The 56,682-nt window shown below is 46.5% G+C and carries 64 protein-coding genes and 1 riboswitch (2 of these 65 cut by a window edge); of the genes, 51 read left to right on the plus strand and 13 right to left on the minus strand.

What is annotated here, in order from left to right:
- The 9 genes from argB to RB160_RS10860 all read left to right on the plus strand — a co-directional run.
- A protein-coding gene (gene argB, locus RB160_RS10820; protein WP_316570289.1) for an acetylglutamate kinase crosses the window boundary here: on the plus strand, positions 1-498 show its 3' portion. 309 nt of this gene lie to the left of the window's left edge; 498 of the gene's 807 nt are visible here — the last part of the coding sequence; its start codon lies beyond the left edge, outside the window; the stop codon is at positions 496-498.
- Positions 488-1,675 (plus strand): acetylornithine transaminase, encoded by a 1,188-nt coding sequence (locus tag RB160_RS10825; protein WP_316570290.1) that lies wholly within the window; start codon positions 488-490, stop codon positions 1,673-1,675. Before argB ends, RB160_RS10825 begins: the two co-directional genes overlap by 11 nt.
- Positions 1,676-1,791: 116 nt before the next feature.
- The gene (argF, locus tag RB160_RS10830) at positions 1,792-2,763 is read left to right on the plus strand and encodes an ornithine carbamoyltransferase (protein WP_316570291.1); all 972 of its coding nucleotides are present in this window, start codon (positions 1,792-1,794) and stop codon (positions 2,761-2,763) included.
- A gap of 67 nt (positions 2,764-2,830) precedes the next feature.
- Positions 2,831-4,042 carry an argininosuccinate synthase gene (locus RB160_RS10835; RefSeq protein WP_316570292.1) on the plus strand — a complete coding sequence of 404 codons (1,212 nt, stop codon included), beginning with the start codon at positions 2,831-2,833 and terminating at the stop codon, positions 4,040-4,042.
- A 139-nt stretch (positions 4,043-4,181) separates the two neighbouring features.
- Entirely contained in the window at positions 4,182-5,555 is a 1,374-nt protein-coding gene (argH, locus tag RB160_RS10840) for an argininosuccinate lyase (RefSeq protein WP_316570293.1), read from the plus strand.
- A gap of 161 nt (positions 5,556-5,716) precedes the next feature.
- On the plus strand, positions 5,717-6,592 hold the full coding sequence (locus RB160_RS10845; RefSeq protein ID WP_316570295.1) for a carbon-nitrogen hydrolase family protein: 876 nt from the start codon (positions 5,717-5,719) through the stop codon (positions 6,590-6,592).
- Positions 6,593-6,597: 5 nt separating this feature from the next.
- On the plus strand, positions 6,598-7,287 hold the full coding sequence (locus RB160_RS10850) for a GNAT family N-acetyltransferase (protein ID WP_316570296.1): 690 nt from the start codon (positions 6,598-6,600) through the stop codon (positions 7,285-7,287).
- Positions 7,277-7,951: a GNAT family N-acetyltransferase gene (locus tag RB160_RS10855; RefSeq protein ID WP_316570297.1), complete on the plus strand. Its 675-nt coding sequence runs from the start codon at positions 7,277-7,279 to the stop codon at positions 7,949-7,951. The genes RB160_RS10850 and RB160_RS10855 overlap by 11 nt, the downstream gene beginning before the upstream one ends.
- Before the next feature lie 104 nt (positions 7,952-8,055).
- Positions 8,056-8,244: a hypothetical protein gene (locus RB160_RS10860; RefSeq protein ID WP_316570298.1), complete on the plus strand. Its 189-nt coding sequence runs from the start codon at positions 8,056-8,058 to the stop codon at positions 8,242-8,244.
- Between the two features lie 18 nt (positions 8,245-8,262).
- Here the strand turns inward: RB160_RS10860 and RB160_RS10865 are convergent, their stop codons facing one another.
- Positions 8,263-9,369 (minus strand): M20 family metallopeptidase, encoded by a 1,107-nt coding sequence (locus tag RB160_RS10865; protein ID WP_316570299.1) that lies wholly within the window; start codon positions 9,367-9,369, stop codon positions 8,263-8,265.
- Positions 9,370-9,879: 510 nt separating this feature from the next.
- On the opposite strand from RB160_RS10865, the gene RB160_RS10870 reads away from it, so the two are divergent.
- Positions 9,880-10,371, plus strand: coding sequence for a DoxX family membrane protein (locus RB160_RS10870; RefSeq protein WP_316570300.1), 492 nt, complete (start codon positions 9,880-9,882; stop codon positions 10,369-10,371).
- Between the two features lie 99 nt (positions 10,372-10,470).
- Here RB160_RS10870 and RB160_RS10875 read toward each other — a convergent pair whose 3' ends face one another.
- From RB160_RS10875 to RB160_RS10885, 3 genes are all read right to left on the minus strand, one after another.
- Complete coding sequence (locus RB160_RS10875) at positions 10,471-10,659, minus strand: YfhD family protein (protein WP_316570301.1); 189 nt, start codon at positions 10,657-10,659, stop codon at positions 10,471-10,473.
- A gap of 138 nt (positions 10,660-10,797) precedes the next feature.
- Positions 10,798-10,926: a YfhE family protein gene (locus tag RB160_RS10880; protein ID WP_316570302.1), complete on the minus strand. Its 129-nt coding sequence runs from the start codon at positions 10,924-10,926 to the stop codon at positions 10,798-10,800.
- Between the two features lie 68 nt (positions 10,927-10,994).
- Positions 10,995-11,897: a TIGR01777 family oxidoreductase gene (locus RB160_RS10885; protein WP_316570303.1), complete on the minus strand. Its 903-nt coding sequence runs from the start codon at positions 11,895-11,897 to the stop codon at positions 10,995-10,997.
- Between the two features lie 101 nt (positions 11,898-11,998).
- On the opposite strand from RB160_RS10885, the gene recX reads away from it, so the two are divergent.
- Positions 11,999-12,808, plus strand: a complete 810-nt coding sequence (gene recX / locus RB160_RS10890) for a recombination regulator RecX (protein ID WP_316570304.1) — start codon at positions 11,999-12,001, stop codon at positions 12,806-12,808.
- An 11-nt stretch (positions 12,809-12,819) separates the two neighbouring features.
- Here the strand turns inward: recX and RB160_RS10895 are convergent, their stop codons facing one another.
- Positions 12,820-13,494 (minus strand): SDR family NAD(P)-dependent oxidoreductase, encoded by a 675-nt coding sequence (locus tag RB160_RS10895; protein ID WP_316570306.1) that lies wholly within the window; start codon positions 13,492-13,494, stop codon positions 12,820-12,822.
- A 97-nt stretch (positions 13,495-13,591) separates the two neighbouring features.
- On the opposite strand from RB160_RS10895, the gene RB160_RS10900 reads away from it, so the two are divergent.
- On the plus strand, positions 13,592-13,915 hold the full coding sequence (locus RB160_RS10900; RefSeq protein ID WP_316570307.1) for a YfhH family protein: 324 nt from the start codon (positions 13,592-13,594) through the stop codon (positions 13,913-13,915).
- Between the two features lie 56 nt (positions 13,916-13,971).
- Here RB160_RS10900 and RB160_RS10905 read toward each other — a convergent pair whose 3' ends face one another.
- Positions 13,972-14,145, minus strand: coding sequence for a small, acid-soluble spore protein K (locus RB160_RS10905; RefSeq protein WP_316570308.1), 174 nt, complete (start codon positions 14,143-14,145; stop codon positions 13,972-13,974).
- A 116-nt stretch (positions 14,146-14,261) separates the two neighbouring features.
- On the opposite strand from RB160_RS10905, the gene RB160_RS10910 reads away from it, so the two are divergent.
- Positions 14,262-14,531, plus strand: a complete 270-nt coding sequence (locus RB160_RS10910; RefSeq protein ID WP_316570310.1) for a YfhJ family protein — start codon at positions 14,262-14,264, stop codon at positions 14,529-14,531.
- Between the two features lie 278 nt (positions 14,532-14,809).
- Here the strand turns inward: RB160_RS10910 and RB160_RS10915 are convergent, their stop codons facing one another.
- The gene (locus tag RB160_RS10915; protein ID WP_316570312.1) at positions 14,810-15,790 is read right to left on the minus strand and encodes a metal-dependent hydrolase; all 981 of its coding nucleotides are present in this window, start codon (positions 15,788-15,790) and stop codon (positions 14,810-14,812) included.
- A gap of 167 nt (positions 15,791-15,957) precedes the next feature.
- Here RB160_RS10915 and mutY point away from each other — a divergent pair, with 167 nt between their 5' ends.
- Positions 15,958-17,064 carry an A/G-specific adenine glycosylase gene (mutY, locus tag RB160_RS10920; protein ID WP_316570313.1) on the plus strand — a complete coding sequence of 369 codons (1,107 nt, stop codon included), beginning with the start codon at positions 15,958-15,960 and terminating at the stop codon, positions 17,062-17,064.
- 56 nt (positions 17,065-17,120) lie between these two features.
- Here the strand turns inward: mutY and RB160_RS10925 are convergent, their stop codons facing one another.
- Positions 17,121-17,345 (minus strand): hypothetical protein, encoded by a 225-nt coding sequence (locus RB160_RS10925; protein WP_316570314.1) that lies wholly within the window; start codon positions 17,343-17,345, stop codon positions 17,121-17,123.
- A 112-nt stretch (positions 17,346-17,457) separates the two neighbouring features.
- On the opposite strand from RB160_RS10925, the gene fabL reads away from it, so the two are divergent.
- The 5 genes from fabL (at position 17,458) to RB160_RS10950 (ending at position 21,607) form a co-directional block, all read left to right on the plus strand.
- Positions 17,458-18,207 carry an enoyl-[acyl-carrier-protein] reductase FabL gene (gene fabL, locus RB160_RS10930; protein ID WP_316570316.1) on the plus strand — a complete coding sequence of 250 codons (750 nt, stop codon included), beginning with the start codon at positions 17,458-17,460 and terminating at the stop codon, positions 18,205-18,207.
- Positions 18,208-18,345: 138 nt separating this feature from the next.
- Positions 18,346-18,612, plus strand: coding sequence for a gamma-type small acid-soluble spore protein (locus RB160_RS10935; RefSeq protein WP_316570317.1), 267 nt, complete (start codon positions 18,346-18,348; stop codon positions 18,610-18,612).
- A 196-nt stretch (positions 18,613-18,808) separates the two neighbouring features.
- Positions 18,809-19,075, plus strand: coding sequence for a YgaB family protein (locus RB160_RS10940; protein WP_316570319.1), 267 nt, complete (start codon positions 18,809-18,811; stop codon positions 19,073-19,075).
- A 178-nt stretch (positions 19,076-19,253) separates the two neighbouring features.
- Positions 19,254-19,784, plus strand: coding sequence for a nucleoside tri-diphosphate phosphatase (gene ntdP, locus RB160_RS10945; RefSeq protein WP_316570321.1), 531 nt, complete (start codon positions 19,254-19,256; stop codon positions 19,782-19,784).
- A gap of 62 nt (positions 19,785-19,846) precedes the next feature.
- Positions 19,847-21,607 carry an ABC transporter ATP-binding protein gene (locus RB160_RS10950; protein ID WP_316570322.1) on the plus strand — a complete coding sequence of 587 codons (1,761 nt, stop codon included), beginning with the start codon at positions 19,847-19,849 and terminating at the stop codon, positions 21,605-21,607.
- 294 nt (positions 21,608-21,901) lie between these two features.
- Here RB160_RS10950 and RB160_RS10955 read toward each other — a convergent pair whose 3' ends face one another.
- Positions 21,902-22,984 carry an aromatic acid exporter family protein gene (locus RB160_RS10955; RefSeq protein ID WP_316570323.1) on the minus strand — a complete coding sequence of 361 codons (1,083 nt, stop codon included), beginning with the start codon at positions 22,982-22,984 and terminating at the stop codon, positions 21,902-21,904.
- A gap of 429 nt (positions 22,985-23,413) precedes the next feature.
- Positions 23,414-24,715 carry a glutamate-1-semialdehyde 2,1-aminomutase gene (locus RB160_RS10960; protein ID WP_316570324.1) on the minus strand — a complete coding sequence of 434 codons (1,302 nt, stop codon included), beginning with the start codon at positions 24,713-24,715 and terminating at the stop codon, positions 23,414-23,416.
- A 202-nt stretch (positions 24,716-24,917) separates the two neighbouring features.
- Here RB160_RS10960 and RB160_RS10965 point away from each other — a divergent pair, with 202 nt between their 5' ends.
- The 3 genes from RB160_RS10965 to RB160_RS10975 are packed head-to-tail and all read left to right on the plus strand — an operon-like array spanning position 24,918 to position 27,522.
- The gene (locus RB160_RS10965) at positions 24,918-25,931 is read left to right on the plus strand and encodes an ABC transporter ATP-binding protein (RefSeq protein WP_316570326.1); all 1,014 of its coding nucleotides are present in this window, start codon (positions 24,918-24,920) and stop codon (positions 25,929-25,931) included.
- An 11-nt stretch (positions 25,932-25,942) separates the two neighbouring features.
- On the plus strand, positions 25,943-26,734 hold the full coding sequence (locus RB160_RS10970; RefSeq protein WP_316570327.1) for an ABC transporter permease: 792 nt from the start codon (positions 25,943-25,945) through the stop codon (positions 26,732-26,734).
- A 2-nt stretch (positions 26,735-26,736) separates the two neighbouring features.
- On the plus strand, positions 26,737-27,522 hold the full coding sequence (locus tag RB160_RS10975) for an ABC transporter permease (RefSeq protein WP_316570328.1): 786 nt from the start codon (positions 26,737-26,739) through the stop codon (positions 27,520-27,522).
- Positions 27,523-27,610: 88 nt separating this feature from the next.
- Here RB160_RS10975 and RB160_RS10980 read toward each other — a convergent pair whose 3' ends face one another.
- Together RB160_RS10980 and RB160_RS10985 are read right to left on the minus strand one after the other, a co-directional pair.
- On the minus strand, positions 27,611-28,336 hold the full coding sequence (locus RB160_RS10980) for a flagellar motor protein MotB (RefSeq protein WP_316570329.1): 726 nt from the start codon (positions 28,334-28,336) through the stop codon (positions 27,611-27,613).
- Positions 28,333-29,133, minus strand: coding sequence for a MotA/TolQ/ExbB proton channel family protein (locus tag RB160_RS10985; protein ID WP_316570330.1), 801 nt, complete (start codon positions 29,131-29,133; stop codon positions 28,333-28,335). Before RB160_RS10985 ends, RB160_RS10980 begins: the two co-directional genes overlap by 4 nt.
- A 123-nt stretch (positions 29,134-29,256) precedes the next feature.
- Between RB160_RS10985 and RB160_RS10990 the strand changes: the two genes are divergently transcribed.
- From RB160_RS10990 to fliD, 11 genes are all read left to right on the plus strand, one after another.
- A complete protein-coding gene (locus tag RB160_RS10990) occupies positions 29,257-29,694 on the plus strand; it encodes a YaaR family protein (protein WP_316570332.1) in 438 nt (145 codons plus the stop codon).
- 16 nt (positions 29,695-29,710) lie between these two features.
- Entirely contained in the window at positions 29,711-30,550 is an 840-nt protein-coding gene (locus RB160_RS10995) for a flagellar hook-basal body protein (protein ID WP_316570334.1), read from the plus strand.
- 5 nt (positions 30,551-30,555) lie between these two features.
- On the plus strand, positions 30,556-31,335 hold the full coding sequence (locus RB160_RS11000) for a flagellar hook-basal body protein (RefSeq protein ID WP_316570336.1): 780 nt from the start codon (positions 30,556-30,558) through the stop codon (positions 31,333-31,335).
- Positions 31,336-31,481: 146 nt separating this feature from the next.
- Positions 31,482-31,748, plus strand: a complete 267-nt coding sequence (flgM, locus tag RB160_RS11005; RefSeq protein WP_316570338.1) for a flagellar biosynthesis anti-sigma factor FlgM — start codon at positions 31,482-31,484, stop codon at positions 31,746-31,748.
- A complete protein-coding gene (locus RB160_RS11010) occupies positions 31,741-32,208 on the plus strand; it encodes a flagellar protein FlgN (protein ID WP_316570339.1) in 468 nt (155 codons plus the stop codon). Before flgM ends, RB160_RS11010 begins: the two co-directional genes overlap by 8 nt.
- An 11-nt stretch (positions 32,209-32,219) precedes the next feature.
- On the plus strand, positions 32,220-33,686 hold the full coding sequence (gene flgK, locus RB160_RS11015) for a flagellar hook-associated protein FlgK (RefSeq protein ID WP_316570340.1): 1,467 nt from the start codon (positions 32,220-32,222) through the stop codon (positions 33,684-33,686).
- A gap of 22 nt (positions 33,687-33,708) precedes the next feature.
- Entirely contained in the window at positions 33,709-34,590 is an 882-nt protein-coding gene (flgL, locus tag RB160_RS11020) for a flagellar hook-associated protein FlgL (protein ID WP_316570341.1), read from the plus strand.
- A gap of 125 nt (positions 34,591-34,715) precedes the next feature.
- Positions 34,716-35,213, plus strand: coding sequence for a PilZ domain-containing protein (locus RB160_RS11025; RefSeq protein WP_316570342.1), 498 nt, complete (start codon positions 34,716-34,718; stop codon positions 35,211-35,213).
- Between the two features lie 97 nt (positions 35,214-35,310).
- Positions 35,311-36,144 (plus strand): flagellin N-terminal helical domain-containing protein, encoded by an 834-nt coding sequence (locus RB160_RS11030; protein WP_316570343.1) that lies wholly within the window; start codon positions 35,311-35,313, stop codon positions 36,142-36,144.
- A 127-nt stretch (positions 36,145-36,271) separates the two neighbouring features.
- On the plus strand, positions 36,272-41,368 hold the full coding sequence (locus RB160_RS11035; protein ID WP_316570344.1) for an OmpL47-type beta-barrel domain-containing protein: 5,097 nt from the start codon (positions 36,272-36,274) through the stop codon (positions 41,366-41,368).
- 142 nt (positions 41,369-41,510) lie between these two features.
- On the plus strand, positions 41,511-43,043 hold the full coding sequence (fliD, locus tag RB160_RS11040) for a flagellar filament capping protein FliD (protein WP_316570345.1): 1,533 nt from the start codon (positions 41,511-41,513) through the stop codon (positions 43,041-43,043).
- Positions 43,044-43,203: 160 nt separating this feature from the next.
- Here the strand turns inward: fliD and RB160_RS11045 are convergent, their stop codons facing one another.
- The gene (locus RB160_RS11045; protein ID WP_316570346.1) at positions 43,204-43,905 is read right to left on the minus strand and encodes a glucosaminidase domain-containing protein; all 702 of its coding nucleotides are present in this window, start codon (positions 43,903-43,905) and stop codon (positions 43,204-43,206) included.
- A 163-nt stretch (positions 43,906-44,068) separates the two neighbouring features.
- On the opposite strand from RB160_RS11045, the gene RB160_RS11050 reads away from it, so the two are divergent.
- From RB160_RS11050 to fliP, 18 genes are all read left to right on the plus strand, one after another.
- Positions 44,069-45,370 (plus strand): flagellar hook-length control protein FliK, encoded by a 1,302-nt coding sequence (locus tag RB160_RS11050; RefSeq protein ID WP_316570348.1) that lies wholly within the window; start codon positions 44,069-44,071, stop codon positions 45,368-45,370.
- Between the two features lie 13 nt (positions 45,371-45,383).
- Positions 45,384-45,797, plus strand: a complete 414-nt coding sequence (locus tag RB160_RS11055) for a flagellar hook capping FlgD N-terminal domain-containing protein (RefSeq protein ID WP_316570350.1) — start codon at positions 45,384-45,386, stop codon at positions 45,795-45,797.
- A 15-nt stretch (positions 45,798-45,812) separates the two neighbouring features.
- On the plus strand, positions 45,813-46,604 hold the full coding sequence (locus RB160_RS11060; RefSeq protein ID WP_316570351.1) for a flagellar hook-basal body complex protein: 792 nt from the start codon (positions 45,813-45,815) through the stop codon (positions 46,602-46,604).
- A 232-nt stretch (positions 46,605-46,836) separates the two neighbouring features.
- Positions 46,837-46,925, plus strand: a riboswitch (cyclic di-GMP riboswitch).
- Positions 46,926-47,029: 104 nt separating this feature from the next.
- The gene (gene fliM, locus RB160_RS11065) at positions 47,030-47,998 is read left to right on the plus strand and encodes a flagellar motor switch protein FliM (RefSeq protein ID WP_316570352.1); all 969 of its coding nucleotides are present in this window, start codon (positions 47,030-47,032) and stop codon (positions 47,996-47,998) included.
- Entirely contained in the window at positions 47,970-48,347 is a 378-nt protein-coding gene (gene fliN / locus RB160_RS11070) for a flagellar motor switch protein FliN (RefSeq protein ID WP_396954705.1), read from the plus strand. The genes fliM and fliN (RB160_RS11070) overlap by 29 nt, the downstream gene beginning before the upstream one ends.
- The gene (gene fliT, locus RB160_RS11075; RefSeq protein WP_316570353.1) at positions 48,344-48,712 is read left to right on the plus strand and encodes a flagellar protein FliT; all 369 of its coding nucleotides are present in this window, start codon (positions 48,344-48,346) and stop codon (positions 48,710-48,712) included. The genes fliN (RB160_RS11070) and fliT overlap by 4 nt, the downstream gene beginning before the upstream one ends.
- Positions 48,713-48,725: 13 nt before the next feature.
- Positions 48,726-49,097 carry a flagellar export chaperone FliS gene (fliS, locus tag RB160_RS11080; RefSeq protein WP_316570354.1) on the plus strand — a complete coding sequence of 124 codons (372 nt, stop codon included), beginning with the start codon at positions 48,726-48,728 and terminating at the stop codon, positions 49,095-49,097.
- Between the two features lie 33 nt (positions 49,098-49,130).
- The gene (flgB, locus tag RB160_RS11085; RefSeq protein WP_316570355.1) at positions 49,131-49,523 is read left to right on the plus strand and encodes a flagellar basal body rod protein FlgB; all 393 of its coding nucleotides are present in this window, start codon (positions 49,131-49,133) and stop codon (positions 49,521-49,523) included.
- A 7-nt stretch (positions 49,524-49,530) separates the two neighbouring features.
- Positions 49,531-49,965: a flagellar basal body rod protein FlgC gene (flgC, locus tag RB160_RS11090; protein ID WP_316570356.1), complete on the plus strand. Its 435-nt coding sequence runs from the start codon at positions 49,531-49,533 to the stop codon at positions 49,963-49,965.
- Positions 49,966-49,980: 15 nt separating this feature from the next.
- On the plus strand, positions 49,981-50,274 hold the full coding sequence (gene fliE / locus RB160_RS11095; RefSeq protein WP_316570357.1) for a flagellar hook-basal body complex protein FliE: 294 nt from the start codon (positions 49,981-49,983) through the stop codon (positions 50,272-50,274).
- Between the two features lie 31 nt (positions 50,275-50,305).
- Positions 50,306-51,889, plus strand: coding sequence for a flagellar basal-body MS-ring/collar protein FliF (gene fliF, locus RB160_RS11100; protein WP_316570358.1), 1,584 nt, complete (start codon positions 50,306-50,308; stop codon positions 51,887-51,889).
- Between the two features lie 11 nt (positions 51,890-51,900).
- Entirely contained in the window at positions 51,901-52,902 is a 1,002-nt protein-coding gene (gene fliG, locus RB160_RS11105; protein WP_316570359.1) for a flagellar motor switch protein FliG, read from the plus strand.
- Positions 52,892-53,647, plus strand: coding sequence for a FliH/SctL family protein (locus RB160_RS11110; protein ID WP_316570360.1), 756 nt, complete (start codon positions 52,892-52,894; stop codon positions 53,645-53,647). Before fliG ends, RB160_RS11110 begins: the two co-directional genes overlap by 11 nt.
- Positions 53,640-54,965, plus strand: a complete 1,326-nt coding sequence (gene fliI / locus RB160_RS11115; RefSeq protein ID WP_316570361.1) for a flagellar protein export ATPase FliI — start codon at positions 53,640-53,642, stop codon at positions 54,963-54,965. Before RB160_RS11110 ends, fliI begins: the two co-directional genes overlap by 8 nt.
- Entirely contained in the window at positions 54,962-55,408 is a 447-nt protein-coding gene (fliJ, locus tag RB160_RS11120; protein ID WP_316570362.1) for a flagellar export protein FliJ, read from the plus strand. The genes fliI and fliJ overlap by 4 nt, the downstream gene beginning before the upstream one ends.
- A gap of 62 nt (positions 55,409-55,470) precedes the next feature.
- Positions 55,471-55,815, plus strand: coding sequence for a flagellar motor switch protein FliN (gene fliN / locus RB160_RS11125; protein WP_316570363.1), 345 nt, complete (start codon positions 55,471-55,473; stop codon positions 55,813-55,815).
- Positions 55,816-55,829: 14 nt separating this feature from the next.
- Positions 55,830-56,405 (plus strand): flagellar biosynthetic protein FliO, encoded by a 576-nt coding sequence (locus RB160_RS11130; protein WP_316570365.1) that lies wholly within the window; start codon positions 55,830-55,832, stop codon positions 56,403-56,405.
- Positions 56,402-56,682, plus strand: the 5' portion of a protein-coding gene (gene fliP / locus RB160_RS11135) for a flagellar type III secretion system pore protein FliP (protein WP_396954706.1). 481 nt of this gene lie beyond the right edge of the window; only the first 281 of its 762 coding nucleotides appear in the window; it begins with the start codon at positions 56,402-56,404; the stop codon falls past the right edge of the window. Before RB160_RS11130 ends, fliP begins: the two co-directional genes overlap by 4 nt.

Genomic DNA, 56,682 nt, shown 5'->3' on the forward strand with positions numbered 1-56,682 from the left:
GGAGGGCTCCTGGAAGCGCGGCCGGCGGAAAATGCGGGCATTCTTGGCTTTGTCGGGGAGGTATCGAACGTGCAAACATCGATAATCGAGCACCTTGTGGAAGGTGGCTTCATCCCGGTCATTTCCCCAATTGGAATGGATGGAACCGGACAGAGATACAACATAAATGGTGATACAGCCGCAGCTGCGGTTGCAGCCTCACTCGGGGCAAACCTTTGTTTTATAAGCGATATCCCCGGCATCCTTGTTGAAAAAGAAGGGGAAAAAGTGAAACTGGACGCAGCCACCCCAGCCGAAATTGATGGATTGATTGCATCTGGCCAAATTTGGGGCGGGATGATTCCCAAAGTAAAGGCCGCGGTCAACGCGCTTAATTTTGGAGTAAGAGAGGCGGCAATCATTAATGGCCTAGAGCCAGGGAGCTTGCTTTCATACGCCCATGGGGAAACTCAGGGAACGAAAATAACCGTAGAACAGGAGGCCATCCATGGCAACTAATAGTACAGCAGAACAAGTATCGGCGCTCATGCAAACGTATAGCCGATTCCCAATCTCCCTTGCCAAAGGGAAGGGGAGCCATGTGTGGGATACAGAAGGGAACAAATACCTTGATTTCACATCTGGAATTGCGGTATGCAATCTCGGCCATGTTCCCGACGAGGTGAAAAATGAGGTTCAAAAGCAGTTGGATCAATTATGGCATTGCTCGAACCTTTATAATATTCCGGCCCAGGAAGAGCTGGCCAAACTTCTTGTTGAAAACAGCTTTGGGGAGCAGGTGTTTTTTTGCAACAGCGGGGCTGAAGCGAATGAAGCGGCAATCAAGCTTGCGAAAAGATACGCGCGGAAAATAAAAGGGAACGATTCGCCCGAAATTATTACTTTCAGGCAGTCATTCCATGGCAGGACAATGGCGACACTGACCGCAACCGGACAGGAAAAAATCCAAGATGGATTCAGCCCGCTTCTTCCGGGCTTCCGCTACCTGCAATTCAATGACATGGCTTCACTCGGCGAAATTAGGGAGAGCAATGCTTGTGCAGTCTTGCTGGAGCTTGTCCAAGGAGAGGGAGGCGTCATTCCCGCGAATCCGGCCTGGGTGAAGGAACTCGAGGCGATTTGCCGGGAAAAAGGCATGCTGCTCATGATTGATGAAGTCCAGACTGGGATTGGCAGGACTGGACCATTGTTCGCATATGAACAATACGGAATCGTGCCGGACGTCATTTCACTTGCGAAAGGGCTTGGCTCCGGTTTCCCGATTGGAGCGATTATTGCCGGAAAAGAAGCCGCGAAGGGATTTGAACCGGGAAGCCACGGCAGTACATTCGGCGGCAACCCGCTTGCTGCAACAGCCGGACTGGCGACAGTAAAAGCAGTGCTTGATGGCGCAATCTTGGAGAAAGCAGCCGGTCTTGCAAGCTACCTGGATGAAGGCCTTGCCGAATTGAAAGCAAAGCATTCGGTTGTAAAGGAAATCCGTGGGCTTGGCCTTTTGAAGGGTATAAAAATTGATGGAAATGCCCTTGATATTGTAAAAACGGCAATGGGCGAAGGGCTGCTCATTCTGACGGCCGGCCCTGATGTAATCAGGATCCTCCCGCCGCTCACTGCTTCAAAGGAAGAAGTGGACCAGTTCCTGGACATTTTAGACAAAGTTTTAAACAAATTTTAAGCGTTTTGTAAAAGCAATTTTGCCAATGGGGTTTTTATAAATTAGTAATGAATCTCCCGGTTTTAAGTCCGTACATGCCAAGACGGCCGGGAGTTTCTAAAACGGAGGGGAACAACATGCTGAATGCAATCAGAAAGGGAGAATCATTCGTACCAAATTTAAAGGGGAAGGATTTCTTGCGGCTGGCGGACTTTTCACAGGAAGAAATTGGCTGGCTGCTTGAAACGGCTGTCCAGCTGAAGAAGGCCCAAAAGCAGGGGAAACCACAGCCATTCCTAAGCGGAAAGGTCCTCGGGATGATTTTTGAAAAATCATCCACCCGGACTCGTGTGTCATTCGAAGTGGGCATGATGCAGCTCGGCGGCCAGGCGATCTTTTTAAGCACAAAGGACATTCAGCTCGGGCGCGGCGAAACCATTGCAGACACAGCGAAAGTCCTCTCCCGGTATGTTGATGCGGTAATGATCCGTACTTTTGGGCACGAGCGAATTGAAGAATTTGCCGAGCATGCATCAGTTCCGGTCATCAACGGGCTGACCGACCTCCATCACCCGGCCCAGGTAATGGCCGACCTGCTAACGATTTACGAAAACAAAGGGTATCTTGAAGGCCTGAAGCTCTGCTATATCGGCGACGGGAATAATAATATGGCCCATTCCCTCCTGGAAGGGTCAGTCAAAATGGGTATGCATATCAGCATTGCGAGCCCAGCAGGTTATGAGCCGAACAGCTCAATTGTGAGCCAGGTGGAAAAAGAAGCAGGCTTGTCAGGAAGCAATGTTTTAATAACTGAGGATCCACGTGAAGCGATTTCCGGAGCCGATGTTGTCGTTACGGATGTCTGGACGAGTATGGGACAGGAAGAGGAAGCAAAGGAACGCCTGGCAACATTCGCCCCTTTCCAGGTGAATGAAGAACTTTGTAGCCTTGCAAACAAGGATTATCTCTTCCTTCACTGCCTGCCAGCCCACCGCGGCGAGGAAGTGACCGAAGGCATCATCGATGGCCCTCACTCCGTCGTGTTCGACGAAGCCGAAAACAGGCTCCACGCCCAGAAAGCCATCCTAAAAGCGTTGCTTGTGGGATAACAGTGCGTCAACGATAAGTTTTTTTAAAAAACAACTGAAAAATATAACCAACTAAAGAGGTGCAGACATGGCAAAAGAAAAAATTGTTTTGGCATATTCGGGCGGATTGGACACATCCGTCTCCGTTAAATGGATCCAGGAAAAATACGGGTACGACGTAATCGCGCTCGGCCTCGATGTCGGAGAAGGCAAGGATTTGGAAGCTATCCGCACGAAAGCGCTGAATGTCGGGGCAATCAAGGCCTACATGATTGATGCGAAAGAGCTTTTGGCAAAAGAATACATCGTCCCTGCCCTGAAGGCCAACTGCCTGTATGAAGGGAAATATCCGTTATCTTCGGCATTGTCAAGGCCACTCATCTCAAAATTGCTCGTTGAGGTTGCTGAAAAAGAAGGAGCGTCCGCCGTGGCCCATGGCTGCACAGGAAAAGGAAACGACCAGGTCCGTTTCGAGGTATCCATCCAGGCGCTGAACCCTAACCTGAAGGTTGTTGCTCCAGTACGTGAATGGGGAATGACGAGGGATGAAGAAATCAAGTATGCTCAGGAAAAAGGGATTCGGATTCCAGTAGACCTAGACAATCCGTTCTCAATCGATGCAAATATTTGGGGACGTGCGTGCGAGGCCGGCGTTCTTGAAGATCCTTGGGCAGAGGCGCCTGAAGCGGCTTTTGATTGGACGAATCCAATTGAACTCACGCCGGATGCGCCGGAATATATTGAAATCGATTTTGAAAAAGGCGTGCCAACCGCATTGAATGGCGAGCAGCTGCCGCTTGTCGAGCTAATCGAAAAGCTGAATGAGATCGGCGGAAAGCATGGCATTGGCCGTATCGACCATATCGAAAACCGCCTTGTCGGCATCAAGTCAAGGGAAGTGTACGAAAACCCAGCAGCACTAATCCTGATCCAGGCGCACAAGGAGCTGGAATTCCTGACTTTGCCGCGCGAAGTAACACAATTCAAGACGCAGGTCGACCAGCAGATGGCAAAAATCGTTTATGAAGGCCTTTGGTACTCGCCGCTGAAAGCCGCGCTTGATGCGTTTGTAGACGAAACACAGGAAGTTGTGACCGGTACAATCCGTGTCAAACTTCATAAAGGGACACATATGACTGTTGGCCGCAAATCGCCATACAGCCTGTATAACGAAGAGCTTGCGACTTATTCGAAGGGCGACGCGTTCGACCATCTTGCAGCAGAAGGCTTCATCAAAATTTGGGGCTTGCCGACAAAGGTTTATTCCCAGGTGAACAGCAAGCAGTCCGTCCTGAAATAATATTTTGCCTAAAAAAACCGCCGAAGGGAAATAGGTTCAATTTTAAACAGTGATTGAATGGACGGAATATAAACTATTAAACTTGCGGCTTCCTCTGAATAAAAAGGGGAGCCCGCATGTATCATCAGGAGGCAGGCTTATGTCAAAATTATGGGGCGGCCGCTTTACAAAAGAGACTAATAAATTGGTTGAAGAGTTTACCGCTTCAATTTCTTTTGATAAAAAGCTGGTCGAGGAGGACATCGAAGGTAGCCTTGCCCATGCTAAAATGCTGGGCGAGTGTGGAATTATCCCAATGGAGGACGTCGAGAAAATTGTTGGCGGGCTCCACAAAATCCGTGAGATGGCCAAAAACAACGAGATTGAGTTTTTAATAGAAGATGAAGATATTCATATGAATGTCGAGAAGAAGCTGATTGAACTGATCGGCCCTGTTGGCGGGAAGCTGCATACGGGCAGAAGCCGGAATGACCAGGTCGCAACCGATATGCACCTGTATCTCAGGACCAAGACGAATGAATTGATTGGCCTTGTTGAAAATGTCCAGGAAGCGATTGTCGAGAAGGCAAATCAGCATATTAATACGCTGATTCCCGGCTATACCCATCTGCAGCGCGCCCAGCCAGTTTCATTCGCGCATCATTTAATGGCGTATTTTTGGATGTTTGAGCGGGACAAGGAAAGGCTCAAGGATAGCCTGAAACGCGTGAACTGGATGCCGCTGGGATCAGGGGCCCTCGCTGGGACAACCTTCCCGGTCAACCGGGAGATGACGGCCGGGCTGCTTGGTTTTGAAACGATTTACCCAAACAGCATGGATGCGGTAAGCGACAGGGACTTCATCCTCGAATTCCTATCGATTGGTTCTATTATTATTACCCATATATCAAGGCTTTCCGAAGAACTGATCATCTGGTCGAGCCAGGAATTCCGTTTTGTTGAGCTCGACGATTCTTTCTGCACAGGATCAAGCATCATGCCGCAAAAGAAAAACCCGGATGTCCCGGAGCTTTTACGAGGAAAAACAGGCAGGGTATACGGGAACCTTATCGGCCTCTTGACCGTGTTGAAAGGCTTGCCGCTTGCTTATAATAAGGACTTGCAGGAAGACAAGGAAGGCATGTTTGATACGGTTGAAACGCTGGAAGGCTCGTTGAAGCTTCTCGCACCAATGATCGAAACAATGAAAGTGAACGGTGAAGTCATGCGCCAGGCGCTGAACGAGGATTTCTCGAATGCGACCGATATCGCGGATTATCTCGCTGCAAAAGGAATGCCGTTCCGCGAAGCACACGAAGTGATTGGGAAAATAGTCCTTTACTGCATCCAGAACAACAAATACCTTCTTGAATTAACCATGGACGAATACAGGTCATTCAGTGAACTCTTCCACGGCGACATCTACAAAATCCTTACCCCTGAACACGTCGCCGGTGCGCGCAACAGCTACGGAGGAACCGCCCCGGACCAAGTTCAAAAACAAATTCAGCTTGCCAAAACCTTTCTGGCCTAGTAAGTAGCATTTGTGGGTGTCAGGCACCGCAGTGGAACATTTTTGTCCCACTATGGTGCCTGGCACCTTTTTTGGCTCTTTATGGTGCAAAACGGTATCGGTTTTGCGCGGAATAAGGCATAATATAGGAAATCATTTATTGGATAGGAGGAATTTTTCCTATGAAGCTAAGAGTTTCTGCGGTTCAGTATCATCTTCATACAATCTCTTCTTTTGAGGAATTTGCGGCTCAATGCGAGCATTATATAAAAACAGCAGAGGAGTTTGGAGCAGAGTTTGTCCTTTTTCCAGAGTTTTTCACCACCCAGCTCCTTTCAATCGGAGACGGTAAGGGCAAGGCACTGACAATCAATGACTTGCCAGGTTTTACTAAACAATACCGGGAGCTGTTTGCCTCCTTCGCTAAACAAACCGGCATGCACATCATCGGAGGCACCCATGTAGTCGAAAGGGGAGGCAAGCTGTATAATACCGCCCATTTATTTTACCCGGATGGAAGGATTGAAGAGCAGGCCAAGCTTCATATCACTCCAACCGAGGTTCATGAATGGAATATGGAGAAAGGCGACAGCTTCCGTATTTTTGACACAGAAAAAGGCAAAATTGCCATTCTTACATGCTATGATATCGAATTCCCTGAAATCGTCCGCATGGCCAAGGCGAAAGGCGCCGATGTAATTTTCTGTCCTTCATGCACCGATGACCGCCACGGCTTCCACCGTGTCCGCTACACAAGCCACGCAAGGGCAATCGAAAACCAGGTGTACGTTGTCTTGACCGGGACAGTCGGAGCGCTCCCGACAGTCGATTTCATGCGCCTGAATTTTGGCCAGGCTGTCGTGATTACCCCGAATGACATTCCTTTCCCGCCAAAAGGGCTCATGGTTGAAGGTGAAATCAATGATGATATGATTGTGACCGCAGATTTGGATCTTGAACTATTATATGAAGTCCGCGAACGTGGATCTGTGACAACATGGCGCGACCGGAGGACCGACCTATACGTGGATTGGGAAAAAACTGAATCGGAAGGGTGAGGAGAATGTACAAAAGCGAGTTTTTTGTATACGAGCAGGGAAAGCCGTATTCCGTATGCATAAGGAATTATACGAAGGATGATTTTGACGGGCTCATTGAAATCCAGTCCGAATGCTTCCCGCCGCCATTCCCCTCAGACCTTTGGTGGAACAAGGAACAATTGGCAAACCATGTGGAGTTGTTCCCAGAGGGGGCGCTTTGCGTGTTGGTTGATGGAAACCTGGCCGGTTCGCTTACCGGGCTCCGAGTCAACTTCGATCCAGCCCACCCGGACCATACGTGGGAAGACGTGACGGATAACGGATATATCCGCAATCACCTGCCAGACGGGAACTCGCTTTATATAGTAGACATCAGTGTCAGGCCAAAATATCGGAAGCTCGGCCTTGGAAAATTGATGATGCAGGCAATGTACCATGTTGTCATCGAACAAGGCATCGACAGGCTAGTTGGCGGAAGCAGGATGCCGGGCTACCACAAGGTTGCTTCGTCGATGACCCCTCAGCAATATCTTGAAAAGGTGATGGCGGGCGAACTGAAGGACCCGGTCATAACCTTCCTTCTCCGCTGCGGCCGGGTGCCGGTTGCTGTCGTGGAAAATTACCTTGACGATGAAGAATCGAAAAACCATGCTGTCATCATGGAATGGAAAAATCCATTTAAAAACGAAGGAGTACCTGGAAATGGAATATAAGCGCATAATAAGCATCGAAGACCCGAATTTTAAAAAACTGCACAATCTCATGGGGGAAATCTTCCCTCCGGAGGAAGTACTCGAATACGATTTATGGAAAGAACCGCTCGAAGACCCTGGCATCCGTGTATTCGTCGCTGTGGACGGAGATGAAGTCGTTGGCGCAACCGAATACCGCTATTATGAAAATTGGAACATTGCCATGACCGATTTCACGATTATCGGCCGGCCCGGAAAAGGAATCGGCCGCTTTCTTGCTGTTAATAGAATGAACGACCTAAAGGAGCTTGCCGGCAAAAACGGAAAGGAACAGCTGTACGGCATGTTTGCTGAAATCTATGATCCCTACCGTGTTGAGAAATACGAGTTTGGCGGGGTTAAGGTAATGGACCCGTATGTACGACGGGAAGTGCTTTCCCATCTTGGATACAAGCGCCTTGACCTTGAGTACGTCCACCCATCATGGGAGAACAATGGAGAAGCCGTCTCCGGCCTCGACCTCGGCTTCATGCCGGGCGACGAAAGCCAAGATACCGTCGAAGCCTCGCTTGTAGTAGATTTCCTGACAACCTATTACTCCGTCCTGTCCAACAAGCCAAAGGAATGGCTGGACATGATTGAATCTCTCCGGGATAAAGAAACAGTCGCCCTCTTGCCATTGTAAGCATTAACGTAACGCGCCGCCCTCATTAGTTGATGGGCGGCGCGTTTTTTTGTGTTTTGTTAACGTGGACCTTTTAATAATTTAGTTAACATAAGGGCCATCCAATGGGCTGTAAATCCCTGTTAGGCAGAATTAATCTCTTTTTTGGCATTAATAATGCTTCGTTTGGCTTTATTAATGCCAAATTCGGCGTTATTATTGCTGATTTTGGCGTTATTGCGGCTCCATTCGGCATTATTATAAGTCCATCCGGCATTATTACGCCCGGATTCGGCATTAATGCCAAAGGTTAACTAACGATAAGTTCCATTTTAACCGCGTTCTTTCTCAGTCAATCCCTTAAACTCCGCCAATCTGCCGGAAGAAGCCAGTTCAACAAGAATATTCCGAAAAGCCAGCACCGAGTCAATTTCCACGTATTCCTCATCTCCGTGCCAATTCCCTCCGGCGGGGCCAAATTCGATTGCAGGAATTCCATATTTCGAGAAAAAGACAGTATCCGCGCTGCCATGCTGGCCAAAATAATTGGCTTCCCGCTCGGTATGCCGTTGAACGATTTCGCCAAGCAGTTGCAGGAAAGGGTGGCTGCGGTCTGTATTGACGGGATTCGAAAACATCCCAGGAATAAGCTGAACGCCTTCAATTCCGCTTATTTGGCGGAGGATTTCATCTTTGTCCTGACCGGGGAGGTAGCGGATATCAAACCCCATCATGCATTCGTCTGGCACAACGTTGTAGGCGCTGCCTGCATTAATTTTAGCCAAATTGATCGACGGTTTTTCGTAATAATCACTGCTTTCGCATGCGAATGGAAGCCGAAGAATTTCACCATATATTCCGTATGCCTTCTCAATCGCGTTAATCCCTTCCCATGGGCGGCTCCCATGCGCTGCTTCTCCGGTTACCCGCAAATCAGTACGCAGAACGCCCTTCGCTTGGTTGGCAATGCCAAGGCCCGTCGGCTCTCCGCAAATCGCGAAATCCCCTCTATAGCCTTTTTCGACTAAAAAGCCTGTGCAATTGAACCCGCCAATTTCTTCATCGGAAACAATTTGCAGCTGAACCCTAATTCCGAGTTCCATGCCATTTAATTGGGAAAGTGCGGACATCATCGCCGCGACCCCGGACTTCATATCGGCCGAGCCTCTTCCGTAAATCTTTCCGTCCCGCTCAAAAGGCAGGAACTGGCCAGCCTTTGCGGCTACAACATCTACATGGCCATTTAGGACGAGAGTAAAATCGCCGCTGCCGATTTCTGAAACAAGCATTGTGTAGCCATTATTTTCAAAAGTAGAAACCGGAAGCCCGTTTCCTTGGAGCCAGTCACCGCAAAACCGTACTGCTTCATTTGCCCCTTCAACCGAACTACTGTCAATGGAAATCAAATCGTTAAGTAATTTTAGTACCAAACAAGCCATCTCCATTCAACATTCTAGTAAAAATCTATCTCTACCAGTTTACGCTAAACCGAACCCGGAATGTAGAGAAGAAAGTATCAATTCCCGTACTCATCCACATCTAAACGTTATTTTGGGGACACATTCAGTTATTCACTAGGATATCCACAGAAAGGTTGTTATTTTAACAATCATCCACAGACTTATCCACTTTATCCACAGAAATACTGCCGAATGTTATACACAAACACCGATTTCTACATACCTTTATTTTGTTATACCCACAAAATTTATCCACAATATCCCCTGTATCCACAGTCGTTCACAATTTAGTCAAATAATCACTATAAACACAGTGAAATCTATAAAAATATGTTGATAGTTTTTAAAAAAGGGAGTAAAGTAAGGGTGTAGAAAGTAAGTGAAAACCTTCACAAACTTAAACACTAAACATAAGAACTTATTCTAAATAATTTTTTTCCGTTAAGAATGTGAATAATTTCACAAAAACAAAAACAGGAGTTGGTTAAAATGAAAAAATGGTATCAAACACCACAAGTAGCAGTAATTTGGACAATCGCAAGGGTTTGGTTGGGCCTTCAATGGTTACAAGCTGGCTGGGGCAAGATAACAGGAGGTTTTGATGCAGGCGGATTCCTACAAGGCGCTATTGCAAAAGCTGGCGGAGATCATCCAGCCGTCCAAGGCTGGTATGCAGATTTCCTACAAAACGTAGCAGCTCCAAATATTGACCTCTTTAATGTCCTGATTCCTTGGGGTGAAACATTGGTTGGCTTGGGACTGATCTTGGGAGCAGCAACAATCCCTGCTTTGATAGCAGCTGCGTTCATGAACCTGAACTTCTTGCTTGCCGGTACAACAAGCACAAACCCAATCCTTTACACAGTAGCAGTTGTCCTCTTGTTCGCTGGCAGTGGTGCAACCTACTGGGGCGTTGATAGGTTTGCAGTACCTTATCTAAAAGCTGCAATCAATAAAAAGGCTGTTGCAAATAAAGCATAACTATAAAAAAGGAGCAGGGTCGCCCTGCTTCTTTTTTCATCAGTCTTTGGAAAACGAGCATTCGCCAACCTAGCCAGGCGAATGCTCGTTTTTTATTGATTATTTCCGCCTGCTTTTCGCCCTCTGGTCGGCAGCTTTTGACCTGGCCATTGCCTCTAGGTCGTCATGGTCGGCAAGGTCGCGGTCAAATTCAACGTCGCGCCCATCGGTAATTTTCAGGTTCTTTGGAGTTTGTGGCAGGGAAGTTGTGTTCTTGTCACGATTCCTGTGTCCGCGTGAACGGCCCATCACGAAAAACCCCTTTCGGAAATAAATTGCGGAGTAACCCGCAGTATTATCCTTTCCGCCACAGCCTCAGCCATAAGTGGGAAATTTTTCAGAAAAGCCGCCTTGTTTACCTTACCAGAAATATCCGCAGTCCTTCCCTTACCGCTTCCTCAGTTTCGGCCCTTCAAAGCCCGCCGCTCGGTCCGCCGCTTTAAATTCCCGCTGATAAAGAACTTCCTGCGTGGCCGTCAACGTCAGCCTCGACTTTTCCTTTTTGCGTTTTTCCATATTTGATCCCTTCCTTCTAAGAAAAGTATGCTGCTATTCCAATCCTTTCCTTAAAAAGGGGGTATGATTCAACTTTTGTATATATTTTTAAGTGCGGGTTCCAACTCTGGAAACCGGAAGTTATAACCCGTATCAAGCAATTTTTTCGGCATAACCCTTTGGCCTTCGAGTACGAGCGTGCTCATTTCACCAAGCAAAAGCTTCAACGCGAAGCCGGGAACCGGCAGCCAGTGCGGGCGCCCTAAAACCTTTCCAACCGTCTTTCCAAACCCCTTCATTGGAACAGCTTCAGGTGCGGTGAAATTAACTGGGCCACTAACTCCTTCATTTTCAATAGCAAAAAGAATCCCGAAAACGGTATCATCAAGATGAATCCACGATACCCATTGGCGTCCCGAGCCGACCGTCCCGCCGCCGAACATTTTGTACGGGAGGGCAATCCTTGGCAGCGCGCCTTCCTTCCTATCAAGGATGATCCCAAACCTGCACAGTACGGTCCGTATGCCAAGGTCCGCGGCTTTCATACTCGCATCCTCCCAGCGTTTGACTACATCCGAGAGAAAATCGTTCCCTGAAGGGCTGCCTTCGATAAACGTTTTGTCCGTGGAAGTTCCGTAAAATCCGACAGCGCTAGCGGCAATATGGACTTTCGGTTTCTCTTCCATTGAGGCCATAATCCAGACTGCTTCGTTTGCCGCGGCAAGCCTGCTCGTTAACAACCGTTCCTTACGTTCAGCAGTCCAGCGTCCGCTGTTCAGCGACTCGCCGGCAAGGTTGATAAAGACATCTATCCCCACAAGTTCATGTTCCGGCCGGCTGCCATCGGTGAGCCATTGTACATACGTTAGCCCGTTCCGGCCGCTTTCCTTTTTCTTTCTTGTTAAAATAAACACCTCATGTCCCTTCTCGAGCAAAGCTTCCGTAAGGGCGCTGCCCAAAAAACCGCTGCCCCCGGCAATCGCGATTTTCATTCCATTTCCTCCCTCTGAAAAACCTGTTAACTCTATTTTAGCTTCTTCCTATATGAAAGGCACTCTTGGTGTGTGGTACAGTGGAGAAGAGGTGAGGAAAAATGGCAATCATTACGAAAATCACCACCCAGAAGCGTGATACAGGGAGATACAATATTTATATGGATTTCGGTAAAGGGGAAGAATTCGCCTTCAGTGCCGATGAAGCCGTTATTATTAAATTTAAATTGAGAAAAGGTATGGAGCTTGATGAGTTCGCGCTGGCGGAGGTCGGATACCATGATGAAATCCGTAAAGCGTATAACAATGCAATCAACTACCTTTCCCATAAAATGAGGTCGGAAAAAGAAGTCCGCAAGCATCTGAAGGAAAAAAAGCTTGAAGAAGCAGCCATTAACGAAGTCATCCACAGGCTGCATGAACAAGGGTACTTGAATGACGCCGAATACGCCGACGCATATGTAAGGACGCAAATCAGCACAACCGATAAAGGGGCATATGTTGTCCGGATGGAGCTAAAGGAAAGAGGGATCGCCGACCCGCTCATTGAAGAAGCGCTAAAGCGATACACCCCTGAAGAACAGTTTGAAAAAGCAAAGACGCTTGCCGAAAAATATGCCCGCAAGTACTCCGGGGAATCAGAGCGGATTCTCAAGCAAAAGCTGGATGCGATGCTTCGCCGGAAGGGTTACCAGACTGACGCAATCCAATTCGCCTTGGACGAGGGCGATTTTGGCAGGAATGAGGAAGACGAACTCGAAGCAATCCGCCTGCAAGGCGAAAAGGCCCACCGCAAGCATGCCAAGCTGACGGGCTACGCCTATGAGCGGAAAATGAAAGAAACCCTTTTCCGCAAAGGGTTTCCAATTGAACTGATTGAACGCTATTTAGAAGCGCGCGGTGAAGAATAATGATCCGCGCGCTATTTTTGCCTTTCGACGATGATTTCCTTATCTCCCAATCCTTCAACAATCCGCCGGGTAACATCAAACGGGGACATGAAGTTTGAGGAATCAGCCACATGGGAGCTTCCTTCCCAAAAAGGCGTATCCATGCCGCCCATATAGGCTGCGGTGAACTTGATCCCGCTTCCTTCATACTCTTTTTGAAGGCTCTCGGTGAAGCCCCTGACCGCGAATTTGCTTGCCGAATACACGGATTCATTTGTTTTGCCGCGCAGTCCCGCGGTTGAAATGATATTGACGACGTACCCGGATTTAGTCTGTTCGAGATAAGGCAGGACTGCTTTTGTCATAAAAATAGTACCGAGTGCGTTCGCCTGGAACAGTTCGGAAATTTGTGCGTTGTCCATTTTTCCAAAAGGCCCGAAATGCCCGATTCCCGCGTTGTTTACGAGGCCACGGACAGTTTTGCCCTCGAGAGCCTGGACGAGCTTTTCCGGCAGGCTTTCCGGATCGGTAACATCAAGTTGCAGGGCAGTCGCGGATCCGCCGGAAGCCTCGATTTCTTCTTTTACGAGGAGAAGCTTGTCCAACGTCCTTCCGGCTAACAAAACATCCCATCCTTCTTTTGCTAAAAGCAGGGCGATTTCCCGTCCAAGCCCCGAGCCCGCGCCTGTTATAATAAAGGTTTCCATTGGGGTATCTCCTTCCTTTAAATGAAGCACTATCCTTTTAAAACTCCCTATAATTTACTATACTGAAGGTATTATAACAATTAAGGTGGCTTTATTGATGGAACGGGAAAAAAGGTACAGCGCCATGACGGAATATGAATTGAGGCGTGAGATTGCAACTCTCAATGAAAAGGCGAGGAAGGCTGAACAAATGGGGATGGTGAACGAATATGCCGTCCTTGAACGTAAGGCTGTGATGGCAAAAGCATATTTGCTTGATCCAAATTCATTCAAGCCTGGTGAAATTTACGAAATAGATGGCGATCCTGGTTCTTATTTTAAAATTGATTACCTGAATGGTGTGTTTGCGTGGGGATACCGCCTTGGCGGGACGGGACAGGAAGAGGCCTTGCCGATTTCAATGCTGAACCTTAAGGGCTGAAGCCAGGCACCGCTTGGTGATGCCTGGTTTCGGCCGGGGAGCGACGGGGGAAACGGTTAATACGATTTAATTTGTTCCGGGTCTCTTTGCGAAGAGGCTTTCATTCGTTCCTGGGGATGGGTATTGATGCTGCCATCCGCCCTTGTCGACGCATATTCTGCTTTTGCGCGCGGTTCTCCTTCGAACTTGTTATCATTTCCGTACGGGAAGCCCTTTGCCTTGTTTCTCATTGCTCCTGCCTCCATCCGTCACGTTTTTGCCGCAGAGCGGATTGTTCCGCGGTATGAATAGTATTTGTTCATTTTTTATCAATATGTAGCTGCATTTTCTGCCAGGGGGTGAAAAGATGAACGACTATCATGAAAGGCTGACGAAGGTTTTACTCGATAAAAATGACCATCTGTCCTATGGCCAGGCGCGGACCTGGGTTGAGCTTCTTTGGGAGGATTTTGAAACCACCTATGCGAAGGCGGGCAGGGAGTATATGGGCAGTGAAATCACTGAAAAAGTGGTGCGCCAGTGGATTGAGAATTACGGTGGAAGCCTCCACGAATTTGCCGCGCAGAATCCAAAATATGCTCATTATTTGAAACAGGATAAGAATAAATTGCATTAAGAACAAAATGCGCAAGCGCCTTCGCGACAAGCAAAAACCGCTTGTCCCTGCGATGATTATTCCAAGGAGCTTTCCTTAGTGGTCAGCCCCGACAAGCATAAGACGGGGCCCGCAGGACGGGCCTGCTCTCCGGAGGGAACCGGCTTATGACCTCGAGGGGCTAGGCGCTGGAGCTGGATTACGATAACTAATTTTGAGTTATCCACAATGTTCGATTTAAATATTTTCTGGTGTATGAAAAACGGCAGCCGCTGATGGCTGCCGTTCTATTTGTTCGTTCATCCCGGAAGGATGGCCAGTTTCTTCCGCAATTTTTCCTCACTGAAAATCCAGCCCGTATATGAATTGATCACATTCAGATCGGGGTCTAGATGGGCGACCGCCACAAATGGGTAGTGGCCGTTGCTCCGATAGCGAAGGTCGATGAACCTGACCTCGTAGTAATCGTCGAATTCCTTGACCTCCCACCTGTAAACCGGGGAAAATGACAGGAATGCGGAAATATTCGTGTCTTTTTTCGCTGCGTTGATGACTGGCGTGTCGGGAACGGGGACACGGTTGAATTTATCGAGTATCCGTACCGTCTTCCCATGTGCCCTTCCGACGAAAAATTCATTTTCGTTCATGACAGCTACCTTCCAGTGGTGAAACTTCATCGTCGGCGCGACGACAATTTGGGTTGCGTCTGGCACAATCTGTTTAACTGCGTTCACAACTTCGCGCTTGGCGGAAAACCTCAGGAAATAATAAAAAATGAGTATTCCGTACACGACGAGGAATGTATAGCCAGGAGGCGCGCCCATAATCCAGACGACCAATCCGGCGACATGGATGCCGAATATGAATGGGTCGAACGTATTGATTACGCCGAGCGCAACCCATTTACACGAAAACGGCCTCAGTGCCTGGGTTCCGTAGGCATTGAAAATATCAACAAAAACGTGCAGGAAAACGGCAATTTGCGTCCATAGCCACAGATGGAAAAGATTCGCATCCGGGTTAAAGAAAAAGATGATTCCTGTGATTAAAAGCGGCCACAGGAAAACGGCCGGAACGGAATGGGTGATTCCCCGGTGGTTCCGTATATATACCGCGTTGCTCCTTAGCTTTAAAACCGTATCTATATCCGGGATTTGTGATCCGATAATTGTCCCTATCATGACGGCGCTGGCTGTTGCTGTATGTGGTGCAACCGCCGGATCAAGAGTGGCCAAGCCTCCCAGGGCAAGCCCCATAACGACATGTGTGCCAGTATCCAAGGTGCCGGTTCCTCCTTTTCAGGATCGTTTTTCCTGTTAAAATTCCTTGCCAATAGCCAATTGGTATTTTACGTTAGTATATGGCGGCAAGTTTGCCCTAGTTGAAATAATACTATTATATTCCCACTTTACCTTGTTTTTTAACATAGGGGAGGATAAAACTCAAGATGAATCGTTTGGAAAATATTGAAAACATACAAATAAAGCAGTTCCAGGAAGACCTGATTTCCTGGTTCCGTGCTGAGCAAAGAAGCCTTCCTTGGCGGGAAGATAAGGATCCGTACAAAGTGTGGGTTTCTGAAATCATGCTGCAGCAAACGCGGGTCGATACAGTTATCCCATATTTCCAGAGGTTTTTGGAACAATTCCCGACGATTGAAGCACTGGCCGATGCGGAAGAGGATAAAGTTTTAAAAGCATGGGAAGGGCTTGGCTATTATTCAAGGGCGAGGAATCTCCAAGCCGCTGTCCGGGAAGTGAAGGAAAAATACAATGGCGTCGTCCCTGACTCTCCAAGGGAAATCGCCACTTTAAAAGGGGTCGGCCCTTATACAGCGGGAGCGATTTTAAGTATTGCGTACGGTATTCCGGAGCCTGCTGTCGATGGAAACGTCATGAGGGTTTTGTCGCGGATTTTGCTCATCCGTGAAGATATTGCGAAGCCTTCCGCGCGCAAGATCTTTGAAGAAGCGGTCAGGAAATTGATTTCCCATGAGTCGGCTTCCGACTTCAACCAGGCGTTGATGGAGCTTGGCGCGCTCATTTGCACCCCAACTTCGCCGTCTTGCCTGCTTTGCCCGGTAAGGGAGTATTGCCAGGCTTTTCATGAAGGCGAGCAAAATAGCCTTCCCATCAAGGCGAAAAAGAAAAAGCCAAAACAGGTCCGCCTTGCAGCCGCGGTTGCTGTGGACGAAAAAGGAAGGATTTTAATTAGGAAACGCCCGGCGGATGGACTTCTGGCGAATTTGTGGGAACTTCCTTCCGTCGAAGTCCATCATCCGATTGGGAACGCCCCTGAGGAACTGAAGCGTTTTTATAAAGATGCCTTTGGGGTGGAAATAATGGCTGGCGAGGCCCTTGGCCAGGTTCAGCACGTTTTTTCCCATCTTGTTTGGGACGTTACCGTCTATTTGGCACGGCTGGAAGGCCCTGTCGCTGAGAATGAAGGCCTTCGCCTTGTCCCGCTGGAAGGGCTCGTGGACTTTGCCCTTCCGGTTCCGCATCAAAAAATGCTGGCGCTTTTTACGGCGCGGAGTGAAGAGTTCAAGCTTTAATGTGGATTAAATAAAAAACAGCCGGTAAACCGGCCGAATAAAGTTGGAATTCATCATTAATCATAGGTTGTTTTTGTTCCGTGGGTATAATCGGCTTCGCCCCGATTCAGGCCGCCGCGCAGTTCAATTTCTTCAACGATTTCCCGATGGATGGTCACACCTTCTTCATTTAGATAAGGAACTACTTGCTGAAGCGAATGGTGGAAAAATGCAAGCTCGCTGTCTTCCCATTCGCTTTTCGGTTTCATTGTCAGTTCGGTCATATCCCGTCCGACATACATGGCAAATCTCCTTTCTAGCGGAACATTCATGGTTAGTGTTTGGATTCAATTGTCTTCTATACCCGTAAACGCTAAAATAAAAACAAATCAACCAGGAAAGGGATTACATAACATGACACAAAAAGTCGCACTTGTTACAGGAAGCAGCAGGGGGATCGGCAAGGCTGCCGCAATCAGGCTTGCGAAAGAAGGCTATGATATAGCAATCAATTATGCGCGCAGCAAAAGCGCCGCACTTGAAACAGCCGCTGAAATCGAGGCGCTCGGCCGGAAAGCGGTCATCATCCGGGCAAACGTCGGGGATGTTGAAAAAATCCGCTCAATGTTCGCTACAGTTGAAGAAGAATTCGGCCGGCTTGATGTTTTCGTTAATAATGCGGCTTCCGGGGTACTCCGTCCGGTTATGGAACTTGAGGAGTCGCACTGGGATTGGACAATGAACATTAATAGTAAGGCGCTCCTATTTTGCGCCCAGGAAGCTGCAAGGCTCATGGAGAAGAACGGTGGCGGAAAAATCGTCAGCATCAGTTCGATCGGTTCCATCCGCTATTTGGAAAATTACACAACGGTAGGGGTTTCGAAAGCCGCCCTTGAGGCGCTTACCCGCTATTTGGCGGTCGAGCTTGCACCGAAAAACATTGCTGTAAATGCCGTCTCCGGTGGTGCAGTCGACACCGAGGCGCTTAAGCACTTCCCGAACAGGGAGGAGCTTTTGGAGGAAGCAAGGAAAAAAACGCCAGCGGGCAGGATGGTCGAAATCGATGACCTCGTCGATACCATCATGTTCCTCGTCTCCGAACAGTCAAAAATGATTTGCGGACAGACCATCATCGTAGATGGCGGGATCTCCCTTCTCGTTTAAAATTACCCCCATGAAAAGCGTATGCCTGGAGTGGAAAACAACAATTAAAAATAACTGAGCCTCAAATTTTTACCTGCGAAATATTCAGGATAGAGCCATCCCTTCATGGACAAATTAATAGTCGTGGAGGTGATTACAATGGCAAAATTCAACCAACAGGCAAACAGGACTTCTTCCGGAACAAACATCCAGGAAGTAAGGCAGCAAAATGCCCAAGCTGGCCAAGGACAATTCGGCACTGAATTCGCGAGCGAAACAAACGCTCAAGAAGTAAGGCGCCAAAACCAACAGTCTGCTCAAGGCCAACAAGGCCAATTTGGCACTGAGTTCGGGAGCGAAACAAACGCTCAGCAAGTAAGACGCCAAAACCAGCAAGCTGAAGGCCGTAAAAACCAAAACAGCTAATTGATTGAATGTACGATGAGGCGCCCTTAACGGGGTGCCTTTTCCTTTTTCCAGTGGGCTGAAAATCATCGCGTTTTCTGGAATAAATCCTCTTTCACCTTCGACAAAACTTCCTGTGAAGCAACAGAACTAGTCAAAGGAGATGGCGAGAATTTCAAGAATACATAGGGGAACAACTAAAGCGGGCGGTGGTACAATGAAAACGTTTAGCCAAATGGTTTCCGAACAAATGAAAACGATGGAGAAACTCCTTTATTTGCAGGCAGAACTTGAACGGTGCCAGGAGATAGAAGCCGAGTTGCAAGTTCTGCAAAATGAAACAGAGCTTGAATCGATCCAGAATGAAATAAGGGGGATGAAGGCTGAGCTGAAGGATATTCAAATAAAATTCGAGGAACAAACCGAAGAGGTTATCCGGTCCTACCAGCTTGGAAACAATGATGTGAAAGAGGTATCCGGTTAATGGAGAAAATGAAATTTTTTAAGGGCCATTTTGCTTCCGATAATGGCTCTTTTGTTTTAAAAATGCCATTTAACCGTTATAATAGGAGAAAACAGGAATAGCCTTTTGTTGCCTTTTGTCGTTTTTTTGTTTTATTATAGGTTGCAAAGCGTTCGGGAAATGAAAGTAGGGGAGATTCATGGGTTTACCCATTGAAGGAGAACCAATGCAAATACACAGCTATAAACATAATGGGCATATCCATCGCATATGGGAAGAAACCACCATTCTTAAAGGGACCCAAAACCTTGTGATTGGAGGCAACGACAGGACCGTTGTCACGGAATCCGACGGACGGACATGGTTAACGCGGGAGCCGGCCATTTGCTATTTCCATTCGGAATGCTGGTTCAATGTGATTGGAATGCTCCGTGAAGATGGTGTCCATTATTATTGTAATATCAGTTCTCCGTTCATTTTTGACGGGGAATCTTTGAAGTATATCGATTATGACCTTGATATCAAAGTATTTCCGGATATGACCTTCAATTTGCTTGATGAGGATGAATATGAGCGCCACCGACGTGAAATGAATTATCCAGATGTCATCGACCAGATCCTTAAGAGGAACGTTGAAAAACTAATCAGATGGATTCGCCAGCGCAAAGGGCCGTTCGCGCCTGATTTCATTGATACATGGTATGAACGCTACCTCTCATTGAGGAAATAGGCAGTCATGAGCCCTGTTGATTACATCAACAGGTTTTTGTTTGAAAAGGGGGAGGGGACAGTTTGGGCAGCATCAGGAGGTATCTTCATTATGTTAAACCGTACAAATGGCAAATAATCGGGACGATACTTATCGGAATTATAAAATTTGCCATTCCACTTATTATCCCGTTGCTAATAAAATATGTCGTCGATGATATTGTTGGCGGGACAATGCCAAAATCGGAAAAGGTGGACAAGCTATTTTTAATCATGGGGATTATGCTTGTCATTTTTGTTATTTTGCGGCCGCCAGTAGAGTATTACCGGCAGTATTTCGCCCAATGGACCTCCAGCAAAATCCTTTATGATATTAGGGATAAACTGTATACCCACATGCAAAAATTAAGCTTCAAATATTACTCCAATACAAAAGCGGGGGAAGTTATTTCCCGGGTCATCAATGATGTTGAGCAGACAAAGGCGTTCGTCATTTCCGGATTAATGAACCTGTGGCTTGATGTCGCGACAATCCTAATTGCGATTGGCTTTATGTTTACAATGAATGTGAAACTCACAATCGTGTCGATCATTCTGTTCCCACTTTACGCATTTTCTGTAAAGTTTTTTTTCGGAAATTTAAGGAGCCTGACCCGGAACCGTTCACAGGCGCTAGCGGAAGTCCAAAGCTACCTGCATGAACGCGTGCAGGGAATGTCTGTGATTAAAAGTTTCGCTATCGAAGAGCATGAGCAAAAGCAATTTGACCGGACAAACAAGAATTTTTTACAAAAAGCGCTTGAACATACGAGCTGGAACGCCAAAGCGTTCGCAGTGGTCAATACGATTACGGACATCGCCCCGCTTCTCGTTATCGGCTACTCCGGCTATCTTGTCATTGAAAACCAGCTGACGGTAGGGACCATGGTCGCCTTTATCGCTTATATTGACAGGCTGTACAATCCGCTCAGGAGGCTCGTGAACTCGTCGACCACGATTACGCAGTCATTCGCTTCCATGGACCGCGTGTTTGAATTCGCCGACGAAAAATACGATATTGTCGATAAACCGGGAGCAATTGACTGCACATCCGTAAATGGGCATATTTCTTTTGAAAACGTCAGCTTTTCATATGGCGAAAGCGAGGAAATGGTGCTGAAGAATATCAACCTTGAAGCGAACAAAGGCGAAACGATAGCCCTAGTCGGGATGAGCGGAGGAGGAAAGTCTTCGCTCGTCAGCCTGATCCCAAGGTTTTATGATGTAACCGAAGGCAGGATTTTGCTCGATGGAACGGATATCCGGTCGTTCAAGGTCCAGACGCTTCGTGATAAAATTGGGGTCGTGTTCCAGGACAATATTCTATTCAGCGACTCGGTCCGGTCGAATATCCTTCTCGGAAAGCCGGGTGCAACTGACGAGGAAGTCGAAGCGGCGGCCCAGGCAGCCAACGCGACCGAATTCATTGCGAATTTGCCGGAAGGGTATGAAACGAAGGTCGGCGAACGGGGAGTCAAGCTTTCCGGCGGCCAGAAGCAGCGGATTGCGATTGCGCGTGTTTTCCTGAAAAATCCGCCAATCCTGATCCTCGATGAAGCTACTTCTGCACTCGACCTCGAGAGCGAGCACCAGATCCAGGAGGCGCTCGAAAAGCTCGCGAAGGATAGGACAACCTTCATCGTTGCCCACCGCCTGTCAACAATCACCCATGCCGATAAAATCGTCCTCATTGAACATGGAAGGATTGTCGAAATCGGCACCCATGAGGAATTAATGGAAAAGCAAGGCAGCTACTACCGGCTTTTCCAGGTCCAGCAGCTCGAACAAAAAACCGGAACGGAGTAATTGGCTCTGGACCGGTTTTTTTGTGAAAATATAAGTTCAAGGATACCCGATGTTTGGACAGTAAAGTGAATTTTCAAGGGATGCGTGTCCAAAGAACCCTGGTCTCTGGACAGCAAAATGAATTTTCCAAGGTTGTGTGTCCAAAGAATCCTGGTATTTGGACAGTAAAGTGAATTTTCAAGCGCTGTATGTCCAAAGATACCCCATCCGGAAGGCTTATTTTTTTTTCAAAAAATTAGTCCTTTCAAACAAAAGAGCACCAGTTTACCCTGGTGCTCGCTTTTAACAAAAATACTACTCCAAAACCTGTTCCTCAATCTCGACTTCGTTTTCGCCTCGATGGTAGGACAGAAAGCTTGTGACAAGTATATCGAGATGCTCCACATGCTCGCCGTAGTCAAGGATGGCGGATACGATTTGCAACGTATGGTAAAGGTGATTATCTTCTTCTTCCTCGTATTCCTTTTGCCGCGCAATGAAAAGCCGGAACACTTCCCGCTTATCGAGGCACTGCACCGGGTTTTCCTCCGCAGCTTCCTGGCGCACTTTCCCGATATATTTCAGCATGATTTGCTCATGGACGGTAATCAGGCAGTCAAGCTGTTCTTGAATAGACTGCTTGTAATGTTCCGGAAGCATATGGTATTCGTTCTCGAAACGATGCAGGCGGTTCAGCATCTCCAGCGCTTTTTCCGAAGTTGACAGCATATTCCTGTAAACAACAAGCTTGCGAGCTTTTACCGCGTCCTCCCGCTTGAAATACTTTCTTTCCTCTTTATACATCGAGTAAAGGGCGTCTGCCTTGGATAGTGTTTTCCGCAGTTTTTCAATTTCACTTTTGAGCAGATTGTGATCGGAGGCGTTCCGGGCTGTCAACCTGATCCACCGGATAATGTCCCCGGTCGCATCGGATATTTTATGGTACAGTCTGTTTTCATACCGGGGCGGGAGGAAAACAAGGTTAACAATAAACGCTGAGAATACTCCAAGCATAATCGTCGAAAACCGGATGGCGGCGAATTCTAGGAACTGATCGCCAGGCGATTCCATGATTGAAATGAGCGTTACGAGCGAAAGGCCGATTGTATTTTCAAGCTTTAGTTTTAAGTTAATTGTAATGACGATAATGACAGCAATGCCGATTACCATGATATGGTTACCAAGAAGGAGTACAAAGGCTGTCGCGATTATCGCTCCGATTAAATTCCCCTGCACCTGTTCAAGGATGGATTGGTAGGATCTATAGATGGTTGGCTGCACCGCGAAAATGGCGGCAATCCCGGCCATTACCGGCGACGGCACATTCAGCAGCTCGCTGAGCAAAAGCGCCAGCATAATGGCGATTCCCGTCTTTAAAATACGAGCACCTAACTTCATTGAAAAAATTCCCTTCAAACGATTCTCTAATACAGCAAGTATAGCCCAAAATAAATAACTGTCCAGCCTTGTGCAAAAAAACTGAAGATTAATGTCTTCCTTTACTTTTTACTCATTTCCGGCCAAGTTAAACAATTCAGTACTATACAATGAGAATCGAATCGAAGCAAGTGTATTTTTTGTGAAAAATTACCCGGGTATTCGGCAAGATTAGGCGGGGTTCGGCAAGATTAGCCGGGTGTTCGGCAAAATTACCCGAGTATTCGGCAAGACTAGCCGGGTGTTCGGCAAGATTAGCCGCGTGTTCGGCAAGATTAGCCGGGTGTTCGGCCAGATTAATCAGGTGTTCGGCAAGATTAGCCGGGTATTCGGCAAGATTCCTAGGTGTTCGGCAAAAATCCAGAGCCGCTTTCGACTCTGGATTTCAACTTAATTTTCTTCATTCATAAGCGAATAAAACGCATTGTCAACCGCATGAAGCGTGGCCTCGATGTCCTCTTCCGTATGGGCGATGGTTACAAACCAAGCTTCATATTTGGAAGGGGCCAAATTGATGCCCTGGTGGAGCATCAGCTTGAAGAACCGCGCGAACATTTCGCCGTCCGTATTTTCCGCCTGCTCGTAATTTTCAACCTTTTCTTTTGTAAAATAAATCGTCAGCGCGCCTTTGAGCCGGTTGATGGTGATTGGTACGCTATGCCTTTCCGCTGCTTCAAGGATGCCTTTTTCAAGCAATTCGCCCAAAAGGTCAAGGTATTCATAAACGCCATCCTGCTTCAGGACTTCCAGGCAGGCAATCCCGGAGAGCATCGATGCCGGGTTTCCGGCCATCGTCCCGGCTTGGTATGCCGGACCGAGCGGGGCAACCTTTTCCATGATTTCCTGTTTGCCGCCGTACGCGCCGATTGGCAGCCCGCCTCCAATAATTTTACCGAGAGCGGTCAAATCAGGCGTGATGCCGAGAAGATCTTGCGCGCCTCCGTACATAAACCGGAACGCCGTTATCACTTCATCAAAAATGAGCAGCGCGCCAGCATCATGGGTAAGCTCTTTTACCTGCTCAAGGAATCCGGGTTTTGGTTCGACAATGCCGAAATTGCCGACAATGGGTTCAATCATGACGGCAGCAACCTGGTCGCCCCATTTTTCAAGCGCGTCCTTTAGAGGCTCGATCTCGTTAAACGGAACTGTTATTACTTCCTGGGCAATGCTCTTTGGAACGCCGGCGGAATCAGGAGTCCCTAGAGTGGATGGACCCGAACCGGCAGCGACAAGGACAAGGTCGGAGTGGCCATGATAACAGCCCGCGAACTTGATGATTTTATCCCGGCCCGTATAGGCCCGCGCGACCCGAATCGTCGTCATGACCGCTTCTGTTCCTGAGTTCACAAAGCGCACCTTGTCCATTCCAGGCATCGCTTCCTTCAGCATTTTTGCAAGTTTAATTTCATGGGGAGTAGGCGTTCCATACAGGACGCCGCTCTCCGCCGCTTTTTTTATCGCCTTCGTAATATGTGGATGGGCGTGTCCAGTGATGATTGGCCCGTATGCCGCTAGATAATCGATGTATTGATTTCCGTCTACATCCCAAAAATACGCTCCTGACGCGCGTTCCATCACGACCGGCGACCCGCCGCCTACCGCCTTATAGGAACGGGAGGGGCTGTTTACCCCGCCAACAATATGTTCAAGTGCTTCGTTATGTAGTTTTTCAGAATTGGAAAAGTTCATTTTGGAATCCTCCTCGTTATTTCTTTCCTATAATATCATTGTTTCTTCCATAAGGCTGAATTTTTTGCAAGCACGTAAAACATGCAATTTTATAGAAAGTTCTCTGTATTCCGAATTAGCCGTAATAATGCGGGAAAGTTGTACTGGGAGCAAGGATTGGATAAACTGAATTGTTAGAGCGCAGCTTTTTGGAGGACTGAAAATGAATCAACATAATGCTATTGAAGTAGTAGGGTTGCGGAAGGAATTCAAATCGCACTTAAGCCGATCGGGCCTTTCGGGTGCATTCCGTGATCTGTTTACACGAAATTATAAAATCGTTCCGGCGGTTAATGATATAAGCTTTAAGGTAAAGCAGGGAGAAATGGTTGGCTACATCGGCGAAAACGGGGCCGGAAAGTCGACGACAATCAAGATGCTTACTGGCATCCTGACGCCTACCTCCGGGAAAATCATCGTCAATGGAATGGATCCGCATAAGGAAAGGGAGCGGTTTGTCCAGACAATCGGCGTCGTTTTCGGGCAGCGTTCCCAGCTTTGGTGGGATATCGCCGTCCAGGAATCGTTCCGGCTTTTGAAAAAAGTCTATAAAGTCTCCGATGCGGACTACAATTCGCATATGGACCATGTGATCAAAACGCTTGAGATTGGGCCGCTGCTTGACAAGCCGGTCCGGAAGCTGTCCCTTGGGCAAAGGATGCGCTGCGAACTCGCGGCCGCACTAATCCACAACCCGCCGCTTTTGTTCCTGGACGAACCAACCATTGGCCTGGATGTGCTCGTCAAACTTCGCATCCGTGACTTTTTAAAAGAAATCAACGAAAAATACAACACGACCATTCTGCTGACGACCCATGACCTTTCGGATATTGAAGCGCTTTGCGAACGGGTCATCATGCTTGATGAAGGAAGCATAATTTATGACGGCCCGCTGAACGACCTGAAAGAAAGATGGGCTGAAGGCAAGCAGCTACAATTCGAATTTCTTGAAAAAGTTGACTTGGCGGCATTGCAGCATACAACCTTGGGGATGCCGGTCAAATGGGAAATGGACGAAAAAGGCCAGGTGTTCACTGCCCAGACCGATGATATGGATGAAGTGATTTCGCAAGTCATTTCAAAGGTCGTTTCTTCTTTTAAAATAAAGGATATTAAAATCAATGAAATATCAACAGAAGAAATCATCCGAAATATTTACGAAAAAGGTTCAGCATAGGGAGGCTGCAGATGGACAAGTACCTTGAAATGGTTCGGATGCGGTTTTTAATGATGCTGGCGTACCGAACAAATTATTATACTGGAATACTTATATACAGCATCAATATTGGCGCCTATTATTTCCTTTGGAGCGCAATCTACAGCGGGAAGGAAAGCATCCAGGGGCTATCCGTAAGCCAGATGACAACGTACGTGGCAATCGCCTGGATGGCGAGAGCGTTTTATTTTAACAATCTCGACCGTGAAATGGCGCTTGAAATTATGGAAGGGAAAGTAGCGATTGAACTGATTCGGCCTTACAGCTACCTAGGGATGAAAACAATGCAAGGGTTTGGCGAAGGAATTTTCCGGCTGCTGTTTTTCTCCGTACCGGGGATGGTCATCGTTTCGCTAATCTTTCCTGTAAAGCTGATTTGGGATCCCGCTGTCTGGGGGCTGTTTGCGATATCGATTTTCTTCAGTTTCCTGATCAATACGCAAATCAATCTGTTAACGGGGATTACGACATTTTTCTTATATAATAACGCCGGGCTTATTCGGGCGAAAAGGGTCGTCATCGATTTGTTTTCCGGGCTGCTTTTGCCGATGAGCTTTTTTCCCGGCTGGGCGCAGGAAATTATGAAGTACTTGCCGTTTCAGGGCATCAGCTATATCCCAAGCATGATTGTCACAAAGGGTTTTTCCAACGGGCAGGCGCTTGAAGCGATTCTGCAGCAAGCTGTCTGGGTGCTCTTCCTGCTCATCCCGATCATCATTCTTTGGCAGCTGGCCAAGAAACAGCTTGTTATTCAGGGGGGCTGACCGTGTTTTATGCATCAATGTTTTTCCAATATGCCGGGCAGTATATGAAAACAAGGCTCCAGTACAGGGCCGACCTCCTTGTCGAAATTTTATCCGACCTGCTGTCCCAGGCTGTCAACTTCATTTTCATCCTTGTCGTTTTCGGGCATACATCGCTTCTGAACGGCTGGAGCAGGGATGAAATTATCTTTATCTATGGATTTTTCCTTGTCCCTTATGCTGTTTTTTCGGCATTCTTCAATATTTGGGATTTCAATGAACGTTATATTGTCAAAGGGGAAATGGACAGGATTTTGACAAGGCCAATCCATAGCCTTTTTCAAATTATCCTTGAGCGGCTGGAACTGGAAGGGCTTTTTGGAGCGGTCACGGGAATCGCAGTCATGTTGTACGCCGGCCATAACCTTGGCCTTCAATGGTCATGGGCCGATCCGTTCATTTTTCTGCTGTTTGTGGCGGGAGGAGCGCTCATTTACGGCGGCGTGTTTGTCATGCTCGCCTGCATCAGCTTTTGGGCCGATGCCCGGACATCAATTATGCCGATGATGTACAACATCGGGAATTACGGACGTTATCCCGTCGACATCTACAACAAGGCAATCCGGTTTGTTTTGACATGGATTTTGCCGTTCGCGTTCGTCGGCGTGTACCCAGCTGCCTTTTTCCTTGGGAGGGAAGAGTGGTACGGCTACGCCTTCCTCACACCGGTCATGGGCATTCTCTTCTTCGCGGTTTCCGTATTCCTGTGGAACCAGGGGGTAAAGCAATACCGGGGAGCGGGGAACTAGAATTGACAAGTTGGTCGAATTTTTAATAAAAAAACCGCCTCCGTTTTACTAAATCGGCAGGCGGTTTTCTTATATTAAAAAAGTATTTCTATTGCCTCAGAATAACGATTGTCACCCTGCGATTTGCCTGGCGGTGTTCATCAGTATCGTTAGGGAACAGCGGATGGAATTCGCCGAACCCGGAAAACTGGAGTCGGCTGGTGTCAACATTTTTTGACTCAAAATAGTAAAGGACACTGACTGCCCTGGCAGCGGAAAGTTCCCAGTTCGTCCTGTAAATCGTATTGGTTGCCGGTACATTGTCGGTATGTCCTTCGATGCTTACAGGGTTCGGAACGGTGTTGATTAGGCCGACCATCCCATCCAGCGTTTTAAAGGAGTTTGGCTTCAGCTCGGCCCTGCCCGAGTCGAAAAGGATGACATCCTTCAAAGACACTTCAATTCCTTTTTTAGACTCTTGAAGGGAAACGACAGCTTCCAATTTATTATTCTTAATATAATTTTCAAGCTTGATTTTCAGTGCATCTAGCTCTGCATCTTTTTTGTCTTCCTTCGGCGGTTCTACAACCGGAGTTTCCGGCGTTGGCATGTGCGGTGACAGCCCTGCGTTATTATCGGGAATCTTCGTCCCGGTCAGTTCAGACTTGAACGATTCCATAAGGTATTGGTACTTGGCGACATCAATTGTACTTGCCGCGTAAAGGACAATAAATAATGCCAGTAAAAGCGTCAACAAGTCCGCATACGGGATCAGCCATGATTCATCAACATGCTCGTCTTCGCCATGTTCGAATTTCCTTCTGTGCTTCCTCATGCGGATTTCTCCTCAAGCAAGGCGGATTTGTCCAGGTTTTCATACTCTTTCCGTTCCGACAAAGGAATATGGACGGTCAGCTTTTTCTCCAATGCGCCAGGCACGATTCCTTCGTAAATGGCAAGCAAACCTTCGATGATGATAAGCTTTGAGTCCTGTTCACGCTTTGAAATGCGCTTTAGTTTGGTTGCGAGCGGATGCCAAAGGACATAACCGGAAAAAATACCAAGCAGCGTCGCGATGAAAGCGGCCGCAATCGAATGGCCGATTTTTTCAATTTCCGACAGAGAGCCAAGCGCGGCGATTAGGCCTACTACCGCACCGAGTACCCCAAGGGTCGGGGCGTACATTCCCGCCTGGGAAAAAATTAGCGCTCCGGCCTGGTGCCGCTTTTGGATGGCCTCCACTTCCTCGAACAAAACTTCCTCGATAAATTCAGCTTCGTATCCATCGATGATCATTTCCAGCCCTTTTTTGAAAAAAGGATCCGTTGTCGATTCGGCAATTTCTTCCAACGCGAGAAAACCTTCTTTTTTGGCAATCTCAGCGCAAGCAATCAATTTCGCGATCGTTTCCGCATTGGAAGGGAGCTTTGGTTCGAACATCGCAATTTTCAACAATTTAGGGAACTTTTTCATTTCCTTGAACGGAAATGCGACAAACAGAGCAGCCGCCGTCCCTCCGAAAATAATCAAATATGCGGCGGGATTATTGAGCGAGGCGAGGGGCGCGCCCTTTAAAACCATCCCAAAACCAATAGCCAGCAATGCCAATAATATTCCAAAAATACTAGACATGAATTTCTCCTTTGGTTTATCTTTAATTTAACTTGATACTTGCCATTGTAAAGGACAAGGCAAAATTCGACAATTGTATTTTTTTAAAAATATTCGACACCGGCGTGACGGAGGAGGCCCGAATTGAAGATACAACAAAGCCACGGAATTGGCCACGAACGCTTTTTGGCGGTAAGGGAAAAGGGTAAGGAAACACACTCCTTCCAGCAAATTTTCCAGGACAGCCAGGTTGGTCTGAGCCAAGAACGGCTTCAGTCGCTATTGTCCCAATTGGACAGAAATGGAAGCCGCCTTGCCGTTTCGAGGACGATCCAGGATTTATTGGCCTACAAGCAAACAATCAAGGAATTTCTTCAGGAAGTTGTCCAAAATGGATTTTCCCTTGATGAACACCGCAGCTTCCAGCAAAGCGGCCGTGAGAAGAAATTAATTTTAATAAAACAGGTGGACACCCATTTGCTCGAATTGTCCGATCAGGTTTTTGACAAGCAAACTACAACTGTTAGCCTGCTTGACAAACTTGGCGAGATTAAAGGGCTTTTGGTGAATCTGTACATGTAGATAAGGGGGAGACGACATGCTAAGAGGCATTGATTCGGCGGCATCGGGCATGATTGCGCTGCAGCGGAAGCAGGATGCGCTGACGAATAACCTGGCCAATGCGGAAACGCCTGGATTCAAACAGGATGCGAGCCCGCTCCGTTCATTTCCCGAAGTATTGCTTGAGCAGATCCGCGGAAAAGAAAGCGGGGCCCAGGCCAGAATGGGAACGTTATCAATGGGCGTTTACAACCAGGAAACGCTGCCGTTATTTTTACAAGGGACGCTTACGGAAACGAACATGCCGTTTGATTTCGCGATAAGCGACCAAGGATTAGAACCGATTCAGGTGGACGGCCGGATGGTGAAGCCAGCAGCATTCTTTGCGGTCCAAACTGCGGATGGTGCTATGCGGCTGACCCGGAATGGACGTTTTTCAGTTAACGAAAACGGCGAGCTAGTAACAGCTACAGGGGATTTTGTTTTAGGGAAAAATGGAAACAGGATTACTGGGCTGGACCCGCTTTTAAAAGATGTCACGATCTCTGTGGACGGGGAAATTATTGCATTTCCAAATGAGCCTCAGCGGACGAGGACTGTTGGATCGATCGGGATGGTCATTGTTGAAAATCCGAACCTGCTGATTAAAAGGGACAATGGGCAGTTCGAGCTAGAAGGACAGGAAATGGCCATGGTAACCGGTAATCTGCCTGCCGGGCTCCAGCTGCACCATAAAACGCTGGAGCAGTCAAATGTTGATCTATCTCAGACGATTACCGAAATGATGGCCAACATTCGCCTGTATGAGGCAAATCAGAAAGTACTCCAGGCATACGACAAATCATTAGAGCAGTTGAATACGATTGGAAGGGTATAAAAACCATGAGCTCATCTTTATTTATTGCAACGTCAGGCATCAAGGCATACCAGGGAAAGCTTGATACGATTGCCAACAACATCGCGAATGTTGAATCGGCTGGGTATAAGCGCAGGGAAGCGGCATTTTCCGAAAATCTTGCCGCATCGATCCGGCAACAGCCGGAGGCGGAAAAAGAAGTTGGTCGGCTCACGCCGGACGGGCTGAGGGTTTCCTATGGTTCGCGGATTGCGGCGACGCCATTGGATTTGACTCAGGGAGCGCCGAAGCAAACGGACCAGCCATTCGATTTCATGATTGAAGGCGAAGGTTACTTCCAAGTTCGGCGGGCAACTGGGACAGGTACGGAAATTTTATTCACAAGGAACGGGGCTTTTCAAAAATCGCCTATAGGTCCGGGGCGGTTCCAGCTAGTCAACTCGCAGGGAGATGTCTTGCTTGGAGCGAACGGCAATCCGATTGAACTGAATGAAAACGGGACCTTCACCGTCGCGGCAAACGGAACCATTGAAGGAACCGGCCAGCAAATCGGGCTTGTCGGTTTTACAAATGCGCAGCTCCTTAAGGACGAAGGTGGAGTTTATCGGCTGACCGGCGGGAATGTGTTCATGGCTCCGGGCGACTCCTTCCAAATCAGGCAAGGGTTCCTGGAAAGTTCGAATGTCAGCTTGAACCAGGAAATGACCGACATGATCAAGGCCCAGCGCGGTTTCCAAGCAAATTCAAGGGCGCTTAGCTATGCGGACCAGATGATGGGAATCGCGAATGGAATCATGAGGACATAACACCAACGATACGGCGTTCGCACTAATGATTAGTGCCCGCCGTATTTTTATTATTTTTTTTCATAAAACAGTGAAAACCCCCTAGTCGGCCATAGATAACAAGTCGATACATGGAGTAAGAGATAGTTTGAAAGGAGCGGGCCGTTATGAAAATCAATCCATTTAACCGAATCGATGCTGCCTATCAGGCTTATCGGAAAAATCAGCCCAGCCGCACAGAAGGAACGAAAAAGGACAAGGTTGATACAGTAGAATTATCAAGCGAAGCACAACTTCAAATCCAAAAGGATAAAGAATTGAGAATACAGCAATTGAAATCGCAAATAGAAAATGGCACATACAAAGTAGACAGCGAAAAAATCGCCGATAAATTGATTTCGCTGTGGAAATCCGGAGCAAAGCTGGATGAATAAGCTTCTGGAAGTACTGCAGCTATTGGCGGATTTGCACAACAAGCTTCTGGAAACAGCGAAAAAGAAACAGGAAATTTTAATTTCAGGGGACGTACAGCAGCTTCTCCCATTGATTGCCGAGGAGTCCAAGCTTCTCAAACGAATCAAACAGGCAGAGGAAGAGCGCACGAGAGCACTCGGCGAAGATGTGAATCTGTCATTTTCAAGGTTGATTGAGCAGCAGCCCGAAGGCGACCTGAAAGAAAAATTGAAATCGATTTTAAGCGTACTTCAGCAGCGGTTCGAGGAAATCGGGCGGGTCAACCATATGAACCAGCAGCTCCTCGAACAATCGCTGACATATACACAATACATGATTAATCAAATCCTGCCTGCATCAGAAGGGCCTGGCCTTTACAGCGCAGGAGCAAACCCGAAGGAAATGAACGAATCCGTTCGGCTGTTTGACGCAAAAGCATAGGGGAGAACGATATGTATTCTACCTTTCACGGTTTGGAAGTAGGGAAAAGGGCCATCCTTTCACAGCAAACGGCCCTAACCGTCACAGGACATAATATTGCAAACGCAAATACAAAAGGATACACAAGGCAGGAAGCAGTCCTTAACGCGACAACTCCGCTATCCTCGCCCGGCATCCAAAATGGAACGCTTCCGATACAGCTTGGAACAGGAGTTGAAGTTTCCGAGTTTCGGAGGATCAGGGAAGGGTTCCTGGACAAACAATACCAAAGTGTGCAACAGCAGGCGGGCTATTGGGATGCGAAATCGGGAAGCCTCTCCGCACTTGAAAGTATTTTCGATGATTTGTCGGACGGCGGATTGGACGGTTCCATCCAGCGTTTTTGGCAAAGCCTGCAAGAGCTTGCGAAACGGCCGGATGATTTATCGGTAAGAGTTGTCGCTGCCGCATCCGGGAAGGAAGTTGCCGACCGGCTCAACCAAATCCATTCGGATATCGGGATGGTTGAAACAAGCATCGCTGACCAGCTTAACGTGAAGGCAAACGAAATCAACTCTACGGCAAACGAAATTGCCTCGCTTAATCTGAAAATTGCTCAAGTCGTCGCGGGAGGAAATCAGCCGAACGATTTGCTCGATAGGCGTGACATGCTTTTGGATAGGCTGTCGAGGCTTGTTGATATTGAAACAACGCCGGGGCAGAATGGGCAAGTGGATGTATACGTAGGCGGCTCTCAAATGATAAAGGGTGGCAGTGTAGATAAGCCTTTTGGCATTGATATATTAAACAAGACGGCAACAATGGCCGGTTTTCCTGTCACGTTAAAGGGCGGCGAAGTACAGGGCCTTCTTGAAACGCACGGCTATACAACCGGTGGAACAACGGCCGGAACGATCCCGGCACTTAAGACGAAGCTGGATGATCTGGCGAAAGCAATCGCGGACAGCATTAACGGAATCCATTCCAGTGACGATGCGCGGAGCCTTGAGTATTTTGATAAAAAGAAAAACGATCCAACGGTACAGCCAGATAAGCTGCTGTTTTTTGTTGATAAAAACGATCCGACAAAGCCGCCAACAAATGCGGACAGCATCATGCTAAATCCGCTTCTGAAGGATTTCCCGGCGAAACTTGCCGCGGCAGCAATTGAGAATGTCGGGGATGGCTCGAATGCAAGTAAGATGAGCGAAGTGCTACAAGGGAAACTATCAATTGGCGGGACAATCGCTTCAGTTGGCGACTTTTATAAAACTATAATCGGCGAGCTTGGGACCGACATCGAGGCTGCCAACAATTGGAGCAATAACGCAAATGCGATGGCGCAACAGGTCGAGAACCAAAGACAGTCTGTTTCCGGGGTTTCCATTGACGAAGAATTAACGAATATGGTCCGGTACCAGCAGGCATACAATGCCGCAGCACGTTATGTATCGGCAGTGAATGAAATGCTAAATGTGTTGATAAATGGGATGAAGTAACGGTTGGCCGGAAAGGAGGAACATGATGCGGGTAACACAAATAATGATAAACAATCAATTCATGAAAAATCTTCATAAAAATAACCGTGCAGTCGAGACGCTCCAGGGGCAAATAGCATCAGGGAAAGTGTTTGATAAGATTTCCTCAAACCCAGGAGCTGCTTTAAAAAGCCTTTCGCACAAATCCGATTTGGCGAAACTGGAGCAATATCAGAAAAATGCCCAGGACGGAATCAATTGGAGCTTGGCAATGGACGATGCGCTCGACGATGTGACTGGAGTTATGCAGCGGGTCCGTGAACTTACCGTCCAGGGAAGCAATGATTCATTCAGCCCTACGGACAGGAACAGTATTGCCATCGAGATTCGCTCGCTCATCAATCAGGCAGGCACAATCGCTAATACCCGGTTTGGAAACGGCTATTTGTTTTCCGGGACTGATATTGAAAGCCAGCCATTTTCGAATGGCGCTTTGCAGCCTGTCAGCCAAGATGGCATGAAATGGCAGATTGGCAAAGGGATGCATGCTGAAGTGAAGGTCAGCGCCGGTTCGGTTTTTGGCCATACGGAAAGCGGCAGGGACCTTTTCCAAACTATTACCGCTTTGGCTGAAAAGTTGGAGGATGGAGAAAACCCGGGGAACTTCCTATCAGAAATCGATGGGCATATGGACAATGTCCTGGCTCAGCGCGCAGTAGTCGGCTCCAGCCAGAAACTTCTGGAGCAAGCTTCTAGCAGGTTGGATCAAGCGCATTTTCTGACAGAGAAAATGCTGACGGAATTGGAAGGAACAGATATCGCGAAAGCATTCACTGAGCTTTCTTTACAGGAATCGGCCATCAAAGCCTCGCTTTCAGCCGGTGCGAAAATGATGCAGCTAAGCCTTGCTGATTTCCTGCGCTAGAATAATCACTCGGCAGAGCGGGCGGAATAGGGAATATGGTTTAATACTTTGAAAATCCCCATCCAGCCAAACAGGAGATGGGGATTTTTTATTTTTAGGTTACCTAATGGGGAGAGTGCGGGGGCATGCAGGATCAACAGCTTATCATACTAGGGGCTTTAGTGGTTATATTCCTCATTGCGGCTATTTTTCTTTTTTTAAAAAACAGAAAGTCTAAAAGCCCGATAGAGTCAAAAAAAGAGGAAAAAGTAGAAAATAAGAGAGAGAACTTCAGGGTCCATGTTGATGATGACGATTCGGTAATGGTGGTTAAAAAAATTGGCGCTGATGTTATGAACAAAGAATATACATGCAAACTGGTTGATATCAGCGCGGGAGGAGCGGGGGTCTTTTGTGAGGAGGATTTTCCTTTAAAGGATCAGATATTCGTCATACTCCATTTCTCTTTGAACAAGGAGCAGTTCACATTCAACGGAAGAATTGTCCGAAAAATCGAAAGCCTGGGAAGGAAACACTCACTCTACGGAATTCAGTTTCTTGACATGCCCGTAGCCGATGAAAACAGGCTTATAAAAGAAATCATCGCCATCGAAAACAATAGAAGAAAAATATCAATAAAATAAAAAAAATTATCGAATACCCTCTACACTTTTAAAAACAATGTCGATACATAAAAGTACAGAGGGAAAATATTTCCTCAATAAAAGGAGGGTACATAAAATGATTATCAACAATAACATTGGAGCATTGAACACTCACCGCCAACTGACTCTTAACAGTGCAAACCAGGCAAAAAGCATGGAGAAACTTTCTTCTGGCCTTCGTATTAACCGTGGTGCAGATGATGCAGCAGGCCTTTCCATCTCTGAAAAAATGCGCGCACAAATCCGTGGCTTGGATCAAGCTCAGCGTAACGCTCAGGATGGTATTTCTTTAATCCAAACAGCAGATGGAGCTTTGAATGAAACTCATGCAGTACTTCAACGTATGAGGGAGCTAATTGTGCAGGGTGGAAGTGATACATTGGATGCTAATGATACCGCCGCTATTGATAAAGAGTTAACAGAGCTACTAGGTCAGATTGATGACATTTCTGGCAGAACAGATTTCAATGGTTCAAAGTTACTGGATGGCACTTTTAAGGATGGTAAGACATTACAAGTTGGTGCCAATAATCTTGAAACTTTGACAATTACAATTGAAAAATTAGATAAGACTACACTTGGAGATACAACTAATTCTAAATTTATTTCAACTGTTGGAGCAGGTAGCGCTAAATTCGCAGACAGCTTAGCAGCAATAGATGGTGCAATTTCAATGGTATCTACAACCCGTGCTACTCTTGGTGCACAGCAAAACCGTTTGGAATTCACATCTAATAACTTAGCATCAACTTCAAATAACCTAACAGCTGCTGAATCCCGTATCCGTGACGTTGATATGGCGAAGGAAGTTGTTGAAAACAGCAAGAACGGTATACTTGCCCAAGCTTCTCAAGCGATGCTTGCTCAAGCTAACCAACAGCCACAAAGCATTCTTCAGTTACTTCGTTAATTTTAAATTTAAAATGGCCATTGGGTTTCCGATGGCCGTTTTTTATACCCTTTTTTACATAAAAATGGAATTAATTGCATGTGAAATTAAAAACATACCACTTTTTAACGAAAGGTAGGCCAAAGCCATGGGAAAGAAGAGGTCCATAATCCCGATATTTTTACTAACATTGATTCTGCTCTACCAACTGGTTTTGCCTTTTGGGAATGCTACCGCATTTGCTAGCACCACGATGCTTCCGCCAAGTAATCTGGCATATCAATCAATTACCCCTGACGACGGAAAGCTGACCTGGAATACAGTTTTTGGCGCGACAAGCTATAAAGTCTATGAAATTAAAGATGGACAAATTGTGCCGCTTGCAACAGTTACTGCAACAAACTATAGCCTCAATAATCTTTCAGAAGGCTCCTATAGGTATGTTGTATCGACATTAAGCAGCGAAGGTGAGTCGGGACCGTCCGCACCGGTAAGCGTTGAAATCATATACCCGAATATGCAGGCACCTGCAAAAGTAACTTCAACAATTAACAACGGAAATGATATTGTACTTAGCTGGGATGCATCCCAATATGCATCAAACTATAATGTTTACCAGATTGATGAAACTGGTGAGAAAAATCTTATTGCAACAACCTCTTCAAGAACGTATACGTTGGCAAAGGCTGAAGAGGGTTCACATGTTTTTGCTGTTTCAGCATTCCATAACTTGTATGGAGAGTCACCGGCATCTTCCTCGGTAAATGTGGAACTTGCCTACCCCGTAATGGAGCCTCCTGCTAATTTATCCTTTACGGTTAGCAATGGGACAGACGTTACACTTAAATGGCAGGCTTCATCCTATGCGGTGAACTACAAGATCTACGAAGTCCTTGATGGAGAAAAGCAATTGGTGAATACTGCTTCCGTGACTTCGGTTACATTAAAAAACGTCTCTTCAGGTGACCATAGTTATGTTGTTCATTCCTATAGCGACCGGTTCGGTGAATCAGATGAAGGAAGCCAGGTAACGCTTGCGGTCAGCGAAATCGTGATGCAGCCTCCCGGGACTCCGACGGTAAAAATTCAAAACTATAATGACGCCGCTATCGGTTGGTCATCGGCGCCAAATGCGACTTCGTATAAAGTTTATCAAATCTTTGATGGACAAAAGATCCTGAAAAGCACGGTAAAAGGAACATCCGTTACGTATACAAAGCTTCCCGCAGGCAACTATCAATATGAGGTTTATGCTTTCAGCGACAGATATGGAGAATCTGAAACCGGAGCATCAGTATCGTTCACAATAGATGCGGTCCAAATTAATCCACCGACAGAACTAACCTATGAAATACAAAACGGTAATGATATCGTGCTGAGATGGAAAGCATCCGCCAATGCAGAAAATTACAATGTCTATAAGGTTGCGGATGGTAAAAGGACTTTGTTGAGGAATGTAACCGGAACGACGATTACCCTATCAAACCAGCCGGCAGGGGAGTATGTCTTATCGGTAACCGCGAACAGCAGCCGTTTCGGTGAATCTGCTGAATCAACAACGATTTCTTTTATATTGGATCAAATCATTCTTCAAGCGCCGCAAAACTTTGCGTATGAAATCAAAAATGGGAATGATGTTTTTTTCACATGGACTCAAGTGGAGTTAGCTGCGAATTACAAAATCTATCAAATTGTCGAAGGCCAGAAGATTTTAAAATCAACTGTATCAGGAACGAATACAACCTTGGTGAATCTTCCTGAAGGGAAACATAATTACAGGATTTATGCGAACAGCACCCGTTTTGGTGAATCGGGCGAAGGGACATCTGCTACCATTTCGATTGTCCATCCTAAAATGGCGGCTCCTTCGAATGCGGTCCAAACAATGACAACCCCTACTTCTTTTACGCTTAGCTGGGACTCAGTCGATTTTGCAACCAATTATAAAGTCTATCAAATTGAGAATGGTAAAAAAGTATTAAAGAGTACTGTCACTGACAAGAAGGTTTCATACAGCAATATGGCTCCTGGACAATATAACTATGAAGTTTACTCCTACTCAACCAGGTTTGGAGAATCATTGGTTGGTACGCCATTTGTTGTAAACATAGAGGGGCAATTCTTGCCGGCCCCTAAAGACTTATCTTTTTCGATTAAAAACGGAAATGACGTTACGCTTACATGGTCCTCAGTCCAATATGCAACTGGCTATAAAATCTACCAGGTTGTCGATGGGAATGAATCCTTGGTTAAAACCCATTCAGGAACAAGCTTCACCTTTACGAACCAGCCCGAAGGAGAGTTGAGTTATATAGTCAGAGCTTACTCCACCCTGCTCGGTGATTCTCCATTTGGCGCAGAAACTAAAATTACAATGGTACATCCGGTAATTGAACATCCGTCAAATTTAACAACAACAATAACAAACGGCAACGATATTACAATTAAGTGGAATGCCGTTACCTATGCCGCAGCTTATAAAATCTATCAATTGAATAATGGCGAAAAAGTTTTCCTTAGAACAGTTACAGGAACCACAACCACCTTCACGAACATGTTAGAAGGGAATTACGAGTTCATAGTCCACTCATCCAGCGACCGGTTCGGCGAGTCTCCGGAGGGAAGCACTGTTCAATCTTATATCGTATTCCCAATAATGCAGGCACCTGCAAGTCCAACTCATTCTTTTGCAAATGGAAATGATGTTACACTTCGCTGGAGCGCTTCACTTTATGCAAAGGAATACAGGGTCTATCAACTTGTTAATGGAGAAAGGATTTTAAATAAAACTGTACCTTCAACTTCAACTTCTTTCACAAATATGCCTGAAGGAGATTACACTTTTGTCGTTCATTCCTATAGCGATCGATTTGGCGAATCGCCTGTAGGCAGCACAATCTCTATCAACCTGGTTTTCCCGGTTATGCAAGCACCGGCAAATTTCACAAAAACAATATCAAATGGAAATGACATTGCACTTAGTTGGAATGCAGCCACTTATGTAAATGAATATCGGATTTACCAGATTCAAAATGGTGAAAAGAGTTTAGTTAAAACCGTGACTAGCAGATCGGTCACCTTCACAAATATGCCAGAGGGCGATTATACGTACTTCGTCCATTCATACAGTGACCGTTTCGGAGAGTCGCCTGCAGGAAGTTTCATCGAGTTTAACCTGACATGGCCGGTGGTCCAGGCTCCACAATTAAGCGGAGATGTGTTTAACGCGAACGATATCACCCTTTCGTGGCCAAAGGTTACATGGGCGGAAGAATACAGGGTCTATAAAATTAAGGGCGATAACAAAGAGCTCCTATACAAAGGTACGGCGCGAACTTACAAGGTTTATAACCTGAAAGAGGAAACACATTCCTTTGAAGTAACGGCTTACAACACGCGCTTTGGGGAATCGGTTCCTTCCAACCGCTTTGAGCAAAAAATTGTGTATCCAATCATGGGCGTTCCAACCGCTTCCCTCAAGCTGCTTAGTGAAACAAGCGCGTATATTTCATGGGATTTCGTCACTTATGCGAATGGCTATAATATTTATGAGTTAATTGGTGAAGAACGAGTGCTAGTTGCCGAAAAAATCAACAATCTCAGCTATACGTTGCAAAACCTGACATATGCCAACCATCAATACGTTGTCACGTCTTACAGCAATTCGTTTGGGGAATCCGAGCCGTCGGAAGTTTTGCTTGCAAAGCTGATTGTTGACACAACGCCTCCGGAAACTGTCTTTGATGGGCCTGATGGCTGGTCAACCGAAAATGTAACGGTCACACTTCATCCAAACGATGACGAAACCGGAGTGAAAAATACATTCTACTCCTTGAATGATGGGCCGATTACGGAAGGAACATCGATTTTAGTAACAATGGAAGGCTACAATAAAATTTCCTATCACTCTGTCGATAACGTTGGGAACATGGAACAAGTAAAGACGGCGTATGTCTGGATTGATAAAACCGCTCCCGAAACAGCGATCAATTCGATTCCTGAGTATTCGCAAAGCGCGACAATTGAGTTGACAGGATTCGATGGCCTAAGCAAAATTGTCCAGACATTCTATTCGATTAACGGTTCTGATTTCATCGAAGGCACTTCTTTTACAGTAGAAAAAGAGGGAATCAATAAGATTAAGTACTACTCAGTCGATCAGGCAGGGAATAGGGAAGAAGCAAAATCAGTAGAAGTACTAATTGATAGAACCGCACCAACAACTGAAACTTCAACCCCGGTTTCATGGGTAAATGATCCGGTCGACGTCTCCTTAATACCGGCTGACGAGGCAAGTGGGATTAAAGCTACGATCTATTCGATTAACGGTTCTGATTTTATCAAAGGTACTTCTTTTACTGTAGAAAAAGAGGGAGTTAATAAGATTACGTACTTCTCGGTTGATCAAGCAGGGAATAGGGAAGAAGCAAAAACAGCAGAAATCAAAATTGATAAAACTGCGCCTGTTACAACGGCAACTCTTCCCTCAGGCTGGTCTAAAGAGGATGTTATCGTGACATTATCTTCCGCTGACAACATCAGCAAAGAATCGAAGACGTACTACTCAATCGATGGTTCCGATTTTGTGGAAGGCACTTCTTTTAAAATCAGCAAAGAAGGAATCACGAAAATAGTTTATTACTCTGTTGATGAAGCCAAAAATGCAGAAGAAATCAAAACAGCTGAAGTGAAAGTGGACAAATCTGCTCCAGGAGTGGTGATTGTGGCAGAAACAGAATATGAACTTGGTTCTGTACTAACGCTGGATTATACGGCTTTTGACGGAATTTCGGAAATAGCTTCAAAAGAATTGAAGGTTAATGGCAAAACATATTCCAATGGTGACCGCATTAAGCTTGATCAGCCTGGGGATTATAAAATCCAGCTTTCGGTGACGGATGCCGCCGGATGGACAACGACTCAGGAAAAAACGTTCACAGTGTATATTCCGATTTCCATTGATGTGCTTCCGAAAGTAATCACAGGGAATAAAGGCATCTTCACAGTAAAAGCGGACTTGCCGAAAGAATTCCAGTCTCTCAACTTTGATGTCAAAACGGTCACCTTGAATGGCGTTTTTGCAAAAGCGGATAACAACGGACTGCAAAAACAGGCGGAAAAAGGCCACTTCAAGTTTGAACGAGAAGATTTCAACTGGGAGAAGGGTGAAGTTACAGTGGAGCTTCGCGGTTACCTGGACAATAACTATTTGGTAGTAGCAAAAACAACCGTAAAAGTTAAATAAGCAATGGGTCCCGGAATCATTCCGGGGCTCTTTTTTTTTGCTAAAAAGCCCCCTTTGAAATTATTTTCAATTTCCTCTCTACTTTTAAAACTTTTATGCCGATACAGTTATTTAAAAGACACTTTGTGCGAGGTGAAGGTGGATGAATACTTCCTCTGTTACGAGAATTACAGGGCTAGCATCCGGATTGGACACTGAATCGATTGTGAAAAAACTGATGGATGTTGAAAGGATTCCGCTTAACCAGCTTAAGCAGAAACAGCAGAAGCAGACATGGCTTCTCGACTCCTACCGACAATTGAATTCTGACTTTCTTGCGTTCCGAAATTCTACATTGTTCAATATGAAACTCTCAAGCTCCTACAATACATTTGCAGTAACCTCCAGCCTTTCGAATGCCATCTCGGGCACTGGGACAGGAAGTGCCATCCAGGGAACTTACTCAATTGAAGTAAAGGATTTGGCGCGCCAGGCATCGTTTACAGGGGAAAATGTCTCATTAGATCCAACATTAACGCTCGGGGAACAGGGGATCCTACAACCGCCGAATACCTCTACTTCTATTTCTATAAGCGTAACAGATCCTGCCAATCCTTCTGTTGAACAAAAGGCGACAATTGAAATCCTAGCAACGGATAAAATAGGCGATGTCGTTTCAAAAATCAATGGCGCAGTCGACGGCACTACAAACAAAAGCCTAGGGCTTCAGGCGTTTTACGATCCTAATCTTCAGCAGTTCACTATGAGGACAAAGGCGACTGGTAAGGATGCAAAAATAGTTCTAAGCGAAAACTCCGCCAGCGTTGACTTTCTAGGACAAACGTTGAAATTAGACACCACTAATCTTGTTGCAAACGGAACGAACGCCCATATAATTTTTGACGGAAAAGAGATAACAAATTTTTCAACAAACAATGGAACAATAATGGGAATAAACTTCAGTTTCAAGAGCACGACTGTCGGCACCAGTACCGTTACAGTTACCCGCAGCGTCGAGGCGGAAGTTAAGAATATAAAAGATTTTGTAGAAAAGTATAATTCCCTGATCGATCGCCTGAACAAGCTTGTATCTGAACCTGTTTATCGAGATTACCAGCCACTACTTGATGACCAGAAAACGGATATGTCGGAAAAGCAAATCGAGAAATGGGAAGAAAAAGCGAAAAGCGGGCTTTTGCGGAATGACAGCATTTTGACTGCGGTGCTGAACAAAATGCGCGGCATTATGAATTCAACTGTCAGCACGGGAAGTTCTTATAATTCGCTGAGTTCAATTGGGATTGGTTCCAAAAGCTATCAGGACCGCGGAAAACTGTATATCGATGAAACGAAGTTAACCGCGGCCATCCAGGCGGACCCGGACGCAGTCCAAAAGCTATTTTCTCAGGTAGGGGATACGGCTACAGGCGCCAACGGGCTTGTCAATCAGTTGTCAGATGAAATGCAAACAGCTATTTCCCAATTGACAAAAAAAGCAGGAGTGACGGGCAGTTCGCAAATGGACCAAAGTACAGTCGGTAGGCTTTTGGCCAGAATTCAAAACGATATTAACCGACAAACCGACAGGCTGTTCCGAAAGGAAGACCAATACTACCGTCAGTTCACAGAAATGGAAAAGGCAGTTGCCAAATTCAACTCGCAAAGTTCCTGGCTGTATCAGCAGTCCGGAATGTAGACATAAAGTGAATTAACCATTAGTAGAGGGTTACTCCACACTGATGGTTATCCCCGACAAATTCTTCGCTAAGGCGGAGAAAAAGCGGGAGTACGAACCCGTTTGGTTGAACTAAGCCGTAAAATTGAGCTCACCATTCGGACAAAAAAAGAGACCGATTTTATGCAAAATCGGTCTCCGATGTTAAAGTCGCAAACTGCTTGTTAACGCCTTTCACCCAATGATTGTTCAGATTCGTCGGATCATTTGCCGCTCCGATTGGTGCATATTTCGCGCCAATTTGCGAAATTGTCAATTTTCCTTTATCAAGATAATTTTGGCGGAGGTTCCTCGCCATATCGAAAATGCTTTCTTTGACAGAAGAATATGTTTTTAAGCCATCCTTGCCCATCATCCCGGCAACGTTAAATTTAAATCGGGCCGCATTAGAAGTTCCGTTCCCGGTTTCGTGAATGGAAATGGCGGCAAGCAAAGCCGGGCTTATCTCATATTTCCGGCCAGCCTCGACAAAGAATTCTCCTGTATTTTCAAGTACTCCTCCGAGCCGTTGATTCAAAGTGGAGGAATCAATGTTCGAACTTGTAATACTGGTTTGTTGGCCGGTTGACCTGGTCAAAGCTGATAAAGTTTCCTGAGTGGAAGGCGATAAAGAAGCAAGGTTGCTACCGAAAGAAGCTGGTTCATCCGAAAATTCTAAGGCTTGCTGGCCGCTTTCGGCTTTGAGAAGCGCCTGTTCCAAAAGCAGCTGGAACGAGCTGTTTGATAATCCGAACGGGCCAAGGCGGCTGCTTTGATTAAAAAGGGCTGTGTCCATAAGTGTTTTATATAAAAACCAATTACTGGATAAAGGTCCGACAGTCATGATCTACGCTCCTTCATGTTAGTCTGCTATTATTTTAACTTGTTTTCTACCAAAATCAACGGAACTTAAGAAAAAATTACTCTATTGTCATATTATGTGAAGTCGTTTACTATACTTAGTATCTTGTTGCCGCCTTTGGAATTTCAATTAGTAGGTGAAAAGAATGATACAGCCAACTATGTTGGGAAATGTAAATAAAGCTGCTCCCGGCAAGGGGCAGGGAACCGAATCGTCCACTTCGGCATCCTTCGATCTCCTTTTTCAGATGGTAAGCGGGAAAGAGGAGGGTGAACAAAAAGCCTCTGGAGAAACGGACGGTATGGGAGTTGGACTAAACCCATTTCTCCTGACAAGTCAGTTAACAAATTTGACAGACCAGGAAAGTCCTTCGACTCTTGAACCGGAAGCCCAAGAGCAGGCTGGAGTTAACCCTAGGCTTCTAGCACTTCGGCAAAAAGAGGCTCTGACTCCTCAAATCGGAAAGCAATGGGACCTATCGACTTTGCAAAAACCCACCAATACAATCGGGCCAAACGGCAATAGCCCTTTAATGGCAGAGTTGCAAAAAATGCTCGATGAAAAAGTCGGTCATGGTTTAGATGGTTTTCAGATATCAGATGACTCGGTTATCACGACAGGCATGAAAGTGGGGGAGGAGAAATCGAATATACCTGGGGGCCAACCAAAAGAGGCAACCCATCAATCAGGAAATCCGCTTAAACCTGAACTGTTGCCGGTCGGCTTTCAAGCTTCTTCGGGATCCGGAAGAGAAGCACAAATAACGCCACAAGATACCGCAGTACCTTTAACGCAACCAGATACTGAAGCAGTTTTCAAGCCAACGGAAATTGAATCAGCTTTCAAGCCAACAGATACTAAAGCCGTTGCCGATGCTGATACCAAAATTCCATCCAATGAATCCCGCTCGGCCCATCAGTTGCAGCCAGTTATCGCTGGCGATGTCCCTGTCCTCAGGGCTAACCACTTCGAGCAGGACTTTAAGCAATTTTTTCAATCCGCCCTGCAGCAGCAATCCGCAACGGAAGGAAAGGATGGAATGAAACCGGCTGTCAGTTTCCAAAGGTTTGTGGATGGAACTGAAGCAATTATAAAACTTTCACCTGAGCATCTTGGGGATGTTGAAGTAAAGGTGAAAATCCAGGATGGACAGGTTAAAGCGGAATTTCTGGCCACCACCCTTCAAGGGAAAGACCTACTCGAAACCCAGATGCATACGTTGCGTTCCGCCCTCGAAGTCCAAGGGCTTCAAGTTGGAAAGATTGATATTACGTTCCAATCAAGCAACAACTTCATGGGAGCCTTCTCCCAAAGAGGAGATGCAAATCCGAGGCAGGGAAATCAGGAATCGAGAAAGCGTGGGGACGAAAAAATTCCCGCTGAAGAAAAGTACCAGGATTACGGAATCGAAACAGCAACTCATTCGCAAATAAATACCACAGCCTAAGGGAGGGAAAAGCTTGTCATCAATTCAATCAATAAACTCCTATTCAACGGCCACAATCGGAAACACAAATAAACAGGAGCTTGGAAAAGAGGCATTCCTGAAAATATTGGTTACCCAGCTCCAGCAGCAAGACCCGACCCAGCCGCAGAAAGACGGCGAGTTCATTGGGCAAATGGCCCAGCTAAGCGTTCTCGAACAGCTTTCAAATTTAAACAAGTCGCTTACAGCCTATTTGGAATCATCAAATAACATTAGCCAATATTCATACGTCATGGGAAATAAGGTAACCTGGACAAACCCGGAAACAAACGCGCAGGAAAGCGGAGTTGTCACAGGAGTTCACTATAGAGACAATCTTGTCTATTTCAAAGTCGGCGATCAGGAAATTCTGTCTAGTGCCATCACTTCCATGGAATTGGAAAAATAACAGGAGGAACAAAATATGCTACGTTCACTAAACTCGGGAGTTTCAGGGCTCAAAGCCTTCCAAACTAAGCTGGATGTCATTGGTAATAACATCGCGAACGTCAATACAGTCGGTTTCAAAAAAAGCAGGGTCGTATTCGAGGACATTTTTAGCCAGACGGTCAAGGGTGCAAGCGCACCAACCGCTACACCGCAATCTGGGGGTACAAACCCAATCCAGGTAGGACTTGGAACAAAGGTAGCGAGCATCGACACGGTTTCCACTCCCGGAAGCCCATCGACAACGAACGTTGGGACCGATTTATATATTGATGGCGACGGTTTCTTCCAGGTAAGGGATGCATCAGGCAAGCCTTACTTAACAAGGGCCGGAAACTTTATGCTTGATCAAAACAGGCAGCTTGTTAATCCAAATGGGATGCTCGTTTTGAATGAGTTGAACAGTCCTATTACAATTAATGCGACCGATGTTTCATTTTCAATTAGCAAGGACGGATCGATTGTCGGGGTGGACGCAAACGGGGTGGCCACAACGTATCCAAGTAAAATAAAATTGGTGAAAGTAGATAATCCTGGTGGATTGAGTAAAGTCGGCGGCTCGTTATATTCTGAAACTCCAAATGCCAAGATAAACACCACCGCACCTAGAACAGCACAAATCATCTCCGGCGCACTCGAAATGTCCAACGTCGACCTTTCCGAGGAAATGACAGATATGATTACCGCTCAGCGCGGATTCCAGGCAAATGCAAAAATCATTACAGTTTCCGATTCCGTTTTAGAAGAATTGGTAAATCTGAAGCGTTAATAGTGAATATATGTAAAAAGGTGGATACCTCGAAGCAGGTATCCACCTTTTTTGTGAGAATATACTCAAAAATCGTCAAAAATATGTATATAATTCGATGCATTTCGTGTTTTTATGACCGTTTTTTTAAAAACTCCATTGAAAAATTTTTTACCAGGTGTTATATTTCAGTTAAATTGCAATAAAAAAAGTTGGAAAAAATTCTAAAAAATTCTTAAAAAGTTCAAAAAAAATTCGAAAATAGCAAACCTGGGGAAACCCAGCGACGCAAAACTACAGGGGCTAAATTGTTAAATAACAGTATGCTAGCCAGTTGCCGAAATTAGGTTAGTCCTGAAAATTAGAAGGGCGAAGCTATTCTTCGGGATAGCCTTGCTCTTTTTTGATGCTAAAATTTGCTTTTTTGAAGTTAGGAGGTTGATTAAGTGGGGGTTAGAATTTCCCAGTCGCACGAAAGCGCCAACTTGGATGAAACAGCAGCCATTAAAGTCTACGATTTTAAAAAGGCTTTGCGCCTGTCGATGGAACAGGTAAGAATTTTAACAAGAATTCACGAAAACTTTGCCTACCAGCTTGCATCTTTCATATCCGCTGAGCTCCGTTCCATCGTACAGGTTGAAGTGGGGTCCGTTGAGCAAATGCTTTATGAGGAATTTATTAACGAACTGCCGGACTCAACAATCTTGAGTGTGTTTGAAGCGAAGGAACAGGAAATCCGCATGGTCCTTGATATGAATCCGGAAATGGCATACGGAATAATTGATCGGCTATTGGGGGGAAAGGGAGCGCTTAAGGAAATTGAAAGAGCTGCCTTGACTCCAATTGAAACGAATGTTTTGAAGCATCTTTTGGAAGGGGTTGTCAAAACCCTCCAAAAAGCATGGAACGATATCATCACCTTGCAGCTTAGATTATTGAATCTCGAAACGAACCCGCAATTTTTACAATTGGCAATACCTACGGAGACGGTTATTGTGGTCGATTTTCAAATAACGATTGGAAACAGGATTGAATCGATGCGGCTTTGCATTCCATACATATTGCTGGAGCCGTTTATCCCCAAATTGTCGTCCCATAACTGGTATGGACACAACAAATGGGTGAAAAGCAAGGAAGAGAGCGAGTTTTTACAGGAACGGATCGAGCATCTGGCCGTGCCGCTCATTGTTGAATTGGGGCGTGCGACCATTACGATGGAAGAGCTTTTGGGACTCTCGGAAAATGACGTTATCCAGCTGAACCAGCCAGTCGATGAGCCCCTCCATGTAAAGGTGAATGAGGAAACGAAATTCCTAGCTCACCCTGGGACAAGGAAATCACGTGTCGCTGCGAAAATTGAGAAGGTGATAGAAGGAGATACGGAAAATGGAAAACGGGAAACTGACACAAGATGAAATAGATGCCCTTTTGGGAGAGACGAGCGGGGAAGTGTTCCAGTTTAGCGAGCTGGAACCCGATGTCGTTGGACGGGCTTATGACGACAGCATGAATATGGAACTTCTTCTCGATATCCCGCTCGAAGTAGTCGTCGAATTGGGAAGGACAAAGAAAAAAATAAGTGAAGTGCTTGAGCTGACAAGCGGCTCGATTGTTGAGCTTGAAAAAATGGCAGGCGAGCCGGTGGACGTTTATGTAAACAATAAATTGATCGCGATCGGCGAGGTTGTCGTCATTGATGAACACTTCGGGGTACGAATCAAGGAAATCATGCGCTCACCCTTAAAAGAAGTTGGCAAAAGATGATTGGTGCACTTGAGGAAAAGCTGGCACAGCTCAAGCGGTTTGGCGCCGTTTCGGACAAGTTGCTGGAAGCCCTTATAAACGGCAAAAATGAAGAAGTTGATTCCCTTCTTGAAGAAAGGGATGCCTGCATTTCCGCGATCGGCCGGTTGGATACAGAAGCTGGTGCGGCACTTAGTGATGACCGTATCGAAGCACTCCTTGCTGAATTGGCGGCAAAGGAAAAGGAATTGGATAAAAGATTTAAAGAAACGTTGCAAAAGATGACCAAAAGCATCCAAAATGTCAGGCGGGAGCAATATGTTACGCAGCAATACGATGATTGGATGCCGGTAACCGAAGGCTATTTTTACGATAAAAAAAGTTGAGGGAGGCACTACTTTGTTAAATCCAAGCGAGATTTACCAACGGAACCAGGTAACAACCGCCAGGGCGGAGGAATTGACACTCATGCTCTATAATGGCGGGATAAAATTTCTTCAGCAGGCAAGGGCCGCGATTGAAAAAAAAGACATCGCCAAAGCGCATTCCCATATTACGAGAGTGCAGGATATCGTAACCGAGTTGATGGTGACCCTGAATATGGATTATGAAATCTCAAAAACTCTACTACCTTTATACGAATATATGAAACGCAGGCTGATTGAAGCGAACATTGCAAAAGATTCCGAGATAATCAATGAAGTAGAAGGCATGTTCCAGGAGCTACGGACTACCTGGGCGCAGGCAATCAAGCAGGCAAAATCGGTGTAAGCCAGTATCGGTAACCTATAAAAAGGACGGCAGGTGAAAGAGTTGAATACGATAGGCCTTATAACAAGCGCGCTCGATGCTTCCGCCTTAAGGCAAAAGGCGATATCCAATAACATAGCCAACGTGGATACCCCAAATTATCGGGCTTCAAGGGTCGCCTTTGAAGAAATCCTTCAGAAGGAAATGAATAGCAGCTTCACAGGAAAGCGTACCGACGAAAGGCATTTTGCAATAGGCGCACAGGGCGGAATCCCATCGGCGAAGCTAAAGCAGGAAAATAATGTTTTCCAGAATAGCGGCAACGGTGTCGACATCGACTATGAAATGTCGCAGCTAAGCCAAAACACCATCTGGTACCAATCACTGACATACGGCATCAATGAAGAGTTCAATCTTATCAAAACCGCAATTAGGGGAAGGAGCTAATCTATAAATGTCTATTTTTCAATCTTTGTCCATTAGCGGCTCGGCATTGACAACACAGCGTTTAAGGCTCGATGTGATTTCCTCCAATATTGCGAACGCAAATACAACAAGAGGGGAGTTCGTCAACGGAGAGTGGGTGCCATACCGAAGAAAAATGGTCGAGGTGTCCCAGGGGAATGCCCCTTCCTTCGCCAACTATTTGCAAAAAGAGCTTACGGGCGTCCGGGCAACAAGGATTGTCGAGGACCAGACCCCATTCAAAGCCGTTTACGATCCAACCAATCCAGATAGCAATGAGCAAGGTTATGTATTCATGCCGAATGTGGACATCACAAAAGAAATGGTGGACATGATGTCCGCCTCACGCGCCTACGAGGCGAACGTGACAGCCTTCAATGCTGGCAAAGCAATGCTTGTCAAAGCGCTCGAGATAGGCCGATAAGGAGGATTTTAACAAATGAATATTTCCAGCATCCAACCGTACAATTCCAATTTCCTGACGATAAACAAACAGCAAGGCGCCTCCAATGAAAGCTCATTCGGGACGATGCTGAACCAATATATCCAGGATGCCAATCTGGCGGTCAAGGATTTTGAAGGGAAAACCGCCGCTCTTGCAAGGGGCGAGGCCGTGAACCTCCATGATGTAACGATTGCGGCCCAAAAGGCGAACATCGCCGTAGCTCTGACAGCCCAGGTACGCGACCGGGCCGTGGAAGCATATCAGGAAATTATGAGGATGCAAATCTAATCATGGGAATACGTAGTATAGTGGAGCGGCCATGAATCAACAATTACTGCAATTTAAAACAAAATCTCAGGGATATTGGAATTCAATCGGTAAAAAACAGAAGTATTTATTTATCGGTTCTTTTATAGGGATTTTCTTAATCCTTTCTTCGGCGATTTATTTTCTGACGAAGACGGATTATGTACCTTTATACAGCAATGAAATGAGCCAAAAAGAAATTGGCGATATTAAGGCTGCCCTTGACAAGGAAGGCTTTACGGACTACAAGCTTGACTCAAGCGGCACACGGATCATGGTCCCGCGGGAAAGTGCGCCAGACCTCCAAGTTTCAATGGCGGCAAAAGGCCTTCCGAAAACGGGGTCAATCAGCTTTTTCGACATGACGAAAGACCTGCAGTTCGGCGCGACGGACCGCCAGCTTGATGCGATGGAACGTGAGGCGCTCCAGAGTGAAGTCGCTGATTTATTAAGGCATGTTGAAGGCGTTAAAAATGCGGCTGTTGTCATTTCCACACCACAAGACAGCCTGTTCGTGCGGGAAGATAAAAAAGCCGCATCTGCATCAGTTGTCATTGAAATGGAACCGGGCTATCAGCTCGAACAGCAGCAAATCCAGGTGCTTTATCACCTGGTTTCAAAAAGCGTACCTAACCTTCAAAAAGAAAATATCGTCATGACTGACCAGGATGGCCGGGGGTTGAATGTCCAGAATGAATCAACAAAGGTTCTGGACAATTATGAAATGCAAAGAAAAATCCAAAAGGATATTGAAACGGATATCCAATCAAGCCTGCAGCAAATGCTTGGCACGATCATCGGCCATAACAAAGTTTTGATCCAGACATATGTACGTTTGAATTTTGACCAGGTAAAGACAAAGGAAGACCTTGTCCAGCCGGCTAATGACGCGTCCAGAGAAGGCATTGCCATAAGCGTCGAAGAAATATCGAAAAAATATAACGGAAGAGACGCTGCGCCGGCCACGACCGGAACCGGAGAAACAGACATACCGGGATACGCCACACCGGGCGGCGGGCAGGAAAACAGCTCCGAAGAATTGGAAAAGCGTGTCAACTATGAAGTGAACAGGATTTCCAATGAAATTGTCCAAAGCCCTTATAAAATTGAAGATATTACAATCAATGTAGGTGTCGAACCGCCGGATCCAACAAATCCCGATTCACTGACGCTTGTCACGCAAAGGAGCATCCAGCAAATTCTTGGTAACGTTGTCCGGACGGCATTAAGTGATAATACTACCTTACAGGATGAGGATATTGAATCTAGGATTACCGTTTTCGCAAGGGAATTCAGCGGTAAAGCGGAATTGCCTCAAGCCGAAGAAACGGAAAGCCCATTCCCAACCTGGGCAATATACGCGCTTATCGGCGCGGTTGTGTTAATGGCCCTCCTTGTTATATACCTCGCCAGGAGAAGGAATAAACCTGTTTTTGAAGAAAATGATCCATTTCCTGAAATTGAAGCGGCCAGATTGGAAGCAGCCGTTGCCGTTGAAGATGAAAAAGTTGTTATTAAGAGACAAATTGAGGAGATGGCCAAGAAGCAGCCGGATGAATTTGTTGGCCTGCTCAGAAATTGGCTTTCCGGTGACTAAGGGGCGATAAGATGGAAAAGTACACAAATACACAGAAGGCAGCCATCTTACTGCTTTCTGTAGGGCCGGATGTCTCGGCCGGAATTATGAAAAACCTTGATGAAAAAGAGATTGAGGCCATTACAAAGGAAATTACCAGCCTGCGCAAGGTGACATCCAATGTAAAGGACGAAATCATGAAGGAATTCCACCAGCTTGCCGTTGACGCGAATCTTGTGTCATACGGAGGAATCGATATTGCGACCGACTTGCTCAAACGGACGTTTGGGCCTGATAAGGCGGCCGGATTCCTGAAACGAATGGACGGCAGCGCTGATGATAAGCCGTTCAAATTTATCCAAAATGTCGAGCAATCGCAGATTTTCAATTTGCTTCAATATGAAAATGCCCAGACAATCGCGCTTGTCCTGTCTTATCTTGACCCGGAGAAGGCAGCCGCTACTCTGTCCGCTTTCCCTTCAGAACGGCAGATTGAAATCGCGATGCGGATCGCGATGATGGATACGGCCTCCCCGAATATTGTCGAGCAAGTCGAACGGGTTTTGGAGGAGAAGCTGAACATGACCAGCTCGCAAAAGCATGACGCGCAAAATGGAATCGACTCGATTGTCAGCATTCTAAGCAGCGTTGACCGTGGCACGGAGAAGAACATCCTTGACACATTGCAGGAGGAAGAACCCGAGCTTGCCAATGAGATTAAGCAACGGATGTTTGTATTTGAAGATATTGCCTATCTTGATAACCGTTCGATCCAGCGCATCCTTATGGATGTTCAGAACCAGGATCTTCCGCTCGCACTCCGCACTGCTTCACAGGGAGTTAAAGATGCCATCTTCCGGAATATTTCGAAACGCCGTGAGGAGAGCCTCATGGAAGAGCTTTCTTCGACCGAACCGGTGCGCGTGAAAGACGTCGAAGATGCTCAGGGCCGGGTTGTGTCTGTCATAAGGAAGCTGGAAGAGGAAGGAACAATCATCATTTCTCGAAATGGGGCAAAAGACCTTGTCTTCTAGACTTCTTAAATCATTCAATGTCAAAACGGAAACCGGCCGGATTGTCGTTGGTGTCCCGGCCCCATCCCCTGTTCGGGAGGTTTTGGAGGTGGACAACCTGGCGCCACAGCCGGAAACCGGATATGTGGATATCGGGCTTGAACTTGAAAAGGAGCGGGAAGCCGCCCGGATTGAACTGGAAGAATGGCGGAACAGGGAGCAAGAACAGTTCCTTATCCAGCTTGAGGAAGAAAAAAGGCGCGGCTACCAGGAAGGCTACCAGCTTGGGATAGAGGATGGAAGAAATGACGCGAAGGTCCAATATGCTTCGGAACTTCAGAAGGCCGCCTCGATTTTGGAGCTTGCCTATCAGGAGAAAGAAGAGTTAATACGGGAAGCGGAGCCTTTTGTGCTCGAACTGGCCATTGATATTGCCAAAAAGGTGCTGCAGCAGGAACTGAAAACAGATCCTGACACGCTTACCGGCCTGATCAAACAAACACTTGCGGATGTGTATGAAACAGACTCCGTTTCCATCGGTGTTGCCCCGGAGGATTTCCCCTTTGTCCAGAAACAAAGGAAGCAGCTTTTGGCTGTCGACAATGGGCAAGTTGAAGTTAAAATCTTTCCCGATTACTCAGTCGAGCAGGGGGGCTGCATTATCAGGACGTCATCCGGAAGCATTGACGCTCGCCTTGATATGCAGCTGAGCGAAATAAAGAAAGCACTCCTTTCCTATCAGCAGGAGGTCCGGATAAGTGAGTAGATGGGATATAAAAGCATACCGGGATGTACTGGAAACAGTTAACCCGATTAAAATGAACGGCAAAGTGACCCAGGTCATCGGACTGACTGTCGAGTCGCAGGGCCCTGATGTCAAATTGGGAGACATCTGCCATATTTACTCTCCTCAGCAGAATAAGCCGATTAAAGCGGAAGTTGTCGGTTTCCGGGACCATAAGGTTTTGCTTATGCCGCTTGATGTCCTTCATTCAATCGCGCCTGGCTGCGATGTCGTCTCGACGGGGAAGCCTTTGACTGTAAAGGTTGGAATGGACCTCCTTGGAAAAGTGCTCGACGGCCTCGGCAACCCGATGGATGGCAGCGGCCTTCCATCCGGCCTGCTTGACGCGGGTGCGGACAACCTGCCGCCAAACCCTTTATCCAGGCCAAGAATCACCGAGCCGCTAAGTGTCGGAATTCGTTCCATAGACGGCCTGATGACTGTAGGAAAGGGGCAAAGGGTCGGCGTTTTTGCCGGGAGCGGGGTTGGAAAAAGCACGCTGTTAGGCATGATTGCCAGAAATACGGAAGCAGATGTGAACGTGATTGGGCTCATCGGCGAAAGGGGAAGGGAAGTACTCGATTTTATCGAACGCGACCTGGGGGAAGAAGGTTTAAAAAGGTCTGTCGTGATAGTTGCGACCTCCGACCAGCCCGCGCTGATCAGGATTAAAGGCGCAATGATTGCCACAGCTGTCGCCGAATTTTTCCGGGATCAGGGGATGAATGTAAACCTTATGCTCGACTCTGTAACAAGGTTCGCGATGGCCCAGCGTGAAATCGGGCTCGCGATTGGCGAGCCTCCGACAACAAAGGGGTATACTCCTTCCGTGTTCGCCCTGCTGCCGCGCCTTCTCGAGCGGGCAGGCACAAATGCAAATGGCAGCATTACCGCGTTTTATACCGTCCTTGTTGATGGGGATGACATGAATGAGCCGATAGCGGATACAGTCAGGGGAATTTTGGATGGGCATATCGTCCTCGACAGGAAAATTGCCCAAAAGGGAATTTACCCGGCGATTGATATCCTATCGAGCATCAGCCGTGTCATGAAGGACATCGTCGACCCCGGACATCTAAATGCCGCGGAAACGTTGAAAAAGCATATGAGTGTGTATAGGAAGGCAGAGGATTTAATCCAGATTGGCGCCTATAAACGCGGAACGGACCGCGATATCGATAAAGCCATCGATGTAAAAGGCTGGATTGACGATTTCGTCAAACAGGGTACCAATGAAACTTCCAGCATGGATTTGACAGTCAAACTGCTACTAGATCAATTCGGAGGAATAAACCAATGACGTTTCAATTTCCATACCAGCATATCCTTTCTCTAAAAGAAAGGGAGAAGGACCTTTCCCTGTCTGAAATGGGATTGTTGATGATGAAAAAGGAAGGAATCGAGAAGGAATTGGATTCCCTCGTCCAAAAGCGGCAGGATTGCATCTCCCAATGGGAACAGATGGAGGGCGGAACCTTTATTTCCGATATCCTCCAACAAAATGAATACCTGGAATTTCTTGATGTGAAAATTTCCCGGATGGAACAAGAACATAGGGCAATCGAACAGGAAATCGCCGGGAAAAAAGAGGAACTTCTTTTAAAGCAAAAGGAAGAAAAAACATGGCATCTGCTTAAAGAAAAGTCTTTGGATGCCTATATAGAGCAACAGAAAAAAATCGAACAGGATAACCTTGATGAAATAGCCGCAATCCGGCACTATCACCAAAGAGTTTCCTTATAGGAAAGGGCCGCGGGACGCATGGAGCGGCCGAAGCCCAAGGCAGAAAGGGGCAAGGGTTCATAATGGAAAAAAGAAAAAGCCAATATGGTTCTGTTCAATCAGTCCAATTTTCGCCAATCACTGAACAGCCACAAGCGGCTGCGGGAAATAATGAAATCAATATGCTAACTGATGTATCGCTTCAATTGGGATTCGAGTTGGGAAGGGCGAAGAAAACGGTTAGGGAAATACTTGAGCTTAAAAAGGGATCGGTCGTCGGCCTGAACAAGCTGGCCGGAGAATATGTTGATGTATTAGTGAACAATCAGCGGATAGCCACTGGGGAAGTCGTCGTCATGGACGACAAATTTGCAGTCAGGATAACCGAAGTAATTTCAGAACGTGAAAAAGAGAAAAAGATCAGGTGAGAGGATCAGGACTTGTGAGTTGGAGAAAAACTATTTTATTGCTGGCAGCGGGCCTGCTCTTCCTGCTTGTACCGTTAAACGAAGCATCAGCCAAGGAAAAAAGCATTTACGATGTGTTAGAAAAAAATTCCGAAAATGAAAATAATGAAAGTGTTCAAATAAATGAGCCGGAAGAAACCTCCGTGCTTCCATACGCCTTGAAATTTATCTTTTCCTTCTTATTAATAATAGCCCTGCTTTATTTTGTATTACGGTACCTTTCCAAAAAGACGAATCCTCTTAATAGGGGGGGCCTTTTCCATGGAATCGGCGGGCATCCCCTTGGGAACAACCGTTCAGTCCAGTTATTGATGGTAGGGGACACACTCTACATCCTTGGGGTTGGCGAATCTATCAACCTATTAAGGATGGTACCCCCAGGAGAGGAACAAACGCGCCTTCTTGAAATGGTTGCCGAAAAGCAGGGTGACCCGATTGCGGATTGGGGAGCGAAGCTGAAAAAGACGTCACAGGAAAAATGGAATGAGCTTCTCCTTAAACAGCTGAAGGATGGCAAGCAAAAATCAGGCAAGGAGAACGGCGAAAAATGAAACAAATCGGTATATACAAAAAAGCAGCCTTTCTTGTCCCATGCTTGTTTTTCCTTATGCATCATACTGCTTTTGCCCAAACCCCGATACCCGGAATCAATTTGGAGATAGGCGGGACGGGAGCAATGGAAGATACAGCAACTTCCATTAAACTTTTGCTCATGCTGACTGTCCTCTCAGTGGCTCCGAGCATCTTGTTGCTGATGACCTCGTTTACGAGGATTGCGATTGTCCTTTCATTCGTTAGGACGGCGATTGGTACCCAGACAATGCCGCC

The organism is Neobacillus sp. YIM B06451 (assembly GCF_032667185.1).
In the GTDB taxonomy this organism is placed as follows: Bacteria; Bacillota; Bacilli; order Bacillales; family Cytobacillaceae; genus Bacillus_D.

Bases quoted from the DNA above. Each gene is read 5' to 3' on its own strand.
- RB160_RS10825 (WP_316570290.1), top strand. From the start codon at position 488: ATGGCAACTAATAGTACAGCAGAACAAGTATCGGCGCTCATGCAAACG.
- argF (WP_316570291.1), top strand. From the start codon at position 1,792: ATGCTGAATGCAATCAGAAAGGGAGAATCATTCGTACCAAATTTAAAG.
- RB160_RS10835 (WP_316570292.1), top strand. From the start codon at position 2,831: ATGGCAAAAGAAAAAATTGTTTTGGCATATTCGGGCGGATTGGACACA.
- argH (WP_316570293.1), top strand. From the start codon at position 4,182: ATGTCAAAATTATGGGGCGGCCGCTTTACAAAAGAGACTAATAAATTG.
- RB160_RS10845 (WP_316570295.1), top strand. From the start codon at position 5,717: ATGAAGCTAAGAGTTTCTGCGGTTCAGTATCATCTTCATACAATCTCT.
- RB160_RS10850 (WP_316570296.1), top strand. From the start codon at position 6,598: ATGTACAAAAGCGAGTTTTTTGTATACGAGCAGGGAAAGCCGTATTCC.
- RB160_RS10855 (WP_316570297.1), top strand. From the start codon at position 7,277: ATGGAATATAAGCGCATAATAAGCATCGAAGACCCGAATTTTAAAAAA.
- RB160_RS10860 (WP_316570298.1), top strand. From the start codon at position 8,056: ATGGGCTGTAAATCCCTGTTAGGCAGAATTAATCTCTTTTTTGGCATT.
- RB160_RS10865 (WP_316570299.1), bottom strand. From the start codon at position 9,369: ATGGCTTGTTTGGTACTAAAATTACTTAACGATTTGATTTCCATTGAC.
- RB160_RS10870 (WP_316570300.1), top strand. From the start codon at position 9,880: ATGAAAAAATGGTATCAAACACCACAAGTAGCAGTAATTTGGACAATC.
- RB160_RS10875 (WP_316570301.1), bottom strand. From the start codon at position 10,659: ATGGGCCGTTCACGCGGACACAGGAATCGTGACAAGAACACAACTTCC.
- RB160_RS10880 (WP_316570302.1), bottom strand. From the start codon at position 10,926: ATGGAAAAACGCAAAAAGGAAAAGTCGAGGCTGACGTTGACGGCCACG.
- RB160_RS10885 (WP_316570303.1), bottom strand. From the start codon at position 11,897: ATGAAAATCGCGATTGCCGGGGGCAGCGGTTTTTTGGGCAGCGCCCTT.
- recX (WP_316570304.1), top strand. From the start codon at position 11,999: ATGGCAATCATTACGAAAATCACCACCCAGAAGCGTGATACAGGGAGA.
- RB160_RS10895 (WP_316570306.1), bottom strand. From the start codon at position 13,494: ATGGAAACCTTTATTATAACAGGCGCGGGCTCGGGGCTTGGACGGGAA.
- RB160_RS10900 (WP_316570307.1), top strand. From the start codon at position 13,592: ATGGAACGGGAAAAAAGGTACAGCGCCATGACGGAATATGAATTGAGG.
- RB160_RS10905 (WP_316570308.1), bottom strand. From the start codon at position 14,145: ATGAGAAACAAGGCAAAGGGCTTCCCGTACGGAAATGATAACAAGTTC.
- RB160_RS10910 (WP_316570310.1), top strand. From the start codon at position 14,262: ATGAACGACTATCATGAAAGGCTGACGAAGGTTTTACTCGATAAAAAT.
- mutY (WP_316570313.1), top strand. From the start codon at position 15,958: ATGAATCGTTTGGAAAATATTGAAAACATACAAATAAAGCAGTTCCAG.
- RB160_RS10925 (WP_316570314.1), bottom strand. From the start codon at position 17,345: ATGTATGTCGGACGGGATATGACCGAACTGACAATGAAACCGAAAAGC.
- fabL (WP_316570316.1), top strand. From the start codon at position 17,458: ATGACACAAAAAGTCGCACTTGTTACAGGAAGCAGCAGGGGGATCGGC.
- RB160_RS10935 (WP_316570317.1), top strand. From the start codon at position 18,346: ATGGCAAAATTCAACCAACAGGCAAACAGGACTTCTTCCGGAACAAAC.
- RB160_RS10940 (WP_316570319.1), top strand. From the start codon at position 18,809: ATGAAAACGTTTAGCCAAATGGTTTCCGAACAAATGAAAACGATGGAG.
- ntdP (WP_316570321.1), top strand. From the start codon at position 19,254: ATGGGTTTACCCATTGAAGGAGAACCAATGCAAATACACAGCTATAAA.
- RB160_RS10955 (WP_316570323.1), bottom strand. From the start codon at position 22,984: ATGAAGTTAGGTGCTCGTATTTTAAAGACGGGAATCGCCATTATGCTG.
- RB160_RS10960 (WP_316570324.1), bottom strand. From the start codon at position 24,715: ATGAACTTTTCCAATTCTGAAAAACTACATAACGAAGCACTTGAACAT.
- RB160_RS10965 (WP_316570326.1), top strand. From the start codon at position 24,918: ATGAATCAACATAATGCTATTGAAGTAGTAGGGTTGCGGAAGGAATTC.
- RB160_RS10970 (WP_316570327.1), top strand. From the start codon at position 25,943: ATGGACAAGTACCTTGAAATGGTTCGGATGCGGTTTTTAATGATGCTG.
- RB160_RS10980 (WP_316570329.1), bottom strand. From the start codon at position 28,336: ATGAGGAAGCACAGAAGGAAATTCGAACATGGCGAAGACGAGCATGTT.
- RB160_RS10985 (WP_316570330.1), bottom strand. From the start codon at position 29,133: ATGTCTAGTATTTTTGGAATATTATTGGCATTGCTGGCTATTGGTTTT.
- RB160_RS10995 (WP_316570334.1), top strand. From the start codon at position 29,711: ATGCTAAGAGGCATTGATTCGGCGGCATCGGGCATGATTGCGCTGCAG.
- RB160_RS11000 (WP_316570336.1), top strand. From the start codon at position 30,556: ATGAGCTCATCTTTATTTATTGCAACGTCAGGCATCAAGGCATACCAG.
- flgM (WP_316570338.1), top strand. From the start codon at position 31,482: ATGAAAATCAATCCATTTAACCGAATCGATGCTGCCTATCAGGCTTAT.
- RB160_RS11010 (WP_316570339.1), top strand. From the start codon at position 31,741: ATGAATAAGCTTCTGGAAGTACTGCAGCTATTGGCGGATTTGCACAAC.
- flgK (WP_316570340.1), top strand. From the start codon at position 32,220: ATGTATTCTACCTTTCACGGTTTGGAAGTAGGGAAAAGGGCCATCCTT.
- flgL (WP_316570341.1), top strand. From the start codon at position 33,709: ATGATGCGGGTAACACAAATAATGATAAACAATCAATTCATGAAAAAT.
- RB160_RS11025 (WP_316570342.1), top strand. From the start codon at position 34,716: ATGCAGGATCAACAGCTTATCATACTAGGGGCTTTAGTGGTTATATTC.
- RB160_RS11030 (WP_316570343.1), top strand. From the start codon at position 35,311: ATGATTATCAACAATAACATTGGAGCATTGAACACTCACCGCCAACTG.
- RB160_RS11035 (WP_316570344.1), top strand. From the start codon at position 36,272: ATGGGAAAGAAGAGGTCCATAATCCCGATATTTTTACTAACATTGATT.
- fliD (WP_316570345.1), top strand. From the start codon at position 41,511: ATGAATACTTCCTCTGTTACGAGAATTACAGGGCTAGCATCCGGATTG.
- RB160_RS11045 (WP_316570346.1), bottom strand. From the start codon at position 43,905: ATGACTGTCGGACCTTTATCCAGTAATTGGTTTTTATATAAAACACTT.
- RB160_RS11050 (WP_316570348.1), top strand. From the start codon at position 44,069: ATGATACAGCCAACTATGTTGGGAAATGTAAATAAAGCTGCTCCCGGC.
- RB160_RS11060 (WP_316570351.1), top strand. From the start codon at position 45,813: ATGCTACGTTCACTAAACTCGGGAGTTTCAGGGCTCAAAGCCTTCCAA.
- fliN (WP_396954705.1), top strand. From the start codon at position 47,970: ATGGAAAACGGGAAACTGACACAAGATGAAATAGATGCCCTTTTGGGA.
- fliT (WP_316570353.1), top strand. From the start codon at position 48,344: ATGATTGGTGCACTTGAGGAAAAGCTGGCACAGCTCAAGCGGTTTGGC.
- flgC (WP_316570356.1), top strand. From the start codon at position 49,531: ATGTCTATTTTTCAATCTTTGTCCATTAGCGGCTCGGCATTGACAACA.
- fliE (WP_316570357.1), top strand. From the start codon at position 49,981: ATGAATATTTCCAGCATCCAACCGTACAATTCCAATTTCCTGACGATA.
- fliF (WP_316570358.1), top strand. From the start codon at position 50,306: ATGAATCAACAATTACTGCAATTTAAAACAAAATCTCAGGGATATTGG.
- fliG (WP_316570359.1), top strand. From the start codon at position 51,901: ATGGAAAAGTACACAAATACACAGAAGGCAGCCATCTTACTGCTTTCT.
- fliJ (WP_316570362.1), top strand. From the start codon at position 54,962: ATGACGTTTCAATTTCCATACCAGCATATCCTTTCTCTAAAAGAAAGG.
- fliN (WP_316570363.1), top strand. From the start codon at position 55,471: ATGGAAAAAAGAAAAAGCCAATATGGTTCTGTTCAATCAGTCCAATTT.